The 57671-nt window shown below is 47.2% G+C and carries 59 protein-coding genes (1 of these 59 running past the window's edge); 48 read left to right on the top strand and 11 right to left on the bottom strand.

Translation table 11 applies throughout. The annotated features are described in order from the left end of the window. Positions 1 to 394: 394 nt before the first annotated feature. The 6 genes from ACYVIC_RS12700 to ACYVIC_RS12725 are packed head-to-tail and all read left to right on the top strand — an operon-like array spanning position 395 to position 6149. The gene (locus tag ACYVIC_RS12700) at positions 395 to 1363 is read left to right on the top strand and encodes a flagellin N-terminal helical domain-containing protein (RefSeq protein WP_460860480.1); all 969 of its coding nucleotides are present in this window, start codon (positions 395 to 397) and stop codon (positions 1361 to 1363) included. A gap of 56 nt (positions 1364 to 1419) precedes the next feature. Beyond that, entirely contained in the window at positions 1420 to 1887 is a 468-nt protein-coding gene (locus tag ACYVIC_RS12705; protein ID WP_460860482.1) for a flagellar protein FlaG, read from the top strand. A 25-nt stretch (positions 1888 to 1912) separates the two neighbouring features. Then, entirely contained in the window at positions 1913 to 3316 is a 1404-nt protein-coding gene (gene fliD, locus ACYVIC_RS12710; RefSeq protein WP_460860484.1) for a flagellar filament capping protein FliD, read from the top strand. Positions 3317 to 3334: 18 nt separating this feature from the next. Next, positions 3335 to 3769, top strand: a complete 435-nt coding sequence (gene fliS / locus ACYVIC_RS12715) for a flagellar export chaperone FliS (protein ID WP_460860486.1) — start codon at positions 3335 to 3337, stop codon at positions 3767 to 3769. Then, positions 3753 to 4061, top strand: coding sequence for a hypothetical protein (locus tag ACYVIC_RS12720; RefSeq protein WP_460860487.1), 309 nt, complete (start codon positions 3753 to 3755; stop codon positions 4059 to 4061). Before fliS ends, ACYVIC_RS12720 begins: the two co-directional genes overlap by 17 nt. 3 nt (positions 4062 to 4064) lie before the next feature. After that, positions 4065 to 6149: a motility associated factor glycosyltransferase family protein gene (locus ACYVIC_RS12725; RefSeq protein WP_460860489.1), complete on the top strand. Its 2085-nt coding sequence runs from the start codon at positions 4065 to 4067 to the stop codon at positions 6147 to 6149. A 5-nt stretch (positions 6150 to 6154) separates the two neighbouring features. Here ACYVIC_RS12725 and ACYVIC_RS12730 read toward each other — a convergent pair whose 3' ends face one another. The 9 genes from ACYVIC_RS12730 to pseB all read right to left on the bottom strand — a co-directional run bounded on the left by ACYVIC_RS12730 (position 6155) and on the right by pseB (position 16033). Further along, a complete protein-coding gene (locus ACYVIC_RS12730; protein ID WP_460860491.1) occupies positions 6155 to 8095 on the bottom strand; it encodes a hypothetical protein in 1941 nt (646 codons plus the stop codon). Continuing rightward, positions 8095 to 9096 carry a hypothetical protein gene (locus ACYVIC_RS12735; RefSeq protein ID WP_460860492.1) on the bottom strand — a complete coding sequence of 334 codons (1002 nt, stop codon included), beginning with the start codon at positions 9094 to 9096 and terminating at the stop codon, positions 8095 to 8097. The genes ACYVIC_RS12730 and ACYVIC_RS12735 overlap by 1 nt, the downstream gene beginning before the upstream one ends. Next, complete coding sequence (locus ACYVIC_RS12740; protein ID WP_460860494.1) at positions 9089 to 9952, bottom strand: N-acetylneuraminate synthase family protein; 864 nt, start codon at positions 9950 to 9952, stop codon at positions 9089 to 9091. The genes ACYVIC_RS12735 and ACYVIC_RS12740 overlap by 8 nt, the downstream gene beginning before the upstream one ends. Positions 9953 to 9968: 16 nt before the next feature. After that, positions 9969 to 11189: an ATP-grasp domain-containing protein gene (locus ACYVIC_RS12745; RefSeq protein WP_460860496.1), complete on the bottom strand. Its 1221-nt coding sequence runs from the start codon at positions 11187 to 11189 to the stop codon at positions 9969 to 9971. Beyond that, a complete protein-coding gene (locus ACYVIC_RS12750) occupies positions 11186 to 12037 on the bottom strand; it encodes a class I SAM-dependent methyltransferase (protein WP_460860498.1) in 852 nt (283 codons plus the stop codon). Before ACYVIC_RS12750 ends, ACYVIC_RS12745 begins: the two co-directional genes overlap by 4 nt. Positions 12038 to 12252: 215 nt before the next feature. Next, positions 12253 to 13176 (bottom strand): class I SAM-dependent methyltransferase, encoded by a 924-nt coding sequence (locus tag ACYVIC_RS12755; RefSeq protein ID WP_460860499.1) that lies wholly within the window; start codon positions 13174 to 13176, stop codon positions 12253 to 12255. 15 nt (positions 13177 to 13191) lie between these two features. Beyond that, positions 13192 to 13890, bottom strand: coding sequence for a pseudaminic acid cytidylyltransferase (gene pseF / locus ACYVIC_RS12760; RefSeq protein WP_460860500.1), 699 nt, complete (start codon positions 13888 to 13890; stop codon positions 13192 to 13194). Then, positions 13887 to 15035, bottom strand: coding sequence for a UDP-4-amino-4,6-dideoxy-N-acetyl-beta-L-altrosamine transaminase (pseC, locus tag ACYVIC_RS12765; protein ID WP_460860502.1), 1149 nt, complete (start codon positions 15033 to 15035; stop codon positions 13887 to 13889). Before pseC ends, pseF begins: the two co-directional genes overlap by 4 nt. Continuing rightward, a complete protein-coding gene (pseB, locus tag ACYVIC_RS12770; protein ID WP_460860503.1) occupies positions 15032 to 16033 on the bottom strand; it encodes a UDP-N-acetylglucosamine 4,6-dehydratase (inverting) in 1002 nt (333 codons plus the stop codon). Before pseB ends, pseC begins: the two co-directional genes overlap by 4 nt. A 198-nt stretch (positions 16034 to 16231) precedes the next feature. Between pseB and ACYVIC_RS12775 the strand changes: the two genes are divergently transcribed. The 33 genes from ACYVIC_RS12775 to ACYVIC_RS12935 all read left to right on the top strand — a co-directional run bounded on the left by ACYVIC_RS12775 (position 16232) and on the right by ACYVIC_RS12935 (position 48735). Further along, the gene (locus ACYVIC_RS12775; protein WP_460860504.1) at positions 16232 to 17023 is read left to right on the top strand and encodes a flagellin; all 792 of its coding nucleotides are present in this window, start codon (positions 16232 to 16234) and stop codon (positions 17021 to 17023) included. Positions 17024 to 17102: 79 nt separating this feature from the next. Next, on the top strand, positions 17103 to 18581 hold the full coding sequence (locus ACYVIC_RS12780) for a sigma-54 dependent transcriptional regulator (protein ID WP_460860506.1): 1479 nt from the start codon (positions 17103 to 17105) through the stop codon (positions 18579 to 18581). A 108-nt stretch (positions 18582 to 18689) separates the two neighbouring features. Next, positions 18690 to 19820: a sensor histidine kinase gene (locus ACYVIC_RS12785; RefSeq protein ID WP_460860508.1), complete on the top strand. Its 1131-nt coding sequence runs from the start codon at positions 18690 to 18692 to the stop codon at positions 19818 to 19820. After that, entirely contained in the window at positions 19817 to 21208 is a 1392-nt protein-coding gene (locus ACYVIC_RS12790) for a sigma-54-dependent transcriptional regulator (protein WP_460860510.1), read from the top strand. Before ACYVIC_RS12785 ends, ACYVIC_RS12790 begins: the two co-directional genes overlap by 4 nt. Before the next feature lie 138 nt (positions 21209 to 21346). Then, positions 21347 to 21682 (top strand): flagellar hook-basal body complex protein FliE, encoded by a 336-nt coding sequence (gene fliE / locus ACYVIC_RS12795; protein ID WP_460860513.1) that lies wholly within the window; start codon positions 21347 to 21349, stop codon positions 21680 to 21682. A gap of 14 nt (positions 21683 to 21696) precedes the next feature. Beyond that, positions 21697 to 23394 carry a flagellar basal-body MS-ring/collar protein FliF gene (fliF, locus tag ACYVIC_RS12800; protein WP_460860515.1) on the top strand — a complete coding sequence of 566 codons (1698 nt, stop codon included), beginning with the start codon at positions 21697 to 21699 and terminating at the stop codon, positions 23392 to 23394. Then, positions 23387 to 24421, top strand: a complete 1035-nt coding sequence (fliG, locus tag ACYVIC_RS12805) for a flagellar motor switch protein FliG (protein WP_460860516.1) — start codon at positions 23387 to 23389, stop codon at positions 24419 to 24421. The genes fliF and fliG overlap by 8 nt, the downstream gene beginning before the upstream one ends. A 17-nt stretch (positions 24422 to 24438) precedes the next feature. Beyond that, positions 24439 to 25341, top strand: coding sequence for a flagellar assembly protein FliH (fliH, locus tag ACYVIC_RS12810; RefSeq protein ID WP_460860518.1), 903 nt, complete (start codon positions 24439 to 24441; stop codon positions 25339 to 25341). Beyond that, positions 25328 to 26674 (top strand): flagellar protein export ATPase FliI, encoded by a 1347-nt coding sequence (gene fliI / locus ACYVIC_RS12815; protein ID WP_460860519.1) that lies wholly within the window; start codon positions 25328 to 25330, stop codon positions 26672 to 26674. Before fliH ends, fliI begins: the two co-directional genes overlap by 14 nt. Beyond that, a complete protein-coding gene (fliJ, locus tag ACYVIC_RS12820) occupies positions 26671 to 27120 on the top strand; it encodes a flagellar export protein FliJ (RefSeq protein ID WP_460860521.1) in 450 nt (149 codons plus the stop codon). Before fliI ends, fliJ begins: the two co-directional genes overlap by 4 nt. A 122-nt stretch (positions 27121 to 27242) precedes the next feature. Beyond that, a complete protein-coding gene (locus ACYVIC_RS12825; RefSeq protein WP_460860522.1) occupies positions 27243 to 29039 on the top strand; it encodes a flagellar hook-length control protein FliK in 1797 nt (598 codons plus the stop codon). Between the two features lie 93 nt (positions 29040 to 29132). After that, positions 29133 to 29657 (top strand): flagellar basal body-associated protein FliL, encoded by a 525-nt coding sequence (fliL, locus tag ACYVIC_RS12830; protein WP_460860524.1) that lies wholly within the window; start codon positions 29133 to 29135, stop codon positions 29655 to 29657. Between the two features lie 12 nt (positions 29658 to 29669). Next, a complete protein-coding gene (fliM, locus tag ACYVIC_RS12835) occupies positions 29670 to 30758 on the top strand; it encodes a flagellar motor switch protein FliM (protein WP_460860525.1) in 1089 nt (362 codons plus the stop codon). A gap of 6 nt (positions 30759 to 30764) precedes the next feature. Next, positions 30765 to 31157, top strand: a complete 393-nt coding sequence (gene fliN, locus ACYVIC_RS12840) for a flagellar motor switch protein FliN (RefSeq protein WP_460860527.1) — start codon at positions 30765 to 30767, stop codon at positions 31155 to 31157. Beyond that, positions 31157 to 31723 carry a flagellar biosynthetic protein FliO gene (fliO, locus tag ACYVIC_RS12845; protein WP_460860528.1) on the top strand — a complete coding sequence of 189 codons (567 nt, stop codon included), beginning with the start codon at positions 31157 to 31159 and terminating at the stop codon, positions 31721 to 31723. Before fliN ends, fliO begins: the two co-directional genes overlap by 1 nt. Before the next feature lie 8 nt (positions 31724 to 31731). Further along, positions 31732 to 32478 carry a flagellar type III secretion system pore protein FliP gene (gene fliP / locus ACYVIC_RS12850; protein WP_460860530.1) on the top strand — a complete coding sequence of 249 codons (747 nt, stop codon included), beginning with the start codon at positions 31732 to 31734 and terminating at the stop codon, positions 32476 to 32478. Beyond that, positions 32475 to 32744 carry a flagellar biosynthesis protein FliQ gene (gene fliQ / locus ACYVIC_RS12855; RefSeq protein ID WP_460860531.1) on the top strand — a complete coding sequence of 90 codons (270 nt, stop codon included), beginning with the start codon at positions 32475 to 32477 and terminating at the stop codon, positions 32742 to 32744. The genes fliP and fliQ overlap by 4 nt, the downstream gene beginning before the upstream one ends. Positions 32745 to 32748: 4 nt before the next feature. Next, a complete protein-coding gene (gene fliR, locus ACYVIC_RS12860; protein ID WP_460860532.1) occupies positions 32749 to 33522 on the top strand; it encodes a flagellar biosynthetic protein FliR in 774 nt (257 codons plus the stop codon). A 15-nt stretch (positions 33523 to 33537) separates the two neighbouring features. Beyond that, positions 33538 to 34665, top strand: a complete 1128-nt coding sequence (gene flhB / locus ACYVIC_RS12865; protein ID WP_460860534.1) for a flagellar biosynthesis protein FlhB — start codon at positions 33538 to 33540, stop codon at positions 34663 to 34665. 132 nt (positions 34666 to 34797) lie between these two features. Continuing rightward, positions 34798 to 36900, top strand: a complete 2103-nt coding sequence (flhA, locus tag ACYVIC_RS12870) for a flagellar biosynthesis protein FlhA (RefSeq protein ID WP_460860535.1) — start codon at positions 34798 to 34800, stop codon at positions 36898 to 36900. 10 nt (positions 36901 to 36910) lie between these two features. Beyond that, complete coding sequence (flhF, locus tag ACYVIC_RS12875; RefSeq protein ID WP_460860536.1) at positions 36911 to 38296, top strand: flagellar biosynthesis protein FlhF; 1386 nt, start codon at positions 36911 to 36913, stop codon at positions 38294 to 38296. After that, positions 38289 to 39167, top strand: coding sequence for a MinD/ParA family protein (locus ACYVIC_RS12880; RefSeq protein WP_460860537.1), 879 nt, complete (start codon positions 38289 to 38291; stop codon positions 39165 to 39167). Before flhF ends, ACYVIC_RS12880 begins: the two co-directional genes overlap by 8 nt. Continuing rightward, positions 39164 to 39883, top strand: coding sequence for an RNA polymerase sigma factor FliA (locus ACYVIC_RS12885; RefSeq protein WP_460860539.1), 720 nt, complete (start codon positions 39164 to 39166; stop codon positions 39881 to 39883). The genes ACYVIC_RS12880 and ACYVIC_RS12885 overlap by 4 nt, the downstream gene beginning before the upstream one ends. Positions 39884 to 39936: 53 nt before the next feature. Next, positions 39937 to 40308, top strand: coding sequence for a chemotaxis response regulator CheY (gene cheY / locus ACYVIC_RS12890; RefSeq protein ID WP_206109480.1), 372 nt, complete (start codon positions 39937 to 39939; stop codon positions 40306 to 40308). A gap of 25 nt (positions 40309 to 40333) precedes the next feature. Further along, a complete protein-coding gene (locus tag ACYVIC_RS12895; protein WP_460860540.1) occupies positions 40334 to 41095 on the top strand; it encodes a protein phosphatase CheZ in 762 nt (253 codons plus the stop codon). A 15-nt stretch (positions 41096 to 41110) separates the two neighbouring features. Then, entirely contained in the window at positions 41111 to 43288 is a 2178-nt protein-coding gene (locus tag ACYVIC_RS12900) for a chemotaxis protein CheA (protein WP_460860542.1), read from the top strand. Positions 43289 to 43300: 12 nt separating this feature from the next. After that, positions 43301 to 44440, top strand: coding sequence for a protein-glutamate methylesterase/protein-glutamine glutaminase (locus tag ACYVIC_RS12905; RefSeq protein ID WP_460860544.1), 1140 nt, complete (start codon positions 43301 to 43303; stop codon positions 44438 to 44440). Continuing rightward, positions 44433 to 45176, top strand: a complete 744-nt coding sequence (locus ACYVIC_RS12910; RefSeq protein ID WP_460860546.1) for a flagellar motor protein — start codon at positions 44433 to 44435, stop codon at positions 45174 to 45176. Before ACYVIC_RS12905 ends, ACYVIC_RS12910 begins: the two co-directional genes overlap by 8 nt. Positions 45177 to 45179: 3 nt before the next feature. After that, positions 45180 to 46169, top strand: a complete 990-nt coding sequence (locus ACYVIC_RS12915) for a flagellar motor protein MotB (RefSeq protein ID WP_460860547.1) — start codon at positions 45180 to 45182, stop codon at positions 46167 to 46169. Further along, positions 46170 to 46946: a ParA family protein gene (locus ACYVIC_RS12920; RefSeq protein ID WP_460860549.1), complete on the top strand. Its 777-nt coding sequence runs from the start codon at positions 46170 to 46172 to the stop codon at positions 46944 to 46946. Between the two features lie 3 nt (positions 46947 to 46949). After that, positions 46950 to 47768, top strand: a complete 819-nt coding sequence (locus ACYVIC_RS12925; RefSeq protein ID WP_460860550.1) for a chemotaxis protein CheW — start codon at positions 46950 to 46952, stop codon at positions 47766 to 47768. A 30-nt stretch (positions 47769 to 47798) separates the two neighbouring features. Further along, the gene (locus ACYVIC_RS12930; protein ID WP_460860551.1) at positions 47799 to 48293 is read left to right on the top strand and encodes a chemotaxis protein CheW; all 495 of its coding nucleotides are present in this window, start codon (positions 47799 to 47801) and stop codon (positions 48291 to 48293) included. A 1-nt stretch (position 48294) separates the two neighbouring features. Further along, a complete protein-coding gene (locus tag ACYVIC_RS12935; protein ID WP_460860553.1) occupies positions 48295 to 48735 on the top strand; it encodes a DUF2802 domain-containing protein in 441 nt (146 codons plus the stop codon). Between the two features lie 66 nt (positions 48736 to 48801). On the opposite strand, the gene ACYVIC_RS12940 is transcribed toward ACYVIC_RS12935, so the two are convergent. Both ACYVIC_RS12940 and fliK read right to left on the bottom strand, forming a co-directional pair. Continuing rightward, positions 48802 to 49107: an EscU/YscU/HrcU family type III secretion system export apparatus switch protein gene (locus ACYVIC_RS12940; RefSeq protein ID WP_460860554.1), complete on the bottom strand. Its 306-nt coding sequence runs from the start codon at positions 49105 to 49107 to the stop codon at positions 48802 to 48804. Between the two features lie 3 nt (positions 49108 to 49110). Beyond that, positions 49111 to 50910 (bottom strand): flagellar hook-length control protein FliK, encoded by a 1800-nt coding sequence (fliK, locus tag ACYVIC_RS12945; RefSeq protein ID WP_460860556.1) that lies wholly within the window; start codon positions 50908 to 50910, stop codon positions 49111 to 49113. Between the two features lie 47 nt (positions 50911 to 50957). Here fliK and ccmA point away from each other — a divergent pair, with 47 nt between their 5' ends. The 9 genes in view from ccmA to ccmI are tightly spaced (at most 8 nt apart) and all read left to right on the top strand, a layout consistent with a single transcriptional unit that may run on beyond the window. Beyond that, a complete protein-coding gene (ccmA, locus tag ACYVIC_RS12950) occupies positions 50958 to 51674 on the top strand; it encodes a cytochrome c biogenesis heme-transporting ATPase CcmA (protein WP_460860558.1) in 717 nt (238 codons plus the stop codon). Then, on the top strand, positions 51668 to 52333 hold the full coding sequence (gene ccmB, locus ACYVIC_RS12955) for a heme exporter protein CcmB (protein WP_460860560.1): 666 nt from the start codon (positions 51668 to 51670) through the stop codon (positions 52331 to 52333). Before ccmA ends, ccmB begins: the two co-directional genes overlap by 7 nt. 1 nt (position 52334) lies before the next feature. After that, entirely contained in the window at positions 52335 to 53072 is a 738-nt protein-coding gene (locus ACYVIC_RS12960) for a heme ABC transporter permease (protein WP_460860561.1), read from the top strand. Further along, the gene (gene ccmD / locus ACYVIC_RS12965) at positions 53073 to 53264 is read left to right on the top strand and encodes a heme exporter protein CcmD (protein ID WP_460860563.1); all 192 of its coding nucleotides are present in this window, start codon (positions 53073 to 53075) and stop codon (positions 53262 to 53264) included. 8 nt (positions 53265 to 53272) lie between these two features. Then, entirely contained in the window at positions 53273 to 53758 is a 486-nt protein-coding gene (gene ccmE / locus ACYVIC_RS12970; RefSeq protein ID WP_460860564.1) for a cytochrome c maturation protein CcmE, read from the top strand. Then, the gene (locus tag ACYVIC_RS12975; protein ID WP_460860566.1) at positions 53758 to 55728 is read left to right on the top strand and encodes a heme lyase CcmF/NrfE family subunit; all 1971 of its coding nucleotides are present in this window, start codon (positions 53758 to 53760) and stop codon (positions 55726 to 55728) included. The genes ccmE and ACYVIC_RS12975 overlap by 1 nt, the downstream gene beginning before the upstream one ends. Then, on the top strand, positions 55721 to 56293 hold the full coding sequence (locus ACYVIC_RS12980) for a DsbE family thiol:disulfide interchange protein (protein WP_460860568.1): 573 nt from the start codon (positions 55721 to 55723) through the stop codon (positions 56291 to 56293). Before ACYVIC_RS12975 ends, ACYVIC_RS12980 begins: the two co-directional genes overlap by 8 nt. Beyond that, positions 56290 to 56751 (top strand): cytochrome c-type biogenesis protein, encoded by a 462-nt coding sequence (locus ACYVIC_RS12985; RefSeq protein ID WP_460860569.1) that lies wholly within the window; start codon positions 56290 to 56292, stop codon positions 56749 to 56751. Before ACYVIC_RS12980 ends, ACYVIC_RS12985 begins: the two co-directional genes overlap by 4 nt. Beyond that, positions 56748 to 57671 carry the 5' portion of a c-type cytochrome biogenesis protein CcmI gene (gene ccmI, locus ACYVIC_RS12990; RefSeq protein ID WP_460860570.1) on the top strand. 270 nt of this gene lie beyond the right edge of the window, so only the first 924 of its 1194 coding nucleotides appear in the window; the start codon lies at positions 56748 to 56750; its stop codon lies off the right edge, out of view. Before ACYVIC_RS12985 ends, ccmI begins: the two co-directional genes overlap by 4 nt.

The raw sequence follows: 57671 nt of genomic DNA on the forward strand, positions 1-57671 counted from the left end.
AGCGGCCGCAAGCAGCATTGAGTCTGCTACAGGGTTAATAGAAGCAACACGCAACGCGCGGAGCCCGCGGGTTTGAAAAGTTAAAAAGGTGCCGGCAGCATGGGGTAATGCTGCCGGTTATTTAAAAATTACCGCGAATATATATATGTTATTGATTAATAAGCTTTAACCTGTCCTGCTATATTTCTGCAAAATTAAACAAAAAAATTCAAAATTAATCCTAAAGCTTTATTTTGGTCTGCCGATACAGATTATAGGGGAACTGTATTAGTGACCTTGTTTTAACCGGATGGTGGGGACCGGATGGTTAAAATCACAATACGCATGCTGTTTAACCGCAGGGGTGGGGTAACCACTGCAGTCAAAGCAGTTCTGTTAAAATTGGAGGCTACATATGGCTTTATATGTCAATACTAACGTAAGCTCGTTAAACGGCCAGCGTCAGCTAATGAACAGTGGTAATGCGCTGGATACGTCGTTTAAACGCTTATCATCCGGTTTACGGATCAACAGCGCTGCAGATGACTCTGCAGGTTTACAAATTAGCAACCGTTTATCCGGCCAGATCAATGGTCTTAACCAGGGTATCCGTAATGCCAACGACGGTATTTCATTAGCGCAAACTGCTGAAGGCGCGATGGAAGAGGTTACATCAATGTTCCAGCGTGTGCGCACGCTGGCACAGCAAGCGTCAAATGGTTCAAATACTGACGAAGACCGTTTGGCGATACAAGAAGAGATTCGTTCACTAATGAGCGAAGTAAACCGTGTGGCCAAAGATACCACGTTTGGCGGTCAGAACCTTCTGGATGGCACCTATGATGCTAAGTTTCAAGTAGGCGCGGACGCGGTTCAGACTATAGGCTTTTCAATGCAAAATGTTGGTGGCACCGCTGCTATCAACAGCTTGAGTGCTAACGCTGGCTTTACCCTGTCGGGTATCGCGGGTATTGCATCGGCAGTTACCGGTAAAGCACTATCAGCCAGCTTAGCGAATATCAGTGATACTTATACCGCAGCAGCGGGTGATTTTGATTTTGCCGCTACCTTTGTTGCCACGTCTATCTCGGTATCAAGCCAGACTAATGCGCAGGCAGTACTTGCTGGTATGGATTCGTTGATAGCGGTGGTGGATAAAAAACGTGCTGAACTGGGTGCGGTGCAAAACCGGTTTCAGTCTACCATTCGTAACCAGGCTAATATCGCTGAAAACCTGTCTGGCGCCCGTAGTCGGATCCAGGATGCGGATTTTGCTGCTGAAACTGCAGCATTAACTCGTAACCAAATTTTGCAGCAAGCCAGTACAACTATCCTGTCTCAGGCTAACCAGCGTCCGCAGGTAGCTCTGTCGCTGTTAGGATAAGCTATAGTTAGTTGGCCAGTATCTTGCTGGCCAACAGCTTTACTTTGGAGGTTTTTATGTCTGTGGAGTCATTATTTGCCAAAGACAGCCGCATTGCAGACATGGTAGAAAGAACAGCCACAGCGAAATCTGTGCAATCTGAGCCGGCACTGCGACAACAGGATGCTAATGTTGCTGATAAATTAACAATTGCTGCGCAAGCTGAAAAAGCGGCACTGGTTAAATCTGAGCAATTGAGGCAAGAAGAGCAAGATAACGAACCAGCGTCTGCGGTATCATTTGATAATAATCAAATCCGGCAAACGCTGGAACAGATTAACAAAGTTATACCAATAGCTAATACCAAGCTGGTGTTTGAATTTGATGAATTAGGCGATCCGCCAGTCATTAAAGTGATAGATAAAACCAGTAATGAACTGATCCGCGAAATCCCATCGCAAGATTTAGTCAAAGTGGCTAAAGCTTTCAGTGAAATGGCCGATAATTTAACTAAGGCAGGCGCATTGATTAATTTTCAGGCCTGATACAAAAACTCAGGAGTATGCTGTTATGGCAACTATCACTTCAGCTGGTGTCGGTTCAGGTTTAGACCTGGAGAGCATCATTCAGGCAACGGTTAACGCTGAAGATTTGCCGCGCATGAAACGGTTTGAGGAAACTAAAACCCGTTTCAATGTTGAGTTGTCTGGCGTAGGTGCGGTTAAATCGTCGTTGTCGGCTTTTCAGGATATTATCAAAAAATTAGCTGACCCTGATAACTTCACTAAGCGCAGTAACACTATTACGCAACCTGCTTCCGGTGAAATAATTTCAGTAGCCTCCAATAGCAGCGCCACTCCCGGTAATTTCAATATTAAAGTAAACCAGTTAGCCCAGGGCAGCCGGGCGACTACGAATGCAGCTTTTACCACGCCGACTGATGTGGTCACTGCAGCTGGCGGTAAACTGACTATTGCTGCTGGTAGCAAAAGCTTTGAGGTAGATGTCGCTGCAGGTGCTACGTTGGAAGAGATACGGGCGGCAATTAACGATTCAGCAGATAATTTTGGTGTGTCGGTAAATATTATTAACACAGGTGGCGCAACGCCAGAAGCTAAGTTAGTCATCGGCTCAAATGTCAGCGGTGCGGGTAACGACTTAATAATCACCAATGACAATGCCGAACTGGACAGCATTTCTACCACAGCTTTTGGCGGTGGCGCAGGTGGCTTAACTATTGCTGTTGCCGACCAGGCGCGTGATGCCATTATTGAAGTAGATGGGATTGCTGTTAATAGCTCAACAAATATTTTTAAAGACGCTGTGCAGGATCTTACTATTACTGCTAAAAAAATCAGCGAAGGCACCGAAACCGCTAGACTAACAGTTGATTTCGATAAAGGCGGCGTTGAGAAACTTATCGATGAATTTATCACTGCCTATAACAATGCTATAGGAACCATTGAGTACCATACTTCAGCTGGTGCGGCTTTGTATGGCGACTCTGCGATGCGTGGTTTAAAAAATCAACTTACGAATACTCTGTCCACGGTGGTAAGTGGTGCTGGTGGATTTGAAACCTTATTTGATGTGGGTATTGGTCTGACAAAAGAGGGCAAATTAGAAAAAAGCTCATTGGTGCGTAGTGTCAATGAGGCCTTAACTTCAAATTATGCCGATGTTGGTAAATTATTCTCGGAAGAGGGTGGTTTGGCAACAAATTTTAAAGCTTTACTGGAAACTCAGCTGGATGCAAAAGGCGGTTTTAAATTCCGTGAAGACTCGCTGAATAAATCATTGCGTCAACTTGAAGACGACAAATCCTCACATGATTACAGAATGACGCAACTTGAAGCGGGTTTACGGGCGAAATATGCCAGTCTGGACGTGCTGATCGCGCAAATGCAAAGTACGGGCAGTTATATTACCCAGCAACTAGCCAATTTACCTGGCTTCACCAGCAACAAAAAATAACTGTAAGGAGTATCGCGAATGAGTAGCGCCAAATTAAAGTTTTACCAAAAAGAAGCCACTAAAACGCAACTGGCAGAGGCTTCTCCTTATCAGGTTATTCAGATGTTGATGGCGGGCGTTATGGATAATCTTGCTTTGGCAAAGGGAGCTTTGCAGCGTAAAGACTATGAAGCCAAAGCCAAAGTACTATCTAAAGCATCGGCGATTATTGACTCACTACGCTCATGCCTGGATGAAGCAGTTTCGCCGGAGTTGGCCGGCAACTTATATGCCTTATACAGTTATATGATTGAGCGTTTAATTGACGCTAGTGTTGAAAAAGAAAGTACTGACGCAATAGATGAAGTCGCTGATCTGTTCCGGCAAATTAAATCAGCTTGGGATGAAATTCCGTTTAGCGCTCAGCAGCAGGCTGAAGTGCAGCGTTCGGTGCCGCATGCAAATGTTGGCTGATATGCAGCTTGCCCAGCAACAACTTGCTGAAATAGAACTGCTGATTACGCAAGAACAATACATAGCAGCAACAGAGCAGGTGGGTGATTTGCAAAAATTGTTGCAACAGTTGTTTTCGCAACTGAATTCTTCAGATATGCAATCTCGCCAACAGTTGCAGCAACTGTCAGAAAATTTTTTAATGCTTTTATCTGGCCTGGATAATGAGCGGCAGAAAATAAAGGATAGCATCAGCCAAATAGCTGCGGTAAAGTCTGGGAATAAGATTAGTAAAACCTACCAGATAGATTAATTTATGACTGACTTAGAACAACTGTTGCAACAGGCTGAAAATAGCCTGTCTTACTTAATGCAGCAAGGTGAGCGGGAGCGGCAGTTTGCGGATGAATCCCGCTTACGTTTTGATAAAAATCTAAGTACATTTGAAAAGTATTATCCTGATATTGCAAACAGCATTAAGACATTTAAGCCAAGACAAGATTTTAGGATATTAGTGACGTCTTCTGGGATGGGTAATTTTGTGCCATCGCATTCTAAGGTACCTATTTACTCAGATAATCCACTAGAGCAAACTCAACAACAGCTAGATAAAAACACAACAAAGGGCTACTACAGTTACACCCAATATAACTATGCTGTAAATGACAATGACCACCGTATTCATAGCCAATTTATGTCTAAGTTAAGTGTTGTCATTCGGAAATACAGCAATAAGTCGCTTCAATTACTCTCTGTTTTGCCCGAGCATTTTCCTTCAGCAATGATATTTGGCATTGGCTTAGGTTATGTCGTTACTGAGCTGCTAAATCGTCATAGTTTTGATTATATATTTATTAATGAACCTGATTTAGAAGTGTTTTACGCTAGTATGTTTTGTACTGATTGGAAAGACATAATAGAGTCTGTTGATAATAATGGTGGTACGCTTTTTTTTCAGGTTGGTCTTAGTGTTGAGGATTTCTTCTCCGCTATTTATAGCCTGGCAGCCGACATTGGTGCTTTTTCAATAGTCAGGTCCTTTTGTTATCAACATTATCCGTCTATTGAAGTAAATAAACAGATCTCTGCATTCTTCAACCGATATCCAGAATTGCAAGCGGGGTTTGGTTTCTATAATGATGCCGTTACCGGGTTGGCTCATTGTCTTGTTAATTATAAGAATAAAGCCAATTTCTTTTTACGCAAGGGAGATAAAAAGTATATCCAATATCCTGTCGCAGTTGTTGGTAATGGGCCTTCTCTGGATAGTGCTGTAGAAGTATTACGGCAGATCCAGGATAAAATAGTCATATTTGCTTGTGGCACAGCAATAGGTTCGTTAGCAAAGTACGGTATTAAAGCAGACTTTCATGTATTGGTTGAAAGAACAAAAACTACCTATGATGCACTATTAGATATTCTTGGTCCTTCTTATTACGCTGATTTAAATCTTCTCTCTGTGGATGTTATTTATCCGGATATAATTGATTTATATAAGTGGGTAGGTTTAGGATTAAAGGGACCGGAATCAGCAACTGTTTTTACCCAGTTGATGACGATGAGGTATCACCGAAAAATCATGGCATCATTGCCATATCCCGGCCCTTTGGTTGCAAATACGGGTCTCTCATTTGCGTTTATGTTCGGCTTTTCAGAGGTGTACCTGTTTGGCGTTGATAATGGTTACTTAGCTGGTAAAACGCATTCTGATAACAGTATTTATGCAACAAATGAAGAATATAAGAAAGGTGTACGTACCGATGCTAACATAAACCTGAAGGGAAACCTTTCTCAAGACGTTAAAACCACCAGCCTTCTCTTTACAGCCCAATTGCAGATGGAAAAGCTAGTCGAAACAGATAAGAAAATTAGTGTATACAACGTTGGTGAGGGCGCTTTTATTAAAGGTGCGTTACCACTGACTGACGAAGATGTGTTTTTAAGTAATAAAAATACTAGTAAATATGAAGTCGTCGACTCTTTGAAATCGAGTTTTTTCTTTAAGCCTAACTTTGAATCAGTTGAAAATTTTCTTAGTTTGAATTTTTTTGATGAAATTTGTTGTCACTTAAATGAAATTGCTAGCGAAAGTTTTTCCACGAGAAAAGAAGCTTCAGATATATTAAAGCGCCAATCTAGATATCTTTATGCATTAAGGAAAACTCAGTATTCGCATTTGTTTTATATGTTGAAAGGATCTTTGCTGTATTATCACTGCCCGATGATAACAGCGCTGTATCAGTATGAAGATGATACGGTTTCTCTAGCATTATTTGACGAGCTTTTATGTTTGTGGCGTGATTATGTAGAAGCAATGCGGGTGGACTTTAAAGAAAGCTGGAATAAGAAATGTGACTTAGGTATGGCTGAACTTATTAAAATTTTAAATGTTCAGTCCTGACCAATCTACTCTTTGGTAACCAACTTTCCGGGCCTTATTTCGAGTTCAAAGTCCGGAAGGTAACCGTACTGTTTAAAAGTATCATCGAGCTCACACAACGAGAATAGTAAACGGGTAAACTGCTTAGTGCCATGTGATTTATTAATAAGCATCGGTACAGCAGCACATTGCGAAGGTATCCAATTAAATTGTATTGCGTTGCTGTTATCACCTAAAACAATGTTACCTCCGGCTGAGCCGAAGCTGGTAGTGGATGACACCAGCGACGAAACACTCTGCGTATGGTCACAGTTTTGATCCAGCAGAAACGTCTCTGCTGTTGCGCCCCCTTGCCAGACTTTAAGTTGTGCAGGATGCTGTAAATGCTTCATATTAACTGTCATAACGCCTAAACGTATTGTCGCTTCAATGCGATTTATGTGGCCCAAATGATAATGAATGCTCAATTTCTCTTCTTGCTTGCTTAACTTAAGTGTTTTTACCAAAGTAAATTCAGCTGTTTTGAGTTGAGCTGAGATTATATAATTGTCTGCATCCTCAGACAGTATCGGTGTTACCCATTCTAGATCTGTTATTCGGCGACGTTGACCAGGTAATTCGATAACAATACCACCGGAGTAAAAGTCGGCTGCAAGGTCTATAGTATCGAACTCACCTTGGTGATGGGTTGTGATTAGTGGTTTAAATTGCCAGCTGCGAAAAGCAAGGCTATCAATGGCAATGCCACGACGTAGATTAATGGATAATTTAATATCGTCTGTTTGGCAGTGCCAGTAAAAATTTTCCGAGTCTTTTCGAATTTGTAAGTTACTTAATTGTGGCAATGCTTTGATACTGTTCTCTAATTTCTTTTCTGGCATTTGTGTCAATGGTACTAATTTATTTAAACAATTCTGCCATCTCGATGCCGTAATATGTGTTCGCAAGTCACTCGACCAGAACTCGCATAATTCTCGCCACAAATGTGGATCTGATTCGTTTTCGATTTGCTGGAATCTTTTATGGCAGAGAGTATTTAACCAGACATTATTGCGTCCAGCCGCAGCCCAACGATTAATATTATATTTTGCCTGCTTTTTTACAGGTACTGGGTGGCGAATTGATGTAAGTTGTTTTTTCTCAAAACTTTTCGTTAAGCTAGCGGAAAGAGCCGCTGAAGGTGCAATAAAATTAACGTCCATTTTATCTTGTAAGTGTTTGATAATCCCAAGTAGTCTATTCCACTCACCTTCAGGATGCATGCTGCCTTCGGTGCTAAAACGTCCGGGGCGGTAATCAAATATTTCGGCATCATTGGCATAAATAGCTAGTGGTAATTGATCTGATTTCATCCGCTGCTCAACATATGCAAAATATTGTGTAAGAGGGATATCGCCATGAACGGCACGTTGTAAACGTTGAAATAGAACAGAGTCTGACCAGAGGACAGCAATATTATTATTGCCATTATTTCCCAAAGCGTGAGTCGGTAATTCAGTGTCTGACACATTCAGTGACAATTTTATATTATCTCTGTCCATTATCATGCCGCTGTAATTGAAATTATTATAGAGCTCAACCAAGCTGCTCGAAAACGCCATTTCGTTTACTAAGACAATAGAAGGAGTATAGTTTAGGTGTTTTTTATATGCTTCCAAAGCGAGTTGCTGATTCCATAAGTTTACCTTGTAAGGTACCAGCGGGCCTATTAACTGGCTCCAGCCACTACCAATTAACTCACAGCGTTGCTCCGCAAGCAGCTCACGTAATTGCTTGATCCAGGCGGGGTCAATTAACGATATTTGCTCCATCGTCCAAGCTGTCATTTCAACCCCAATAGGTATTTTGCTCAGTCTTATCAGTTCCAGTAAAGGCCAGTAGCATTGTTTGATTACCGTGCTGCGGGCTTCTTCCGGTATAGAAGAAAATGCAAGATTGAGATGAAAAAACAGAAAAGCTTGCTTCATTATTTCCTCAGCAGTGATGCAACACATTGCTGCAATCTTGAACCATTAGCATTTGCTAGTTTGGCGCGAGCTGCTTTAGCGATGTTATTGGCTAGTTCGTCAGACTCGAGCAATTGCTGTAATTGTATTATTGCATCATGCTCGTCAGCTGCGACTAAGGCAACTTGTTGCCGGCGTACCTCCATGAGTTCTGCATCATCTTTATGGTTGTATGGAGAAAACACCACGGTTGGTACGCCATAATACAGCAATTCAAAAAAACTTACGCCATACAAGGTAATGGCAAAGCTGGCTTTATTCATTAAGTTTGTGAGACTGGAAGGGGCGTGATGAATTATTATCTCCCTTTGTGTCATCTCTGGTAAAGCCGGCGCACTTGCAAACGGTCCTCTTACCCAGTGTAGGGTTAAATGCTGTGGTAACTTTTTATCTAATTCCTGTAACCAGTGATCACCGAGCTTTGTTGTATCTGCACCGCCAGTTAATAGTAATACTGCATTATTTTTATCAGTCACAACGTCTTTCGATACCTTCAAAAGAAAACTGTCCCAACCAAATATGCTGGTTTTCTGTTGCGCTGAGCTTAGCTTTGCATTTGGACGAAACGACGGGGTGTAAATCATATCGAGCAATTCGTGAAATTCAGCTAATGCATCAATAGCAATAGTTGCAATCTTTTGTGCTTTGAGTTGAATAAGCAATTCAGGCAAATCAACAGGCACATGATGTGGTTGCAGATCAAAAATGACAAGGTCACAATGCGAAACGACAAGTTTTCTGATGTGTGTGCTAAGTGGCTGTGTCAGTGTTATTTTGCATACAGTGAGATAGTTTTCAAACGTCTGCACTAAGCCTTCATCGCACTGCAGCAGCAATGTTAATGAATAACCACTCAGATGTAATGCTTCTGCGGCGACTAGCGTTCTGCTTAAGTGTCCAAGTCCGATATGCTGACCGGCCTGACACACTAGCAGAATATGTTGCGGGTGATTGTCAGCCATGTACGGGTTTAAGAGTAGAGCGTGTTGATTTTAGAGGGCGCAGGCCATCTTCTGGATCTGCCCGCCAGGCACGATCCGGCTGTTCAGAGGCTACAGGTACTTTTATGCCGTCGCCATCTGCCAGACAGGCTTTTTTGACATCAGTTATAACCTGACCAATTTGTTCAGGCAGCCAGCAATGTCCTGTTGAATATTCATCACCTTTGCCATCTAAATCGAGGTGAAACTCTATTGCCGACGCATCAAAGTGGTGGATTGCTCGATGGATCACTCCCGGTTCAACGGTATGATCTGACCAGCCAACTTTACAGCCTGTTACGTTACGCAAAGTCTCTATCGCTGCGAGATTTGCTTGAATATAAGGTGTTGGATAGGCCGAAGTACAATGCAGTAATGTTAGATCTGTACAACCATTTTGTTGTAGTACCTCTACTGCGTGCCGGATCTCATCTAGTGTTGCCATGCCGGTAGACAGAACGATCGGCTTAGCTGTTTTGGCGCATTGGATTAACAATGCATCCCATAGTAATTCATAGGATGCAATTTTATAAAAATCTACAAATGGTTCCAGCTCTGTCACGGCGTCAAGATAAAATGGTGTGCAGCAGAAAGCAATTTGGCGCTGCTGACAACGTTTTGCCAGTTCAGGTAAGAATTCTACGGGTAACTCCCAGGCTTCCCTGTCTAACAGGCTTGGCTTAAATATCAGGGCTTCAGTTGAAAAAAGTTCACGTAATTTAAACAACTGGAATTTAACTGCATCACACCCTATGTCTGCCGACGCATCAATAAAATTCAGGCAGCGCTGCAAATCACGAGCGTGGTTGCTGGAGACTTCTGCAATAAACTGGACCATGCTATATTTTCCTTGATTAGACGTCTTTTGTTATTTCAATGTTGAGTACACTGGTAACTTCTATCATGCTTTTTCTAGCGGCGTCTTTGTTCGCACCGGTGGTAATAACCCAGCAAAAACGGCTTCCGTTATCAATGTATTCAGTTACAAGATCACCCACTTGCTTAGTTAGAATAATGATTTCAACTCCGGGGATTTGTTCAGCTCGCTCAAGGCCATTGATAGCCGATATTTGTCCTCTCGTCGGGAATATGCCACTGCAGATTGCAGTTTTATGGATTTTATCCTGCAGAAGGTCAGTATTAAGTTGTCTACCCAATGATATTTCCATAACGGCTTTTATTGGATCTTTACCACTGCTAAGCGGTGTAGTGTATTGAGAGTGAAAACCACCACTTAACCGAGCTGTCATTTCCAGGATCATTGGTCCTTGTGCTGTCCAAATCATATCAGCTTTTGCCGGGCCAAATTCAATCCCTAACGAACGTGCTGCAGCATCAACTACCTTGTAAATCTGTTGTTGTTGCTCTACCGGCAATACTGATGGGTCAATGTGGGCGGTTTCAATATGAAAAGGATGAAAACCAAATTCCCGATCTGCCATACCGACATGATAGTGTTTGCCGTTCCAAATAATGGTTTCAACGCTTTGTTCATTACCGACAACATATTGTTCCACAATAGCGCTACCTGTACGCGAGGCTGCTTTGGCATTTTCCAGCGCTTGAGGAAGTTGATCTAAGCAATCAATTTTCATACTGCCACGTGATGCAGCGTTATCAACAGCTTTGATCATGGCGGGAAAGCCTGTTGTTTCCAAAACAGTTTTAGCTTCGTCCAGTGTGGTTACTTCTGCACCATATGGTGTGGGGATACCATCTTGCAGCCAGCGTTGTTTCATCAGCACTTTATTATTTGAACGACGAGCGACTTCAGCAGGAATGCCGGGCAAACCAAGCGCATTTGTAATTTCTGCAACAGTAACTGCAACATCTGAGCCTGCAAAAACTGCTTTAAGATTAAGTCTTTGCTGATTCTCTGTTGCGAAACGTACATGCCCATCTATATCTTTAGAATCAATAACCGCTGTTTCATCACAATACGCAAAGCCCGGTGCATCTGGGTTTCTATCGGTAGCAACAACATAAAGTCCTAACGCTTTGGCAGTTTTGATAGCAGGGATCTGCATAATACCAGCACTTACAATTAATATAGATTCTCTTGCCTGATTATTCATTGATCTGTTCTCTTCATTATAGTTTCAGGTTTTATTAACCACATCGCCAAGGTATCACCAGAGCCTGTTTGTTTAGCAAGCTTGTCCATAGCACCCTTGTTGGGTTGTGTTACCTGACCACTGTTATTTCCACTGCCGAATCGTATGAACTGCCGAAGGGCAAACCCTGCCCGGTTGCACAGCTGCACTAGTGTGTCAAAAGGGAATAAATTGAGATGCTCTACCGGCATCAGATAGCGCCAATCAGAGCCAAAAGCATCAGAAATCTCTCCTGTTACGGGAGTTTCAAGTAATAACCAGCCACCAGGTGATAGCAGTTCATAGGCTTTTCTAAGGTAAGCTTCCGGTTCCAGAACATGTTCTATTAAATGCCACATAGTAACAATATCGTAGAGGCCATCGTGTTGCAGAAAATCCTGCTGGTAACAATTAAAACCATGTTGCCTTGCTACATTTAAACAGTCTGCACTGGCATCAATCCCTGTCAATGTACAAGCGCCATAATCTCGCATCATCTGCAAAAATTGTCCGGTGGCGCAACCGACATCAAGAATATTTTTGTCTCTAAATGCCGACGTTTTTATCCCCAAATCATCAAACGTGAAAACTTTATCTCTAGCAAAAACCTGATAGCCGTCATCACTTAGATATACTGATTCGCTTGACTTTAATTTTTGATAAGTAGCATAAAAAGCGGCAATTTCATCGCTTGATGGATAGGGGTGTTGCCTTAACACGTGGCACCGTGCGCACTTAACATATTTATATTTGCCTTTTGTCAGTTGCGCGCTGATATCCGCACTCTGACAAATGCCACAACAACTAACTGCAATTGTAATGTCGTTCATTGCCGTCGCCTTGTTCAGAGCTTTATTAATAAAGTTAAAACAAAAAAGAGACTGTTCAAACAGCTTGATAATTTGTGACAATAAAACATTTCATAATGCTCCGAACATTAATTTGGCATAAATGTTACAAATGGAATTGATCCACTTTATAATCTAAATAATTAGCTGCAAGTGTAAATGCAATTTTTATAATTTAAATTTTAACTGGCCTGAAATTATCTTTTTTGTGCATATATAACAATCTCCCGTCCAATTCCTAGCTGCGATAAAGATGAGTATAAATCTAGTAACAATTGTTCGTTACCGCTCGCGACAAGGCTTTGCTCGAAGTGCATGCGTTTAGCATGACAAGCCCTGCCTACATCATCCTGACCAATATAGTTTTCTCCCATCAGCAAAAACATATCGATTGGGAAGGTGCTTTCTTTGTGCAAGATATCAAAGCCGCAACGACTGATTAAAGATGATAGCGATGTAAAGTTGAAATAATTTAAATGATGTGGTGGAGCTACCCACCACTGTGGAAACCCATTATGCTTACTAAGAATTTGTTGAAACGGATTGAAGTCGTTTGGCACGATCACACATATCAACCCACCAGTACTTAGCTGATTATGTGCAAGTTGTAGTAGTGCGGCAGGATCGGGGATGTGCTCCAGAACCAAACTTAAATTAATAACATCCACATTACCGAAAGTGGATGCTGTTTCGGCAGTAAAAAAACCGTTAAAGATATCCAGCCCCAGCTGACAACTAAAAGCAGCCGCCTTCTCAGAAGGTTCAATGCCAAAAGTTCTCCAATTGAGCGATTTTCCTTTTAATAAAAAGTACCCTGGTCCTGACCCTATATCTAAAATACTTCGTTGCGATGGCTTAAGATATTTGGCAAACATACTATAACGTTGCTCGTATACCTGGTTCCACCAAGCAAGGTCTTGTTGGTAACGTTCCAGGTATAAAGGCTTTTCCTGATTATAATAATCATGTTGATAAACAGTCGCCAGTTCATCTGTTGTTGGTAAAGGGATTGCGTGGTTAAAGCCACAATAATCGCAAGAAATTACATCAAAACCATTCGCATGGCTTAACACTTCACCGTGATGTTGGTGCCAATTAATCTTAGGCTTTACTGAGCTCATAATTGAAAGTCTCTTTTACTCTGCGCCAGACTGTTGTAATGCGTTAAACATCCATTCAGCACGCTGCCAATCCTCCGTCGTATCAATATCCTGCACCAGATAACGTGGCAGAATATAGGCTATTGCAGCCTCCGAAAATGCAGGCGTTTGTTCATGCACTGCCTTAACTGTTGACCAGTAAAATTGGCCTGCATCATGAAAAGCAGGTTCAAGGTCTTGTGAGCGTGTCATATAATGTTCAGGTTGAAACATACTAACCGTTCCATCGGCGGACAATTTTATGGCCCGCTGAATTGGAAAAGGAAAGGATGTAACACTGAACACTACGGATTTTTTGCTTTTTTGCAGCAAACAAAGACTTTTCATCAAATCTGTTGCTTGTACAAACGCGGCCGTTGCATATATCGTACATACGAATTGGGGCTTGGCAATATTCCGTTCTACCCACTCGCACGCATGTTTTACAACTAAGCCTGTGCCGGTGTAATCATCTGACAATTCTTCCGGACGGATAAACGGCACCTCTGCACCATAGTGCTGGGCAATTTTGGCAATTTCAGCATCGTCGGTCGATACAATTACATGGTCAAAACAACCACTTGCCAGAGCCGCCTCTATTGACCATGCAATCATTGGCTTGCCACAGAACAACTTAATATTCTTGCGGGGTATACGCTTACTACCGCCGCGTGCAGGAATAATAGCTATGTTCATTTGAGCAACTCCGCTAATGTATCTGCGATAAATTGCTGTTGCTCGCCGGTTAGTTCCGGAAACATCGGCAGGCTGATAATGCGCTCATAAAAATCCTCGGCCAGCGGAAAATCGCCCCAATCAAACCCTAATTGCTGATAGTAAGGTTGGGTGTGGATAGGAATATAATGCACATTCACGCCAATGCCGGCCTCGCGCAGGCCATCAAACACCGCTTTACGTTTGGTTTTGTCATCCAGCCGGATAATATATAAATGCCAGGCGCTGATATTAATATCATCTAATGCCGGTAAGCCCAGTGGCAGCGATGTTAGCAAACGGTCGTAGTTGGCGGCCAGCAACTGGCGTTTTTGAATAATCGGCAGCAGGCGCAGGCTCTGGCTTAAGCCTAATGCGGCTTGCAGATCGGTCATGCGGTAGTTAAAACCCAACAGCAATTGCTGATAATACCAGGCGCCGTGCGCCGGCTCGGTCATCAGGTTTTCGTCGCGGCTAATACCGTGGCTGCGCAGTAAGCGCATTTTGTCGGCCAGCTCTGTGTTGTTAGTCAGTGCCATGCCGCCTTCAGCGGTTGTAATAATTTTTACCGGATGAAAGCTGAATACCGTAATGTCGCTGTAACGGCAGTTGCCTACCGGTTCATCCTGATAGCTGGCACCCACTGCATGCGAGGCATCTTCAATTAGGCTGAAACCAAATTCATTTGCCAGATAATGTATTTGCTGCATATCGCAGCTGGCACCGGCCAGATGCACCGGTATCACCACCTGGGGCAGGGTGTCGTTGCTGCGCGCCAGCTCAAGCTTTTGCCGCAGTTTATCTACTGCCATATTGCCGCTGTCGGGCTCTATATCGACAAAATCCACAGTGGCACCGCAGTAGCGCGCACAATTGGCTGAGGCGACAAAGCTGACCGGCGAGGTCCAAACGCGGCTGCCAGGGCCTACGCCCAGCGCTAAACAGGCAATGTGCAGTGCAGAGGTGGCGCTGTTTACCGCCACTGCATGCTGCGCGGTAGTCAGCTCACACAAGCGTTGTTCAAAGGCCGGCATTGCCGGTCCCTGGGTTAAAAATTCGCTTTGCAGTACTTCTGTAACCGCATCAATATCAGCCTGACTGATGTGCTGACGGCCATAGGGGATCACGACATGGCATCCTGATTAAACTGACGCATTTGTTCCACGCTGAGAAAATCCGGATTGCTGTCAGACACATACTCAAAGCCAGGTTGCACCAGCTTGCCGTTTTCGTTTAAAGCATTGCTGGAAAAATCGTTACTGCGGTTAAAAAATTTAATCGCCGGCGCAATCACAAAGTGATCATCAAATTCAAAGGTATGATAAGACATGTCACCTGGGCACATCATTTCATGCAGCTTTTCGCCCGGGCGGATACCGATTTCTTTTATCGGCAAGTCCGGCGCCATGGCTTTGGCCAGATCGACTATGCGTATAGAGGGGATTTTGGGTACGAAAATTTCGCCACCAAGCATCCGCTCAAAGTTTTTCAGCACGAAATCGACGCCCTGCTGCAGGCTGATCCAAAATCTTGTCATATCCGGGTGTGTAATTGGAATATGGTCATTACCGTTATTAATCAGTTGCTGAAAAAACGGGACTACTGAGCCGCGTGAACCTACTACATTGCCGTAGCGCACCACCGAAAAGCGCGGCCTGCTGCCACCTGTCATATTATTGGCGGCGATAAATAACTTATCCGATGCCAGCTTAGTGGCGCCATACAAGTTTACAGGGTTTGCGGCTTTATCAGTTGACAGCGCAATCACTTTTTCAACATTGGTTTCGATAGCTGCATTGATCACGTTTTCTGCACCATTGATGTTGGTGCGGATGCATTCGGTTGGGTTATATTCTGCAGCTGGCACTTGCTTGAGCGCTGCGGCATGGATGACATAGTCCACGCCGTGCATAGCCCGAATTAAACGGTGTTCGTCGCGAACATCACCGATAAAGTAACGCATACAGCTCTGGTTAAATATTTGCTGCATCTCGTACTGCTTTAATTCGTCCCGAGAATAGATAATGATTTTTTTCGGCTTATAGCGTGTCAGTAGCGTCTCAGTATACTTATGGCCAAATGAGCCGGTACCGCCGGTAATTAGTATGGTTTTGCCATCAAACATAAGTCGCCCTCGACAAGCACTGTATCTGAAAATGTAATGTAAAGACCTTAGCATAAACCGTGCCGAAACAGCTAACGTATTCAGTTTAAACACTTTAATACTAAACTACTTTGCTATCTTTGTACGGTATTTATTTACTGGCCGCCAGCAACAGGATTGACTAAACTATAACCAGTATTTAAACAAAGTGGTGGTGGTATGAAACTAAATGCGGCGGGAAGTCTGAATACGTTAAACCAGACACAGTTACAGCAAGAGAATTTATTAAAAAAACTTGCAACAGCCAAACGTATTAACAGTGCTGCAGATGATGCCGCAGGTCTGCAAATAGCCAATCGCTTAACCAGCACGATAAATGAAGCCAGCCAGGGCCAGCGTAATTTGTATGATGGCATAGGCCTGGCGCAGGTGTATGAACAAAGCCTGCAAAATATCAACAGCGATTTATCTGAGGTGAGTACCTTGTCTGTTGCGGCAGGTAATGGCATTTACACCGATGCTGATCGCGCCGCGCTGCAGCAGCAAGCTCAGGGCTACCTCGACAATGCGCAAAACACGCTGCAAACCGCTAGTTTTGGTGGCGTCTCGCTGTTTAACGATAAGGATATCGCTTTTAATAGCGGCCAGAGCAATCTTAACCTTAAAGTTGAAGATGTCGGCGCGGCTCTTGCTTCACAAAATGTGTTTAATATTGATCTGACGACTCAGGCCGGTGCTGCCGCAGCTAATACCACTCTGAAACAGGCCACTGAGTATGTCAGCGGCTTGCAGGCCGAGGCCGGCGCCAGCATTAACAGCTTTGCGGCGCAGGCGCGTAACCTGAACAACCAGCAAATTAATCAGGCGCAGGCCAGAAGCCGTATAGAAGATGCCGATTTTGCCGATGCCAGTGCTAAGAAGGCCTCGGCCGATGTGTTGGCCAATGCAGCCCTTAGTGTGCGCTCACAAGCGAGGATTAGCCAGGAGCAGGCACTGCAGTTATTGGCTTAAAGTTAGTTTTACGCTATTTTTTTGACGCAGCGTCAAAAAAATAGCGTTTTTTCTTGCATGCTGGCTTTCAGTTAGTACAATGTTTAAAAATACAATAAAAAGCATTGGCATGGCGCAAACCCCCTTATTGTACATCGTTGATGAGCAGCCTGAGCGTAGCAGCAGATTAAGCACGGTATTAAGCTTTATAAATGAGCCTCATCAGTGTTTAAGCCCTGCTCAGCTGGAGCAGCGCTTGGCTGCACCAGAGCCCGCGGTGGTGTTGCTCGGTGCCTTATCACTGCAAAATGCTGACAGTTTAATCCAACGTTATCCGGCAACGGCTTTTTTGCTGCTGGGGCAGACGCAACAATCTCTTCTGCAATACGCTAATGCCGTGGGCTTGCTGGCCGAACCCTTTGCCTATGCTTCATTGACGCAATTGCTGCGCGACAGCCAACAGTACCATCGTTTGTTGCCGCTGCAGCGCCAGGAAAACAATACAAAATTTGACGGTATGGTGGGTAACTCTGACGCCATGCAGCAAGTGCGGTTCTTAATTGCGCAAGTGGCGAAAACCGATGCCAACGTGTTAGTGCTGGGGCCTTCAGGCACCGGTAAAGAAGTGGTAGCACGCAATATTCATTTGTTATCGCACCGTGCCAATGGGCCTTTTGTACCGATTAACTGTGGCGCTATACCTGCCGAGCTATTGGAAAGCGAACTGTTCGGACACGAAAAAGGCGCTTTTACCGGGGCTATTTCTACCCGTAAAGGTCGGTTTGAGCTGGCGCAGGGCGGCACCTTGTTTCTGGATGAAATAGGCGATATGCCGCTAAACATGCAGGTTAAATTACTGCGTGTACTGCAAGAGCGTACCTATGAGCGGGTAGGCGGTACCACAGCAATTAAAGCTGATGTGCGTATTGTGGCTGCGACACACCGTGATTTAGAGCAAATGATTGCCAGTGACAGTTTTCGTGAAGATTTATATTACCGTTTAAATGTATTTCCAATTGATACGCCAGCACTGGCGCAGCGGCCGGAAGATTTGCCTGTTTTGGTACAGGAGTTGATTCGCCGGCTGAGCAGCAGCCATGAAGCGCAGGTTAAGTTTACCGAGCATGCTATGCAAAGCCTTCAGTTACACAGCTGGCCAGGCAATGTGCGCGAGCTGGCCAATTTGCTGGAGCGGATGGTAATTATGTATCCGGATCAGGTGGTTGATGTGGCAGAGTTGCCGCAAAAGTACCGGCATCTGGATGTCGACAGCTATGTACCGCAATACCCGGAGAGCCTGCAGGAACGTGATTTGCTGAATGAAATGTTTCAGGGGGCTGATGACGATACTGATGACTTTAGCGATACAGCAGACTTTAGCGATGACACGGCAGTGCAGCAATTACCAGAGCAGGGGTTAGATTTAAAAGAATACCTGGCTGAGCTTGAGATCCGCTTTATTTCACAAGCGCTGGAACGGCATGAGTTTGTTGTGGCCCGCGCTGCTGAAGTGCTGGGGTTGCGTCGTACAACTCTGGTTGAAAAAATGCGTAAATATAATCTGGGTAAAGACGAGTAATTATAGCTGTCAGTGAATTGACACAGCTAACATTTTGAAATAAAACAATTTTATCATGGCATAAAGTCTGCATTGTACTTCCAGGATGTAAGTTACCCGGGGGTATTTATGACAACGGCCAATGCTTACGAGCTATCGCCAGCTGGCCAGAGCCGTCAGCACCTCAACACACCGCAACAGGCTCAGAGCAGCAGTGCTCAGCGTACATCACTGCATTTAATTCACACCGAGTTGCAAGATCCGGTGCTGCATGCGTTGCCAGCTGCGGTGATCCTGTTAGACCAGCGGGGGATGGTGTATCAGGCTAACCCTTATGCAATCAATATGTTAGGTGAGCCGCTGGTAGGGCAGCAGTGGTTTAACCTGATTAAACGTTGTTTTCGCCCGCGCAGTGATGATGGATTGGAAGTGTCGTTAAAAGACGGTCGAAGGGTGAAACTGCAGATCAGTGCTTTGCTAACCCAAACCGCATACACCCAACCCGGCCAGTTGATTATGTTGACCGATCTCACTCAAACCCGGCAATTACAAAGCCGGCTCAGTCATATGCAGCGTTTGTCTGCGCTGGGTAAGATGATGGCGTCGTTGGCGCACCAGATCCGTACCCCCTTGTCGGCTGCCATGTTGTACGCACAAAACCTGTCCAACCCGCGTATTACGTTACAACAGCAACAACATTTTCAACATAAGCTGCAATCGCGCTTGCAGGACCTGGAACAGCAACTAAATGATATGTTGTTATTTGCCCGGCCTGACAGTGCTCAGGCGGTTAGTGTTTTGAGTACAACAGAGCTGGCCGCTGCTGTGCAGGCGGCGGCAGAAGCCTGCATTAGTGCCGCAGGGGCGCGGTTTACCACACAGCTACCAGAGCAACCTGTGTATATTCTGGGCAACCAGAATGCGCTTTGTGGTGCTCTGATGAATCTGATCCAAAACAGTCTTCAGGCAGCCGGTGTAACGGCGGAGATTTCACTGCGCATGGCAGCAGACAGCGATAAAGCAGGTAATCTCACTATCAGTGTTAGTGATAATGGCCCGGGTGTACCTGCACAATTGCAAGCTAATTTGTTTGAGCCCTTTGTTACCGGGCGCTCGGATGGCAACGGCCTTGGCCTTGCAGTAGTGCAGGCAGTAGCGGCTTCTCATCAGGGCTCAGTAAGCTATCACACCGCGAGCAATGGCGGGGCCTGTTTTGAGATAACGTTGCCACAGCATAACATGCAGGGAGATACGCTATGACACAGCAGATATTACTGGTGGAAGACGATGCCGGTTTACGCGAAGCCTTGCAGGATACACTGCAGTTAGCCCAGTATCAGGTGCTAAGCGCCTGCAGTGCAGAAGAGGCATTGTTGTTACTTAAGCAACACAAGGTGCAACTTGTGGTAAGTGATGTGCAGATGGGCGGAGTGTCTGGTCTGATACTGCTAAAAACCCTGCGTGAGCATTATCCGAACCTGCCGGTACTGATGATGACAGCGTATGCCACAGTGCAAGCGGCGGTAGAGGCCATAAGGCTTGGCGCTGTAGACTATCTGGCAAAACCATTTTCGCCCGAGGTACTGGTTAGCACCGTTGGCCGTTATGTTATGGCAAATACCGCCAGTAGTGTTGAGCCTGTGGTTGCATCCCCTGCCAGCAAACAGTTACTTACCCTGTGTGCCAAAGTGGCTAAAACGGATGCCAGCGTTATGATTAGCGGGCCCAGCGGCTCGGGCAAAGAAGTGCTGGCGCGATATATTCATCAGTTGTCAGGCCGCAGCAGTGGCCCTTTTGTAGCCATAAATTGCGCAGCTATACCGGATAATATGCTGGAGTCTACCTTGTTCGGTTACGAAAAAGGTGCCTTTACCGGTGCGATAAATGCCTGCCCGGGCAAGTTTGAACAAGCCCAGCAAGGCACCTTATTGCTGGACGAAATAACTGAGATGGACCTGAATTTACAAGCAAAATTGCTACGTGTGCTGCAAGAGCGCGAAGTAGAGCGTTTAGGTGCACGAAAAACCATTAAACTGGACGTGCGCATTCTGGCCACCAGTAACCGGGACTTACGTCAGGCTGTTGTGCAGGGCCATTTTCGTGAAGACTTATTTTACCGGCTGAATGTGTTTCCGCTGGCGTGGCCGGCACTGAGTGAAAGGCCTGAAGACATTGTGCCTTTGGCACGGCACTTACTGACGCGCCATGCAGCAGCGTCCGGTCGACCTGGTGCACGCTTAGCGGCAGATGCAGAGCAGTGCCTGACGCAATATCATTGGCCTGGTAATGTGCGCGAACTGGACAATGTTATGCAACGTGCGCTTATTATTGCCAGCTCTGATGACATCGGTGCTGCTGATATTATGTTGCAGCAGCTTGATTTAGCGCAGGTAAGCGGCGTAGATAACCTGCCGGCACTACCGCCATCCGCGGCGGCAACAAATGCAGCACAGCCTGACGAAAGTACAACTGACAACGCCAATTTTAAACATAGCGTGCACCAGCAAGAGCATCGTATTATTCTGGCCACGCTGCGTGAATGTGCTTTTCGCCGTGCCGATGTGGCACGCAAACTGGGCATCAGTGACCGTACTTTACGCTATAAATTGGCGCGAATGCGTGAATCGGGTATTGATATCCCAGCCTGATAGCTGCTGCATTAGTTAAAAGCCCTTGCTTGCAAATAATCAAGGGCTTTTTGTTTTAAATCAATAATTTAAAATTGGCACAACTCCTGCTATAACCTGTGTACTCTTTGCGACAGCAAAATTTTGACAGGTGACGCTATGAATATCAAAGGTCAGGCTCTATACGCGGAAATGCAATCGCTGGCCTCTCAGGCCAGAACGGTTGGCGCTGAGCTAAAACTGCAGAACAATGCTGAAGTTAATCCCAGTCAGTCTGACTTTGGCAGCATGTTTAAAGACGCGCTAAGCCATGTTAACGGCTTGCAGCAACAGACGGGTAAGATGCGTACCGCATTTGAAATGGGTGACCCAAACATGTCGCTGGCTCAGGTAATGATAGCCAGCCAAAAATCATCACTGGCGTTTGAAGCTACCGTTCAGGTACGTAATAAGCTGGTAGAAGCCTACAAAGACATTATGTCGATGCCGGTATAACGGAGGATTAAGCAGTGGCTGACAATCAATCCACCGAGCTGGCGCTAAGCAGCGACAACTTTAACAGTGGTAACAGTACTGAGCAGCAAGAGCAGAAATCCGGTTTTATCGGCTCTTTGGGTGGCACAGATTTAGTGCGGCAGATCACCATGATTGTGGCGCTGACCATCTGTCTGGCGATTGCTATTCTGATAATTATGTGGGCGCGCCAACCTGAAATGCGACCGCTGGGAACCTTTCAAACACAAGAGCTTATCCAGACGCTTGATCATCTGGATGCACAAAAGATCCCCTATTCATTGGAAGGCAATGTTATCTACATTGCCGAAGATCAATTCCAGAATGTGCGCTTGTCATTAACCCGTGCCGGCCTTAAGCAAGAGCCGTCTAATGGCACTGAGTTTTTGCTACAGGATAGTGGTTTTGGTGTGAGCCAGCGCTTGGAGATGGAGCGCTTAAAGCACAGCCGTGAGCAGCAACTGGCCCGCACTATTGAAGAGTTGCAAAGTGTTTCCCGCGCGCGCGTGTTGCTGGCAATACCAAAAGAAAACGTGTTTGCCCGGGCAGAAAAACTGCCCAGCGCCACGGTGTTGGTAACGGCACGCGGCGGTACCGTGATCCGTGATAGCGAAGTAGACGCTATCGTTGATATTGTTGCCTCTGCCGTGCAGGGATTATCGCCATCACGGGTTACCGTAACCGACCAGAACGGCCGCTTACTCAATAGCGGTTCACAAGACGCCAGTTCAGCCCGTTCACGCAAAGAATACGAATTGCAGCGCACCCGGGAAGAAGAGTACCGTCAGAAGGTTGACTCTATTTTAATGCCGGTGCTGGGCTATGGAAACTACACCGCGCAAGTCGATTTACATATGGATTTTACCGCCACCGAACAAACGCAAAAACGTTTTAACCCCGACTTGCCGGCGGTGCGCAGTGAGATGACCATTGAAGAAAATACCGTTGGCGGCTCAAGTGGTGGTATTCCCGGCGCCTTGTCAAATCAGCCGCCGCTAAATTCGAATATTCCTGAGCAGGCAACAGGTGGCGGCGCACAACCCGTAATACCCGGGCGTAACAGCAAAGAAGCCACCCGCAATTACGAGCTGGATACCACCATTAGCCATATTTCACAGCAAAGTGGTGTCATTCGCCGTTTGAGCGTGTCAGTGGCTATTGATTACAAAGCCAATGCCAATGGCGAGCCTGAAGCCCGTACCCAGGCTGAACTGGCTAATATTCGCCGCTTGCTGCAAGGCGGTGTCGGTTTTGATGCTCAGCGTGGTGATATGCTTGAAGTTATTTCCGTGCCCTTTATGCGTGATGAAGTAATAGAGCCGCCACAGCCCAATTTTTATGAAGAAGAGTGGTTTTTACGCGTGGTGCGCCTGGCTATCGGTGGCCTGATTATTATTGTGCTGATCCTGGCAGTGGTTAAACCGATGCTGAAAAAACTGATTTATCCGGAAGACACCAAAGATACCTATGATGATAATGCCTTGAGTTCTGGTTTAGATCTGGGTGATGACACCATTGATATGCTCAGCTCTACCTTTGATGAAAATGCCGTAGGTTTCGCTGCAGATGGTACACTGATGTTACCGGATCTACATGGTGATGATGATCTATTACGCGCAGTGCGGGCTCTGGTTGCTAATGAGCCGGAACTGTCTTCTCTGGTCGTGAAAAATTGGTTGGCTGAAGATGAGTAGCATAGAAGCAACAAAGCCTGCGTTTGATGTAGGCAAACTGGACGGTGTTGAAAAAGCCGCGATCTTATTGCTGAGTTTATCAGAGGAAGATGCCGCGCAGATTTTAAAACACTTAGAGCCAAAGCAGGTACAAAAAGTCGGTCTGGCGATGGCACAGATGACCGATCTTAATCAGGCGAAAATCTCTGCCGTACACCGTTTGTTTATTGAACAAATCCAAAACTTCAGCACCATCGGCTTCCAGAGTGAAGAGTTTATTAAGCGTGCTCTTACCGCCGCGCTGGGCGAAGAAAAAGCCGCCAATCTGATTGACCAGATTGTCTTGGGTGGTGGCGCAAAAGGCTTAGACTCACTGAAGTGGATGGACTCTAAACAGGTTGCCAACATTATTCGCAACGAACACCCGCAAATTCAGACTATCGTGTTGTCTTATCTCGAACCGGAGCAATCTGCAGAAATATTGTCGCAGTTCCCGGAAAAAGTGCGGCTGGATTTAACCATGCGTATCGCCAATCTTGAAGAAGTACAGCCGGCTGCGTTGCAGGAGCTAAACGAGATTATGGAGAAACAATTTGCCGGTCAGGCGGGTACGCAAACCGCGAAAATGGGTGGCTTAAAAGCCGCGGCCGATATCCTCAACTACATGGATACCAACATTGAAGGCCAGCTGATGGATTCTATTCGTGAGCATGACGAAGAAATGGCGCAGCAAATTCAGGATCTGATGTTTGTGTTTGAAAACCTGATAGATGTTGATGACCGCGGCATTCAGGCACTGTTGCGTGAAATACAACAAGACGTGTTGATGAAAGCGCTCAAAGGTACTGACGAGAATCTGAAAGAGAAAATTCTGAAAAACATGTCGAAACGGGCAGCAGAATTACTGCAGGATGATCTGGAAGCCATGGGGCCGGTGCGGGTTAGCGACGTTGAAGCCGCGCAAAAAGAAATCCTGTCGATTGCCCGTCGTTTATCTGATGCCGGTGAAATTATGCTGGGCAGTGGCGGTGGCGATGACTTCCTGTAAGGTAGATTGAGGTAGCCATGACTACAGATGGCTTTAAATACAAACGGCCGTTTTCGCCGGATGATGAGACAGAGCAACAGCTGCAACACTGGCACACTCCGGACTTAACCAACGAAGGCCGCCGTGACACTGGCCGCAGCAATGCGATGAATATCACCTTGCCAAAAGCTCGTAAGGTTAAGGAAGAGTTGGAAGAAGATCTGGTTGTCAAACCGTTGACAGCAGATGATATTGAGCAAATTCGCCAGGCGGCCTACGACGAAGGGTTTGCCGAAGGTAAAGAAGAAGGTTTTGGCAAAGGTTATGGAGAAGGCCGGGCGCAGGGCGAGCAGGATGGGTTATTACAAGGGCAAGCCGAGGGTAAAAAACAAGGGCTAGCTCAGGGGGAGGAAGAATTAACCGCACGTTTGGCGCAGCTAACCGGCCTGATTGAACAAATGCAAAAGCCGCTGGCCAGTGTCGATCGCAAAGTAGAGCAACAGTTGCTAAAACTTTGCCTGGCCATGGCTCAGGCTGTTATTGCCGTTGAAGTACAAACCAACCCCAAAGTGATATTACAGGCGATAAGTGAAGCCACTTCAGTATTGCCGCTTGATGCAGCGCAAATACGCATTAAATTACATCCGGCCGATTTAACGATAGTAGAGCAATTTTACAGCAAAGAGCAGCTTGCAGAGCGCGGTTGGCAACTGCATGCTGAAGCTACAGTGGCACAAGGCGGCTGTCTGGTTGATACACCACGCTCAAGTGTCGACCGCTCTTTGGTGCAGCGCTTGCAAAGCAGCTTAGAGCATTTTATTCAGTTACAAGACAGTGCTGACAGTGCTGGCGATAATCCTGGCGGGCAGCTTGATACCAATATAGATACAGATTTAGATGCGGCGCCGGCAAAGCACGAGGCTGAAGATGGCCAGCAGTGAAGCACTAAGCCGTTTTTTGCAGATGCAACAGCAGTATGTGCATCCGTCCAAACCGGCGGTAGCCGGCCATTTGGTGCGTGTCGTCGGTCTAACGCTGGAGGCCACCGGCTGCAGCGCGGCAATAGGCCAGCCGTGCAGTGTTGAGACGGCCCGCGGCGATATAATGGCGGAAGTAGTAGGCTTTGCTAATGACCGTATCTTTCTTATGCCCAAAGATGATGTGTCAGGTGTGGTACCCGGCGCTAAAGTCACGCCTATGCTGAACTACAAAGGCGTACCGCTGAGTATGAACCTGTTAGGCAGAGTAATTGATGGTGTAGGTAGCCCGCTTGATGGCAAAGGGCCAATAGCGGCTCAGCAATATGCTGGCATTAAAGCTAAACCGATTAACCCGCTAAACCGCCGGCCGATAAAGCAACCACTGGATGTAGGTGTGCGGGCTATTAATAGCATACTTACAGTGGGTAAAGGCCAGCGTATGGGCTTATTTGCCGGCTCTGGCGTAGGTAAAAGCGTGTTGTTGGGTATGATGACACGCGGTACTTCAGCAGATGTGATTGTCGTTGGCCTGGTGGGCGAGCGTGGACGTGAGGTAAAAGAGTTTATTGACGAAATTCTTGGCGATGAGGGTAAACAACGTTCGGTTGTTATCGCAGCACCGGCAGATGTATCACCGCTAATGCGGCTTAAAGGCTGCGAGACTGCGGTGCAGGTGGCGGAGTATTTTCGTGATCAGGGGCTGGACGTACTGTTGCTGATTGACTCTATTACCCGCTACGCCCAGGCGCAGCGTGAAATTGCGTTAGCGGTTGGCGAGCCGCCGGCAACAAAGGGCTATCCGCCATCGGTGTTTGCCAAGTTACCTGCGTTGGTAGAGCGCGCCGGTAACGGCAGCGGTAATCAGGGCTCAATAACCGCTTTTTATACCGTATTGTCTGAGGGTGACGACTTACAGGACCCAATTGCGGATGCGTCACGGGCTATTTTAGACGGCCATATTGTTTTGTCACGCACCCTGGCGGATGCCGGGCATTTTCCCGCAGTAGATGTGGAAAAGTCCATCAGCCGGGTTATGCCTGCTGTTACCAGCCTTGAGCACCAGCAAATGGCGCGTAGTTTAAAGCAGCTATATGCCAGCTATCAGCAGAGCAAAGATCTTATCGCGATTGGTGCTTATGTCCGCGGTAGCGATCCGCAGCTGGATAAAGCCATTGCTATGATGCCGAGAATTAACGCCTTCCTGCAACAGGGCATGCATGATGTTGTAGCGTACGATGATAGCCTGCAAGGGCTGTATCAATTGATGCCGCAGGCAAAAGGAAACGGCTTATGATCAACCATCGTTTTGCCATGCTAATTAAAATTCAGCAACAGCGCGAAGAAAAACTGCAGGCACAATTTGTTGCTGCCCAACAGTTTTATCAGCAGGCTGAACAAAAATATCAGGGGCTGGCAAACTATCGCACAGAGTATATTCAGCAAAGCCAGCAACAAGGCGCGGCAGGTTTACAAAGCCGGCAGTACAGCCAGTTCGTCAACTTTATTGCCAAGCTGGACCAGGCAATTTTACAGCAAGGCAAGGCGGTACATCAGGCCAGAGCTGCGGCAGAGCAACGTAAGCAAAGCTGGCTGGCAATGCAAAAAAAACGTAAAGCACTGGAACTACTGGTGCAACGCGGTGAGCAAACCGAATTGCAGCGTCAGCTAAGAGAAGAGCAAAAAAATGCAGACGAATATGCCAGCCAGCTGTACGCGCGGGCCCGGGCTGAGCAGTGGTAGTGGCTAAACAACAAGATTGAGCTAAAGCATTAAAAATGGCCTAAAACTTGAATGCGTTATCGGCAGAAACGCAAAAAACAGCAATGGCGGCCGCAATATAGCTGGCCCAGGCGGGGTAACATATGACGCAAACGCTACCTATTTCAATGCTAATGCTAACTGCAGACAGCGCACTAAAACCAGACAGTAGCACGGCAAGTGGCTTTATAGCTGACAATCAGCTATCGCAAAGCGATGCCGACATGAAAGAGCAAGGCAGTGGTTTTAGCGCTTTGCTAAATGGCATGGTGCAACCTGCGCAAAGCGGCAAAGCCGGTTTTAACGCACGGCAGAACCCTGCCGCAGCAAGCGGTTTATCTGCTATCAGTGCAGCAATGTTAAAGGCTACAGCGCAAGAAGCGGATAGCACTGATGCTGACGACACGGCATTGGCCAACAGCTTATTGCTACAAATTGCATTGAAAAACCAAAACAGCGATGAGGCTGATACTGACAGTGACGTTAACGTCGCTGACAGCGATGTTATAGCTGTTGATGGCGAAGCAATAGCTGACGCAGCCATACAGGACGAAGGTGCCGGCGACAGCAACAGCCTGGTGGCACAACAGCAAGATGTATTAGCAACGCAGACTGCCAATAGCAAACTAGACACTTCAGCGGATAGCGAGAATACAGCTGAAACAACTGAGGCTGACGTTATAGACGGCGACGCTGTTAACAGCGAAAAAGCTAAACACGCAGGCAGCGACCCGGCTACAGTAGCAACACAACGTGGGGCTGTAACGTCTGATATTGCTGTATCTGGCACGTCATCAGGCGATAAAGAAACCACAGCGCAGGCGCAGGTGAAATTACAAAGCGGCGCAAAAGATCAGCCAACGGATGTCAAACTCACGGATAATGAAGTAATTTTGCAGCAGCAAAGCCAGATAGAGGATCAACCTAAACCTAACAGTGACCGCAACAGCATAGGTCAGAGCAATGCTGATACGGCACAAAGCCAGGCCGCAACGGCAAGTGCTAATATTACAAAGCCGGCTGATATTACAAAACCTGCTGATATTACAAAACCGGCTAATGTTGCTAAAGCAGGCCTAGCAAGTCAGGCGACACCGGCTTTAACTGCGGAACCTGTGGCCGCCGTAATAAACGGCCAGGTTAAGGTTACAGCAAACAGCAAAAAGGATGACAAGCAGCCATTAATCAGCGCTGAGCCTGAAAAAGCCAGCAGTAGCAAAACAGAAACTGCCAGCATGTTGAAAAACGCCGTAGCTGAGCAGGGCGCTCAGCAGCAACAGCAGCAAGGTCAGGCTCAGGCTGAACGGCAATTCTCAGCGATGGTCGCACACAATAACACAGCGAAAACGGCAACAGAGCCGGCGCGGGTAGAAAACAGTTTTGCTGCCAGCCTGCAGGCAGCAGACAGCCGACAACAAACTCAGACCAATAAAACGGTAGCCAAAACTGCAACGGAGCAGCTAAAGCAGGCGCTTAATCTGCAACAACATGATGCTGCAGGTCAGTTGCGTGAACGGGTTAACCTGATGGTACGGCAAAATATTCAGATCGCCGAAATCCGTCTCGATCCGGTCGGTTTAGGTCAGATGCAGATCAAAGTAGATATGCAACAAGAACAGGCCAACGTGCAGTTTATTGTGCAGCAGCCACAGGCTAAAGAGTTGCTTGAACAGCAGTTGCCACGCTTGCGAGAAATGTTGCAGCAGCAAGGCATAGTGTTGGGCGAGGGCAGTGTACAGCAGCAATCGCAACAAGAACGGCAGTTAGCTGAGCGGCAGCAGCAACAACAAAACGGACAAGGCCGGCAAGAAGGCTCAGCTGAAGGTAGCTCAGCCGATGATGGCATACAAACACAGCTAAAGGTTGCACCGACCGACCGGCTGGTTGATTATTATGCCTAGCAGTATGTTACTGCACCAATCAGTCAGAGCCAGATTTACTTTAGCATCAGGCTCTGAGCATAATAAGCACTGGCGCAATTAAGGGGGCAATGTATGGCTGCTGAAAAAGATTTGGTCATCGCCGAAGGTGGCGGTAAGAAAAAGTTAATAATTATTATAGCTGCTGTCTTATTGGTTGTAGTACTGGGGGTTGTTGGCTTTTTAATGTTTGCCGGTGACAGCAGTACACCTGCCGCTGCAGGGGCGGACCAGAATAACACTGGTTCAGGCCAGACAACAGGTGCTGCAGAAGTTAAAGGAACAGCACTCTATGTGCCATTACCAAAGCCGTTTGTTTTTAACGTACCCGGGGCATCCCGTGACCGGATGGTGCAGATTAAAGTGCAGTTGCTGGTAAGGGGCGATAACAATCAGACGCTGGCTATGCGACATATTCCGCTTATTGAAGGCGCTTTACTGGAGACATTTAGCTCGTCTAATGCCGATGAGTTAGTGACGGTAGCCGGACGGGATGCGCTTAAGAATAAAGCCTTGAGCGACTTGCAACAGGCAATGATAGAAGTAGTAGGTTCCGTGGTGGTGGACGAAGTGCTGTTCACCGGTTTTGTTATGCAATAAGAGTGAGCAGCCGTGACCGATTTACTGTCACAAGATGAAATTGATGCGCTGTTACATGGTGTTGATGACGTCGAAGAAGAAGAAATAGACGAGTCCGGCGAAGGTAGGGGCCGTTCCGCTATGGAATACGATTTCTCCTCGCAGGATCGTATTGTGCGCGGCCGTATGCCCACTCTGGAAATGGTAAACGAGCGTTTTGCCAGGCATATGCGCATTAGTTTGTTTAATATGATGCGCCGCACTGCTGAAGTGTCTATTAACGGCGTGCAGATGATAAAGTTTGGCGAGTATGTACATACGTTGTTTGTACCTACCAGCTTAAACATGGTGCGCTTCAGGCCGCTAAAAGGTACCGGCTTGATCACCATGGAAGCGCGATTAGTCTTTATTTTGGTTGATAACTTCTTCGGTGGTGATGGTCGCTACCATGCAAAAATTGAAGGCCGCGAATTTACGCCCACTGAGCGGCGTATTATTCAGATGCTGTTAAAACTGATTTTTGAAGATTATAAAGAAGCCTGGGCGCCAGTAATGGACGTGTCGTTTGAATATCTCGATTCAGAAGTTAACCCGGCAATGGCAAATATTGTCAGCCCGACTGAAGTTGTGGTCATTAGCTCGTTCCATATTGAACTGGATGGTGGTGGTGGCGATTTTCATGTTGCATTGCCTTACTCGATGTTAGAGCCAATTCGTGAACTACTCGATGCTGGTGTTCAAAGCGATAAAGAAGACACTGATCTGCGCTGGAGCAAAGCGTTACGCGACGAAATTATGGATGTAAAGGTCGATTTAACCACCAAAATGATGGATGTCGACCTGACGTTGCGCGAAATTATGGAGCTGCAAGCTGGCGATATTATTCCGATAGAAATGCCGGAACATATTACCGTGCTGATAGAAGATTTACCGTCTTACCGTGCCAAACTTGGTCGCTCGCGCGAGAGCGTGGCGTTGAAGATTATTGAAAAAATAAAACGGCCCGAGTCAGTGAAATCTGAAATGCACGTATTTACTAAGGGTGGGCGCCGGCTGGACAGCGACGCTGATATTTCTGAATTAGAAGCCGATCTGAATCTGTCAGATCGTGATAGAAGGTAATTGAAAATGGCTGATGATAAAGACACCATGGACGAATGGGCAGCCGCGATGGCGGAAGCTGAAGGTACAGGTGATGGCGCTGAAGCGGTAGAGCTCGAAGAGCTACGTGATGAAAAAGCCGACATTACCGTTGATGAAAAACGCAAACTTGACACCATTCTTGACATCCCGGTAACCATATCAATGGAAGTAGGGCGGGCGAAAATTAGCATTCGCAATCTGTTACAACTGAATCAGGGCTCTGTGGTAGAGCTGGAGCGGGTAGCAGGTGAGCCGTTGGACGTTTTAGTTAACGGCACCTTGATAGCGCATGGCGAAGTTGTTGTTGTGAATGATAAATTTGGTATCCGTCTAACTGACGTAATTAGTCAGATAGAACGGATTAAGAAGCTGCGTTAATGCGCTTTATTGCAATTATTTTGGGGTGCTTGGTATACCTGCCGGCCAGTGTTGTCGCACAGCAAGCTGACGCCCCTAAAACCGAAGCTGTACAGCAAGAGCCGGCAATTGAGGCTGAGCTGACAGTTGCCTTTCCTGCAACGGTGCCAACGCCTGTAACAGTGCCCTCGCGGTTACCTGCTGAGGAAAGTACTGCACAAGTGGCCGATACTGCGCCGGTAAAACCAAAAGTGCTGCAAAGCGCGCCGGAGCGCCCGGCAACGGGTGTTGGCCTGGGTAAAATGGCACTATCGCTACTGATTGTGGTAGCCATAGTGATTGCGTTGGGTTGGATATTCAAAAAATTGACACTGCGCTTACCAGGAAGCCGGTATATTAAAATTATTTCCACTATGCCTCTTGGGCCAAAAGAGCGGTTGTTAGTTATTGAAATGCAAGGAAAACAGCGGGTTTTAGGTGTCACAGCGCACAGCATAAATTTGTTGTTTGAGTTAGAAAATTCACTCCCTGAAGAAAAGTTGGCATCAGACTTTCATACACAGTTGCAATCTTTGCTAAAAAAATAGTGTGAGCTATGTTGCGATTGTTGTTCGTGGTGCTATTAGCCTGGCTAAGCCCCGATGTTTTTGCTGATAACGGTGCTTTGTCAGCGGTTACCGTTACTACCGGTGCAGATGGTAGCCAGCAGTATAGTGTAACGCTGCAAGTGCTGGCGCTGATGACGGCGTTAAGCTTTATCCCTGCAATGGTCATTATGATGACCTGCTTCACCCGCATTATAGTCGTGTTGGCTATTTTGCGGCAGGCTATTGGTTTGATGCAGTCGCCTTCCAATCAGATTTTAATTGGTATCACGCTGTTTCTGACCTTTTTCATTATGGCGCCGGTGTTTAAAAACATAAACGATACCGCCATTCAACCCTATCTGAATGAAGAGATTTCCCCGGTTCAGGCGTTGGATGCGGCTATAGTGCCGATCAAAGCCTTTATGTTGCACCAAACCCGCACTAAGGATCTGGATACATTTGCCCAGATTGCAGGGCTTGAATTAGCCGCCCAACCGCAGGACTATCCAATAACAGTAGTAATACCGGCTTTTATTACCAGTGAGCTGAAAACGGCGTTTCAGATAGGTTTTATGTTGTTTATCCCGTTTCTTATTATCGACTTGGTGGTTGCCAGTGTATTGATGGCAATGGGTATGATGATGCTATCACCTATGATTATTTCACTGCCGTTTAAACTGATGATGTTTGTTCTGGTTGACGGCTGGATTTTAGTGATGGGTACGCTGGCCACCAGCTACGGAGTTGGCACATGAGCCCGGAGATTTTTGTCGATGTGCTGCGCGATGCACTCTTTATTGTGATTTTGCTGGTTAGCGCGATGATTTTGCCATCGTTATTTGTTGGCTTAATTGTGGCGGTATTTCAAGCTGCTACATCCATTAACGAACAAACGTTGAGTTTTTTACCGCGCTTAATAGTTACGTTGCTGGCGCTGATGTTTGGCGGCCACTGGTTTACGCAGGTTATTATGGAATATACCCACGAGCTAATTCTAAGCATACCGGTTGTGGTGGGCTAAGCAGATGGAATTTCCGTTGTCGGTATTAATGCAGGCACTGGCAGATTACTTACTGCCAATGTGCCGTGTTACCGGGATGTTTTTGATTATGGCCGGTATTGGGGTCCGTAATGTGCCTACGCGGATAAAAACCGGTTTGGTGGTATTTATCAGCTTGATCATTATGCCAACACTACCGCCGGTAACAAACCCGGATCTAATGTCAGGCCAGATGGTACTGGAAGTGCTATTGCAACTGCTAATTGGCTTTGCGCTGGGTTTTATATCATTGATGTTTATCAACACCTTTGTGCTGGCAGGACAACTTTTAGCGACGCAAACCGGTTTAGGTTTTGCATCTATGGTTGACCCAGCTAGCGGGGTCAACGTGCCGGCTATCGGTCAGTTTTATCTGATTTTGGCCACCTTATTGTTTTGGATCTTAGATGGCCATCTAATCATGATCCAGATGCTGGTATTCAGCTTCAATGCTTTACCGATTAATAGCCAGTGGTGGGATGTTACCAGCTACTGGACAGTAGTCGAGTTCGGCGGCTGGATGTTTGCCACTTCACTGGCCATCGCGCTGGCTCCGATAGTGTCGATGCTGGTGGTAAACTTATCTTTTGGCATTATGACGCGTGCTGCACCACAACTGAATATTTTCTCGATTGGTTTTCCTATTACGATGTTGGCCGGCTTAATCATTTTGTGGTTAACGCTGGACACCTTTTTATTTCATTACGACAAACAGTGGCAGCACGCAATTGATTACAGCTGCCGGCTGATTGGTTGTTAAGCGGAGGGCTCTGCAATGGCAGATGATAGCGCCGAAAAGACCGAACAGCCCACGCCGAAGAAGCTGCAAGACGCAGCTAAAAAGGGCCAGATTGCCCGCTCTAAAGATTTAGGCACTGCTTTTGTATTGATTGGTAGCGCTACGGCATTGCTCATATTCGGTAAAATGTTGGCAATGGCTATGCTCGATATTAGCCAGCGCTTGCTCAGTTTAAATCACAAAGATATCTTTGAACCTAATTCGATGTTTACTGCCTGGGGCGAAGTAGGTGAGCACCTGGCTGCGCCAATGGCGGGTATTTTTGCCATTATTTTGTTTGCCGCCTTTTTAGGTAATATCTTGTTGGGTGGTTTTAACTTTAGCTGGGAAGCCGCCGGACCAAAATTAAGCAAAATGGACCCGCTAAAAGGCTTTAAGCGTATGTTTGGTGTGCAGGCTGCGGTTGAGTTGTTAAAAAGCATCCTTAAGGTAGTAGTCGTGGTGGGCATTGCGTACTTACTGCTTAAACTGTTTTTTGACGATATTATGGCGCTGTCTCTGATGAGCGAGCCGAACAACATTGAATCAACAATGTATTTTCTTGCCTGGTTGTTTTTAGGCCTGTGTTCCAGTGTATCAGTGATCGCGGTAGTGGATGCGCCTTACCAAACATGGAATCACATTCGGCAGTTAAAAATGAGCTTGCAAGAAATCAAAGACGAATATAAGAACAGTGAAGGTGATCCGCACATTAAAGCTCGCATTCGCCGCACTCAGATGCAAATGTCGATGAAGCGCATGATGCAGGAAGTGCCAAAAGCCGATGTGATAGTAACAAACCCGACACACTATGCTGTGGCATTAAAATATGACCAGGGCAAGTTCCGTGCGCCTTTAGTCGTGGCAAAAGGGGTTGATGAAGTAGCCCTGCATATTCGTAAAATTGCTGCAGAACATAAAATACCGATTATCGAGTCGCCAATGCTGGCGCGCTCGGTTTATCACACCACCGAGCTTGACCATCCTATCCCTGAGCAGTTGTTTGCTGCAGTTGCTCAGGTGCTAGCCTATGTTTATCAGTTAAACATGTATAAAAAAGGCAAAGGCAGCCGCCCTAAAGCTTTGGCAAAAGAGCTCCCCATCCCGGAAGATTACCGCCACTAAAACCTTTCAAGGGGTCAGAGCACTTGAAGCTACTGAAAAGTCTAAAGCTTCAAGTGCTCTGACCCCTTGAAAGCGTGTTGGAACGTTTTTTGCTGTGCAGCTATATAGCGCCAAATTACCGTCAGGGTTTTTATGCAGTTAGCCAGTTATTTTACAAAGTTTGACCGTTCAAAATTTGCTCATGTTAAAGGCTTGGGTACGCCGATACTTATTTTGGCTGCGCTGGCGATGGTGGTGTTGCCGCTGCCGCCGGTACTATTAGATATTCTGTTTTCTTTTAATATTGCTCTGGCTTTGGTGGTGTTACTGGTTACGATTTATACCCAGCGACCGCTGGATTTTGGAATTTTTCCGGCGGTATTGCTGGTAGCGACCATTATGCGTCTGGCGCTAAACGTTGCCAGTACCCGGGTGGTGTTGTTGGAAGGCCATAATGGTCCGGATGCCGCAGGTAAAGTTATCGAGGCCTTTGGCTCTGTCGTTATCGGTGGCAACTACGCTGTTGGTATAGTGGTGTTTTTAATCCTGATTATCATTAACTTTGTGGTTGTAACCAAAGGTGCTGGCCGTATTGCTGAAGTAACAGCCCGTTTTACGCTAGATGCAATGCCGGGTAAGCAAATGGCCATTGATGCCGATTTAAACTCAGGCCTTATTACACAAGAAGAAGCACGGATGCGGCGTGAAGAAGTAACCAGTGAAGCCGATTTTTACGGTTCAATGGACGGTGCCAGCAAGTTCGTAAAAGGCGATGCCATTGCCGGTATTGTTATTTTGGTTATTAACCTGGTGGGTGGCATTTTTATCGGCATGATGCAGCATGAGCTGAGTTTTGCCGATGCCATGGAAGTATATACCTTGCTTACCATCGGTGATGGTCTGGTCGCACAAATACCCGCGCTGTTGTTGTCAATTGGTACTGCTATTATTGTTACCCGGCAAAATAAATCGCAACATATGGGCGAACAAATGAGCGCTCAACTGGGCAATACCCGGGTGTTGTTTGTCGCTGCAGCCGTGTTGACGCTAATGGGTATCGTACCTGGCATGCCGCATTTTGCCTTTTTATCGCTGGCGGCTCTGGTGGGGGGCGCTGCATATCTACTGCATAAACGCGCAGAACAAACAGCAGCTGAGCTGGTAAATCGAAATACTAAAGACATTGCCCCAGTTGAGAACAATGCTGTTAAAGAAATTGGTTGGGACGACGTGCAAGGTGTTGACACTATTGGCCTTGAAGTGGGTTACCGGCTTATTCCGCTGGTTGATAAAACGCAGGGCGGAGAGTTGCTAAGCCGGATTAAAGGCGTGCGGAAAAAGTTGTCGCAAGAGCTGGGGTTTCTTATCCCCGCTGTACATATTCGCGACAATCTTGACCTGGAGCCTAACAGTTATCGTATGACGTTGATGGGGGTGACAACCGGCGAAGGAGAGCTGCGCCATGACAACGAGCTGGCAATCAATCCAGGGCAGGTCTTCGGTACGGTAAAAGGCCTTGCGACAAAAGATCCGGCTTTTGGCCTGGATGCGGTCTGGATTAACAAAGATCAGCGTGAGCATGCTCAGACGCTAGGTTATACGGTTGTCGATGCTGCTACGGTAGTTGCTACCCATTTAAGCCAGATTTTAACTAACCATGCCGCCAGCTTATTGGGGCATGAAGAAGTGCAGAACCTGCTGGATATGTTGGCGAAACACTCGCCAAAACTGGTTGAAGGTTTGGTGCCTGATACCTTACCTCTGACTGCGGTGGTAAAAGTATTGCAAAACCTGCTGAACGAAGGTGTACCAATTCGTGATATGCGTACGGTAGTGCAAACGTTGGTGGAATATGGTGCCAAGAGTCAGGATGTTGATGTACTGACGGCAGCGTGTCGTATTGCACTGCGCCGTTTGATTGTTCAGGAAGTTGGCGGTAGCCGGCAGGAGATCCCTGTAATTACTTTTGCCCCTGAGCTAGAGCAAATGCTGCACCAGTCGATGCAGGCGGCAGGCAATGACGGTGCCGGTATTGAACCAGGCTTGGCCGACCGCATTCAACAATCATTGCATCAAGCGCATCAAGAGCAAGAACTCAATGGCGACAGCGCTATTTTGTTAACGTCAGGCATATTACGCTCAGTTATGGCACGATTTGTGAAGTACACCATTCCAGGGCTGCGGGTTTTATCTTATCAGGAAATTCCGGATGATAAACAAATTCGTATTGTCAGCGTAATTGGTCAGGCAAGCTAGGAATTAAACTATGAAAATCAAACGCTTTGTTGCAAAAGATATGCGAACCGCACTGCAGGAAGTAAAGGAATTTCTCGGGCCTGACGCCATTATTTTGTCAAATAAGAAAGTTGCTGAGGGTGTTGAGATTGTAGCTGCTATTGACCAGGATGTAGTAACTGCCGACAAAGCAATACCAGTGGCTAAGCCGGCATTGCCGAGGTTTTCTGCCACAGTTGACGACGCTGATAGCGCAGAAGCGCCGGCTGACTCACTAAAAGCCTTGCTGGCAAGGCAGATGATTAAACAGCAGGTGGCTCATCCGCAAAAGCACGCTGCAGTGGCAACAAAAGCGCGGCAGCCACAGCCTGAAGTAAGAGCCGCACAGTTTGAACGTCAAACTTCTGGCGCGACATCCGCTGTCAGCAGCGCGCAATTAAATGAAATAACCAAGCAGCAAGAGCAACAGGCAAAGTTGTTACAGCAGCAAATGGATGCTATGCACAACGAAATGCTGTCTATGCGTCAGTTGTTACAGCATCAGGTGTCAGGTTTGATGTGGCAGGATTTAGCAAGGCGCGAACCGGTGCGGGCGTTGGTGATTGATAACCTGCGCCAGTTAGGGTTATCTGAACAAATGGCAGACCAGCTGGCGTGCTTTATGCCGGAAGATCTAAACAGCAGCGATGCCTGGCAGGCAGCGTTGGAGTTACTGGCTGGACAACTTAGTACTACCAACGATGATATACTGCGTCGCGGCGGCATTATCGCGCTGGTTGGGCCAACCGGCGTTGGCAAAACCACCACTGTGGCTAAGCTGGCGGCTGAGTTCGCCCGGCGCCATGGTGCTGATCAGGTGGCGCTAATTACCACCGACAGTTTTCGCATTGGTGCCTTTGAACAACTTGCCACTTTTGGCCGTATTATTGGCTGCCCGGTGAAGCAAGCAAAAGACAGTAATGAGTTGTCGGTGTTATTGACACAAATGCAGCAACGCAAATTAATCCTGATCGATACCGCGGGCATGAGCCAACGTGATGTACGTTTAGCAGAAAAACTTGCTACGCTGGTTCATAATAGTCGTGTCAAAATAAAAAGTTATCTGGTATTGTCTGCCACTGCACAGGCTAGAGTGATGCAGGAAAGCGTATCTCATTTTAAACGCATTCCGTTGTCAGGTTGTATTTTCACCAAACTTGACGAATGCTTAAGTTTGGGTGAGGTTATTAACGTGGCAGTGCAAAACGCATTGCCTCTTAGCTACTTGACTAACGGCCAGCGTGTACCTGAAGATATAGCTGTTGCCGATGCACAAAGCCTGGTGCAACACGCAGAACAATTACGAATCGCACAAAGTAGTACGGCTCATCAATGGTATCAATATGAAGAGAGCCGGGCGGACGGAACCTATGCATAGTCATGACAATACTGACGATCAAGCCAATGGCCTGAGAAAAATGAATAAGCAGATGGTAAAAGTAATATCAGTTACCGGTGGTAAAGGCGGCGTGGGTAAAACTAACGTTACGCTGAACTTTGCCATGGCGCTATCGCAGTTGGGCAAGCGTGTGTTAGTGCTTGACGCTGATCTGGGGTTGGCCAACTGCGACGTTATGTTAGGCCTTCGGGTCGAAAAAAACTTATCACATGTGTTGTCCGGCGAAGCTGAACTGGATGACATTATTATTGATGGACCTCTGGGCATTAAAATTATTCCCGCAACGTCCGGTTCACAAAACATGACAGAACTAACACCAGCAGAACATGCAGGCTTAATTCGTGCTTTCAGTGAATTGAAAACGCCGGTAGATGTTATGCTGGTTGATACAGCGGCGGGCATTTCAGATATGGTGTTAAGTTTTTCCCGCGCGTCACAGGATGTAATGGTGGTGGTGTGCGATGAGCCTTCCTCGATCACTGATGCGTATGCATTAATGAAAATTCTGAGCCGTGATCACGGTGTAGAAAAATTTAAGATTGTCGCCAACATGGTGCGAAGTTTGAAGGAAGGCCAAGAGCTGTTTAGTAAACTTACCCGGGTAACTGACCGTTTCTTAGATGTCAGTCTGGAGCTGGTAGCTACTATTCCTTATGATGAAAATGTACGTAAAGCGGCGCGAAAGCAAAAAGCTTTTGTTGATGCTTTTCCACGAACGGCTGCCAGCATGGCAATAAAGTCTTTGGCTTTAAAGGCTGTAAAGTGGCCGCTGCCTGCGACAGCTTCAGGCCATCTGGAGTTTTTCCTGGAACAGTTAGTGCAGCCGCAAAGCGATAGAGGTATTGCGTGAATAGCCGGATTGCAGCTTATGGCGGTGTCGACCATATGCAGCAAATGGTCGAACGGCATGCGCCTTTAGTCAAACGCATTGCTTATCATTTACTAGCACGTTTGCCTGCCAGTGTACAGGCAGATGATCTGATTCAATCGGGGATGATAGGTCTGATTGAAGCAGCGAAAAATTTTGACGGTAGCAAAGGAGCCAGTTTTGAAACCTTTGCCGGTATCCGTATTCGGGGAGCTATGCTCGACGAAATGCGTCGTGGCGATTGGACGCCGCGTTCAGTGCATCGTAATGCCAGATTGATAGCTGAGACAATAGCAGAACTCGAAGGTGTGCTGGGGCGGGATGTAAAAGATACAGAAGTTGCTGAAAAACTTGATATCTCTCTGGATGAATACCATCATATGTTAAGTGATATCAGCAGTGGTCGTATTATTGGCATTGAAGATCTTGGTATTTCGCAGGATGTACTGGTAACTTCTGATGACACCGATGCCGATCACTTATATGAAAGTCAGGCAAATGAGGCGTTTCAGCAGGCTCTTGTCAGAACTATCAGTAATTTACCGGAGCGTGAAGCATTAGTGCTTTCGCTGTATTATAATGACGAACTGAATTTGAAAGAGATAGGGGCCGTGCTGAATGTCAGCGAATCCCGCATCAGTCAGATTCATAGTCAGGCCTTGGTCAGATTGAAAGCCAGAATGCAGGATTGGTTGTAACCTATTCTGAGATAAAAAGTTATATCTCGTCGGAGGGGATTTTGGATAAAAACATGAAAATTCTTGTGGTTGATGATTTTTCAACTATGAGACGGATAATAAAAAATCTGTTACGTGATCTTGGCTTTACTAATGTATCTGAAGCAGATGACGGCAGTACAGCTTTACCTATGCTGCAGAATGGTGACTTCGATTTCGTCGTTACTGACTGGAACATGCCCGGGATGCAAGGCATCGACTTACTGCGTGCTATACGCGCTGATGCCAAGCTTAAACACATTCCCGTACTTATGGTAACGGCAGAAGCGAAAAAAGAACAAATTATTGCTGCGGCTCAGGCCGGTGTTAATGGCTATATTGTTAAACCTTTTACCGCAGCCACTCTGCAAGAGAAGTTAGCTAAAGTATTTGAACGGATCGGCTAACCGTAACTGACAAAGGAGCGTTGCTATGTCTGCAATTACGGCGCCGTTGATTTCACTGGAGCAAGCCCGGGAACTGGTGCAGTTGCTGGAGATGGAGCAACACGATGCGGCCAACGAACTGGTGCAGCAGCTTGCTGTGCCGGGCTCTTCTGAACTATTTGCTGAAGTGGGCAAACTGACTCGTCAGTTGCACGATTCATTAAAAAACTTCCAGATTGACCCATCACTGAGCAACTTGCTGGAAGAAGATATCCCTGATGCAAAAAAGCGGCTAAATCATGTCATTGATATGACAGAGCAAGCGGCCAATCGCACCATGGATGCTGTTGAATCCTGCTTACCTATTGCTGACCAACTAACTCAGGGTTTGAACGGTATAGCGCCACAATGGCAAAAACTGATGCAGCGCCAGTTGCAACTTAGCGAATTCAAAACGTTGTGCCACAACCTTGATGGTTTTTTAAACCAGGCCGGTGCAGACACTGCTACGCTTAACTCATTACTAACCGACGTGTTAATGGCGCAGGATTATCAGGATCTAACTGGCCAGATCCTTCGCCGTGTCATTGAGCTGGTGCGTGAAGTAGAAGAAAGCCTGATTGGTCTGCTCACCGCCTTTGGTCAGTCAAGTATGATGATGGCGATGGAAGCGAAGCCTGCTAAACCAGCCAAAAACAAGCCCAAAGCACATGAAGCTGAAGGCCCGATTATTGATGCAGCTGAGCGAGACGATGTGGTTAGTGGTCAGGATGACGTTGATGACTTATTGTCCAGTTTAGGTTTTTAACAGAGGTGTCTTTGCATGAGCTTTGATATGGATGAGGATATACTGCAGGACTTCCTGGTTGAAGCCGGTGAAATTCTTGAATTACTGCAGGAACAGCTGGTAGAGCTGGAGAATAATCCGGACGATGCAAATTTGCTTAATGCGATTTTCCGTGGTTTTCATACTATCAAAGGTGGTGCCGGCTTTCTGTCGCTGGGTGAACTGGTCGATGCTTGCCATGGTGCTGAAAACGTGTTCGATATCCTGCGCACAGGTAAGCGTCGCGTTACACCCGAGCTGATGGATGTCATCTTGCAGTCGCTTGACAGCATTAATGCCATGTTTGTTGAAGTACAAAACCGCCAACCCCTAACACCAGCAGCGACTGAACTATTAGACGCTCTGCATCATTACAGTGAACCTGATACTGGTCAAGCGCCGCCTTCTGTTGCTAAGCCTGAACCTGTTGTAGCACCGGTCGCTGCTGCACCTGCACCTGCACCTGTTTCTGCACCAGGCACTGGTGGTATAGATGAAATAACAGATGATGAATTCGATAACCTAATGGATGAGCTACACGGCAAAAAGGGTGGCCCAACTGCTACGGTTGCCCCTGCTGCTGCGGTTGCAGCCAACGGCGGTAATGACGATATTACCGACGATGAGTTCGAAGCAATTTTAGATCAGTTGCATGGTAAAGGCTCATTTGTTCCGGAAACATCCGTTAGTACAGCCGAGCCCTCGCCGCCAGCTAAGCCGACAACGCCTGCCAGCGCCAAGGCAGCTGATGAAATAGATGATGCTGAATTTGAAGCCTTGTTAGATCAGCTGCATGGCAAAGGTAAAGCGCCGGTAGATATTGCCAAACCAGCTACAGTTGCACCAGCCGCTGCGCCAGCGCCAAAAGCTGCGCCTGCAGCACCGGTAGAAACTAAAGCTGTAGCAGCGCCAGTAGCGCCAGTAGCAGTGGCCGCAGATAAAGCCGCAGCTACACAGCAAGCAGCTCAGGCTGAAACAACAGTCCGGGTTGATACTAAGCGGCTTGACCAGATCATGAATATGGTTGGCGAGCTGGTGTTGGTGCGCAACCGTCTGGTCAGCTTGTCAGGTACAGTTCAAAGCGAAGAAATGAGTAAAGCCATCTCTAACCTGGATGTTGTTACAGCTGATATTCAGGGCGCGGTAATGAAAACGCGAATGCAGCCGATTAAAAAGGTGTTTGGCCGCTTCCCGCGCGTAGTAAGGGATCTGGCGCGTTCGCTGCAAAAAGACATTGAGTTGGTGCTTGAAGGCGAAGAGACAGATCTAGATAAAAATTTAGTTGAAGCTCTGGCCGATCCTTTAGTGCACTTAGTACGAAACTCTGTTGACCACGGCATTGAGATGCCTGAAATCAGGCAAAAAGCTGGTAAAAAACGTACCGGTACTGTCAAGCTCGCCGCGGCGCAGGCAGGTGACCATATTTTGCTGACTATCCATGATGATGGCGCTGGTATGGATCCGGAAAAGTTAAAAGGTATCGCTATCAAACGTGGCATTCTAGATACCGATGCAGCAGCCCGAATGTCAGATACTGAAGCATTTAACCTGATTTTTGCCCCGGGTTTCTCTACAAAAGAACAGATTTCGGATATCTCCGGCCGCGGTGTTGGCATGGATGTGGTAAAAACTAAGATCACTCAGCTGAACGGTACTGTGCATATTCACTCGAAAATGGGTGAGGGCACCTTGCTTGAAATAAAGGTGCCGCTGACATTAGCCATTCTGCCGACGTTGATGGTGGTGGTTGGTCAGCAAACCTTTGCATTGCCATTGGCTGGGGTTAGTGAAATATTCCATTTGGATTTAGACAAAACTAATGTTGTAGACGGTCAGCTTACGGTGATTGTACGTGAAAAAGCTATACCGCTGTTTTTCCTGGAGCATTGGCTGGTTAAAGGCTCTGATAAACAGCGTCGCCGTGGCCAGGGTCATGTGGTTATCGTGCAAATTGGTACCCAGCAGGTTGGTTTTGTGGTTGACTCGCTGATAGGCCAGGAAGAGGTGGTAATAAAACCTCTGGATGCGCTATTGCAAGGCACACCAGGTATGGCTGGTGCAACGATTACCTCAGATGGTGGTATTGCATTGATCCTTGATGTACCAAACTTACTGAAACACTACGCGAAGAAATCAAAAATTAAATTTGATCGCTTCAACAAAATAAACGCCTAAAGAGAGAATTATATGGCGATTAAGGTGTTAGTGGTTGACGACTCGAGTTTTTTTCGCCGCCGCCTGACAGAGATCCTGACTAAAGATGGCGATATTGAGTTAGTCGATACTGCAGTGAATGGCCAGGAAGCTGTCGATAAGGCATTAGCATTAAAGCCAGACGTGATTACTATGGATGTTGAGATGCCCGTGCTTGATGGTATCTCTGCCGTACGGCAAATTATGCAGCAACAGCGTATTCCTATTTTAATGTTTTCGTCGTTGACGCATGAAGGCGCTAAGGCAACGTTAGATGCTCTTGAAGCAGGAGCTGTCGATTTTTTGCCAAAAAAATTTGAAGATATCGCCCGCGATAAAGACGAAGCAGGGCAAATGCTGCGTGACAGGGTCCGGGCCGTAGCGCGAAAGCGACAGCTTGGTCGGCCAACATTTAGTAGCGGGCTTAGCAGCAGACCTGACACAGTTGCAGCTAGACTTGCAGAGCGCCCGGCGTTAACCCGCAGCAACTTTGAGCGTCCAAAATTAAGCGAGCGTGTTGCAGCACCTGGTGCTCGTTTTCAGCCTAGTGGTAAAAATTATAAATTGGTGGCTATTGGCACCTCTACCGGAGGGCCGGTTGCACTGCAGCGAATTATTACTGCCTTGCCAGCAGACTTCCCACTGCCCATTGTTTTGATCCAGCACATGCCGGCAGCCTTTACCGGCGCCTTTGCTCAACGTCTGAACTCATTGGCTAAAGTTGAGGTACGTGAAGCGCAGGACAACGATGTGTTGCGTCCCGGCGTGGCTTATCTGGCCCCTGGTGGTAAGCAAATGTTAATTGAAGGCAGCGAACGTGAAGCCAGGCTGCGCATCAAAGAAGACGACTCTGCACGTATTACCTTTAAACCCAGTGTTGATATTACGTTTGCTACTGCAGCCAAAGTTTATGCCGATAAAGTATTAGCAATAGTGTTAACCGGTATGGGAGCTGATGGTCGTGAAGGTGCGCGGTTGTTAAAGCAGCATGGGGCGCGAATCTGGGCGCAGGACGAAGCAAGCTGTGTGGTATATGGTATGCCTCAGGCCATTGCAGCCGCGGGTTTAATGGATGTAGAGGTTAGCCTCAACGAAGTGGCAACTAAGTTAATCGCGGAAGTGGCGCATGGATAAACTTGCCATCAGTGGCTTTCTGCTGGCAGTTTTTGCTGTCGCCGGTGGCTTTATGATGGAAGGTGGCACTCTGTCGACGCTGCTGCATTTCCCGGCTTTTTTAATTGTTACCGGCGGTACTATTGGCGCCGTGATGCTGCAAACACCGCTTAATCAGTTTGTACTTGGGATGAAAATGTTGCCCTGGGTAGTTCGGCCAGCACAATTACCGTTACAACATACGGTAGAGCGAATTGTGCACTGGGGTACAGCTGCACGTACTACCGGCTTTTTAGCGTTGGAGAACGATGCCCTTGCAGAACCAGATGCTTTTTTACATCGTGGACTTAATTTACTCGTCGATGGTGTAGAGCCTAAGGTATTGCAAGACACACTGGATGCGGAACTAACGCTGGAGCGGGAACGGCTGCTGCGTGGCGCGCGTATTTTTGAAGCGATGGGTGGCTATAGTCCAACTATAGGCATCGTCGGTGCTGTACTGGGGCTTATTCAGGCAATGGCCAATATTTCAGAACCTGAATTGCTTGGCTTGGGTATTGCCACGGCTTTTGTTGCGACAATTTATGGTGTTGGCTTTGCCAATTTGCTGTTTATTCCCATTGGCAATAAATTACAAAGTCTGGTGCATCAACGTACTCTGTATCATGAGTTAATTGTTGAGGGGCTGGTATCAATAGCCCATGGTGAAAACCCGCGCAATATTGAACGTAAGCTGGCAGCTTACCATTCGGGATAGCTAATGTACCGGCATAAGCAGCGGCATAAGCATGTAGAACACGAGCAGCTGGATCGCTGGTTAGTATCCTATGCAGATTACATGACATTAATGTTTGCTTTATTTGTTGTGTTATATGCCATGGCGATGATTAAAGAAGAACAATATAGTGTGCTTGCTAACAGTCTTACCCGTATTTTTGATAAACCTGCTCAGCCGGGTACTGGAGTCAGCGGCCAGTCTGTGTTGACTGAAGCTGCAGTGCAAAGTGAGTTTGATTTACACGGCAGCTCGTTGCAGCCTGCCAGAGGTCCTGAATTAGTCGCAGACGCCCGACAGTTGTCTGACATCGCCGCTAAAAAACTAGGCAGTCCTTTGCAGTCAATAGAACAGGAGCTTACTAAAGCACTGGCAAATTTGTTGCAACAAGGTGTCGCTAAGTTACAACAGGATGAAAACTGGCTAACCATCGAACTCAACAGCGGTTTATTGTTTGCCAGTGGCAGCGCTACTACAACGCCATCAGCTGCAGTATTATTAGCTGAAATCAGCCGTGTTATTGCACCTGTGAGTAATTTTATCCGGGTGCGTGGCTATACTGATAACATACCAATTAATAACGAGCTGTTCGCATCCAACTGGGAGTTGTCCGTAAGCCGGGCTACGTCGGTACTACGATTGCTGGAGCGTCTTAATGTAGCACCTCAGCGTCTGGCAATTGAAGGATATGGCCAATACTATCCTTTCGTAACAAATGATACAGCCAGAGGCCGTGCAGAGAATCGTAAAGTCGTGATCGCAATTTCCCGCTATGGCTATCAGGCAGAATTAACCGGGCAGCGAGCGCCCAGTGCAGAAGATTTGGAACAGACAGAGGCGTTGCAACAACAGTTAGAGCAGGTCTCGCAGCAAGATGGTACTATCAGAGTGATAGCCTTACCCGGTGGTGGCATACGTATTACCACCCGTGAAGACAACCCGGATGCAGAAACACCGCAACAACAGGAACGCTAAGTGGTTATTTGGACAGTGGCAAATCAAAAAGGTGGGGTAGGTAAAACCACCACTACAGTGACGCTGGGAGGATTGTTAACGCAGCGGGGCTACAAAGTCTTGCTGGTTGATACGGATCCGCATGCATCACTGACATACTATTTTGGTATTGACGCTGAAGAGCTTGAAGTCAGTGTGTATGATATCTTTATCCGTGGTAAAGACATAAGCAGCGAAGAAATCCTGCAATCTTTATGTCCAAGTGGTATGAGAAACCTGGACATTTTGCCCTCTTCCATGGCATTGGCAACCCTTGACCGCTCCCTTGGCACTAAGGGGGGCATGGGGTTGATGCTGAAAAAAGCTCTGCAAAAAATAAGCAGAGAGTATGACTATGTGTTGATCGATTGCCCACCTGTTATGGGCGTCTTGATGGTAAATGCTATTGCTGCCTGCGATCGTATTCTTATTCCGGTGCAAACAGAGTTTTTAGCATTAAAAGGTCTGGAACGGATGATAGCAACGATGGCACTGATGCGTACATCCCAGCAAAAAGACTACGCTTTTACTATTATCCCAACTATGTATGACAAACGTACCAAGGCTTCACTGGAGGCCTACAAAGAGCTAAAAGCAAAATATCAGGACAAAGTCTGGTCTGCAGTGATCCCGATTGATACCAAGTTTCGTGATGCCAGCCTGGCACAAACGCCACCGAGCGAATTTGCCTCGGCCTCGCGTGGGGTGTTTGCTTACAACACTCTGCTTACTTATTTATTGCAGCTGGCACCGGAGTAATTTATGAGTAATCTGATTGCCAGTCAGAAAGTCATGCAACACTACCTTGCCGCTTTACTAACCGAAGAAGAGCCGCAGCAGCAGGTTGCGCTGCAACAGCAAAAACAGCAACTGAATGAATTGTTGGCGCAAGCTGTAATGACAACAACTGAGCCTGTAACCAAGGCAAATGCAGCTACTAATGTCAGCAGTAAGCTAACAACGGCAGCACAAACAGAACAGGCCTTGGCTGGGTTAAAACAAAAATTTGCTCAGGCAGAGCAGACTATGCAACTAGCGCAACGTGACGTGCCTGTAGCGCAGCGGCTTGCAGTAGAAACGCCTGCAGCGGTTGCAACGCCTGTTCCAGTATCACAGCAAGCGACAAAGGACTACCGTCAGGGCCGGTTTCAGGCATTGTTTTTTGACGTCGCAGGCTTAAAAGTAGCAGTACCTTTGAAAGAACTGGGTGGCATTCACCAGATGGCTGCGGTAAACAGTTTGTTTGGCAAACCAGAGTGGTTTAAGGGTGTTATGCTGTATCGTGAGCAGAAAATTAATACTGTTGATACTGCGCGCTGGGTTATGCCGGAAAAATATGATCAAACTTTACAGCAAAAGCTAAACTATCAATATGTTATTATGCTGGGTAACAGCAATTGGGGTTTATGTTGTGAAGCGCTGATTAACACCTTTACGCTTGAGCAGGACGACGTTAAATGGCGTGAAGCTGAAGGTAAGCGGCCCTGGATGGCCGGACTGATTAAAAAACATATGTGTGTGCTGGTAGATGTAGACGCTATGATAGATTTATTAAACCGTGGTTTGGATATTACTGCCTGACCAGACAAGGTATTGTAACAGGAGCTGTGCATGAGCAATTTAACCAAGCAGTCTGTCAATAAAAACGAAGCAGCTGATATTGTCCTGCAATGGGTAACGTTTAAACTGCAGGAAGAAACTTACGGCATTAATGTAATGCAGGTGCAGGAAGTGCTGCGCTACACCGAAATAGCTCCGGTGCCTGGTTCGCCAGATTATGTCACAGGTATTATCAACCTGCGTGGTAACGTAGTTACCGTAATCGACACTCGTTCACGCTTTGGGTTAGCACCGGGCGACGTGACTGACAACAGCCGGATTGTGATAATTGAGGCCGAGAAACAGGTGCTTGGTATCATGGTCGATAGCGTTGCAGAAGTGGTTTACCTTAAAGGCTCGGAAATTGATACTGCGCCAAATGTGGGCACTGATGAAAGCGCGCGCTTTATTCAGGGCGTATCAAACCGCGATGGTGAGCTACTTATCCTGGTTGACTTGAATAAATTGCTCAGTGACGAAGAGTGGGAAGAAATCCGGTCTATCTGATATGACACTATGGCTAAGTATAGTGATACAGGCAGGATTACTGGCGCTGGGTCTTATCCTGCTTATGTGCTGGGTGAACCGGCGTCTGGGCCAGAACAACACGCATACCGAGCTTGAGCACAGGCTTGAATATGCCGTGCGGCAATGGCAGCAAAGTCAGCTTGAGGTTGAAGAGCTAAGAGCAGGCATTATTGGTGTGGGCCAGCGCGTATTGCAGCTCGAGACCACTTTAAAGCAGTTTAGCAATCAAACGGAGCAGCAGCTTGTTGCACTTACAGAACAACAACAAGCTATAGCGCTCACTGATCCCGAGTCTAAAATATACAGCCGTGCAATGAAAATGGTGCAACTTGGCGCTGATCTTGAAGAGATCATGCGTGAATGTGAATTGCCGCGGGCAGAAGCAGAATTACTCTATAACTTACACCAAGCCAAACAATAGCGCTGATTTTCAAGGGGGCAGAGCACTTGCTTAAATCTTCAAGTGCTCTGCCCCCTTGAAAATAGCTTAGCTCTTAATATCGATACGCTGGTGAATATTGTGCCAGTTCTCCGGAAACTTCCCCTGCAACACATAAGAGAATGCAATAAGCTCGGCAATAACCACATACAGCTGTTGTGGTATTTGCTCGCCAAGTTGTAGTTGATTTAGCAATTTGCTCAATTCGTCATCCTGATGGATCAATACGCCGTGCTCTTTTGCTAAAGCAACAATTTCGTCGGCCAGGTCACCATGGCCTTTGGCGGTTACCGTGGGAGCGTTTTTGCCTTCGTACTGTAATGCGGTAGCGGTTTTGGATTTTTTGTTTGTCATAAATCAGGCCTTGATTGCCAGCAAGCTGTTCGCTCTGGGAACGAGTGTGTCTGGGATCTTCCCCAGAACGCATTCTGCGTGTTCAACCTTGATACCTTGCATAATACAGCGATCTTTGAGGATGGGTAAAAAACGTTCAGCTTGCTGTTTGGCAGCAAGTTGTTCGGTATAAAACTGTAGCTTCAGCTGTTGCTCAGTCAGCTTGGCCACTACCAGCATGCTGCCGTATTGTTGTAAATCAAACCGCATCGTTAGCTGCCACAAATTACGTTTTTCATTCGGCTGCTTACCGTCTGCTTCACGTTGTTCAAGCATCAGTTGGCAAAACTGAGATTGCTGCCCTTGTTGTAAGGGTAGTTGCAAAATTAGCTGTTGGTTATTGCTGGTGTCCAGTGTTGCCAACTGACTTTGTTGCAATGTACTACTATGACTTGCCAGCTGCCGAAGTGCTGTGCCTGCCTGGGCTTGATCAAGTTGGCTGATAACACGCGCTATTTGCGGTGTTACCTGCGCCGTTGTTGCCGGTTTTTGCAGTAACTGGCCGAGCAATAACTGAATCGCCACGGCCAGTGTACCGCTGCTGGTCGTCGGCGCGGCGTTTTGCAGCGGTTGGAACGCCAGGGCGGCAATTAACTGCGGTTGCAGCTGTGATGGCGTTAGCACCTTGCTGCCATCAATTTGACTGCGACGCAGCAACTGAAATAATTGCTGCACCGGCTCGGGTAGCTCCGGTAAGCTGGCAAGCGTTGATGGTGTGGCTGGTAACAATGGCAAAAGCTGGCGCCACGCTTGTTGCAGTGCAGCTTGGTGTATGGCGGGCTCTGGTGTTTGGGTGCGAGGAAAAAGCGTGCTTGGGGTCTCAGTGCTGGCAGACGATGGTTGGCTGAGCTGCACCGGCCTGTTGAATTGCTCCGGGCTGGCAATAAATTTTAGGGTGGTTTTCGGACTGATTAACTGCAGCAGAGGTAGGGTATTTTTTGTCGCCGGCCAGTCTAGCTCTACACTCTGATTGGCAACTATTGCCGGCAATTTACTGTCGTTTGGCAACAGTGTCGCTATAGTCTGAGCTGGCAACTGTTGTTGATTAAACAGCCGCACTAACTGCTGTATTAGCGTATTTTGCGTTACCGCAGTTAACTGCAGAGGTGGTAACTGCGCCTGCGCCGATGTTGCTGCTTGCGGCGTTACGCCGAGCATCACGCTGCGTTTGTCAGTATTGTCAGGTAGTTGCAGTAGTAGTTGCACTGCAGATTTGCCGTTACTTAGCAAGGCTGATAATTGTTGCTGTTCTTTAGGTGTGAGTAGCACGCCTTGCATATTTGCAATTTGCAGGGTTAAACCCGCACGTTGTTTGAACAGCATGGCCGGAATCGTGAGGGTAGCGCTTGCGTTATCTGCTGTTGTAATTTGTGGCGACAGCACGTGCTGTAGTGCTATTAGCAGGATCTGCCGCAAAGCCTGCCCGTTCAGCTGCACCGAAACGGTTGGCGCGTTGTGCTGCAAAGTAAGCTGTATCTGGCTTTCAGCTGCAGGTTGTAACTGCAATAACACCTGAGTTGTCGCAGCGCCGGTTTGAGCCGGCCCGGACATGGCCAGTAATTGCTGTATTTGCGGCATAACACTGGCGGGCAGATTTAGCTGCAAGGCACCACCAGGCTGGGGTAGCTGTAAGCGCAAGTTGCCGTCGCTAAGTTGCTGCACTTGTGCCTGATAAATCTGAGCAACCAGTAGTTTTAAACTACCGGCGTCTGTTTTACTGTTCTGTGTTTGTACTAACAGTTTTTCCAGATTGATCTGGTTCATGTTTTTACCTGTTTTCTGCTGGTCTGAAGCCGGGCTGCATTCGTATTATGACGTCATTATGCTACTATGCGCGCAATTTTTACTGTTATGAGCCGAGGTCTGCGATTAAAGCTGCATTATTTCCTGTACCTAATGGTGAAACTGTATTGCGCGGCCACCAACTTACTTGTATCCGGCAGGATCGGGTGCTGTTTGAGCAGTTAGACCTTCACGTCACCGCCGGCGAGCTATTACAAATAGCAGGCAAGAATGGTGCCGGAAAAAGCTCGTTGTTACGTATTCTGGCGGGGTTAGCCCAACCTGAGGAAGGACAGCTTTTTTTTGGCCCGGCGCTGTTGCATCAGGTTGGCGCAGAATTCGCTGCTAACCTGTGCTATATCGGCCACCAAAGTGGCGTGCATGAGCAACTTACCGCACGAGAAAATATCCGCTTTTGGCATGCCGCCACGGAAGAGCGTCAGCCGCTGGATGATTATGCTTTATTAGGTCAGCTTGGTTTAGCCGGGCTTGAGGATATACCCTGTCGCATGTTATCTGCGGGGCAGCAACGGCGTGTGTCGTTAGCCAGGCTTTGGTTTACCCGGCGCCAGTTATGGATCCTGGACGAACCTTTTACCGCACTGGATCAAGCAGCAATTGTTATGTTACAGCAGCACTTTTTGACGCATCTGCAACAAGGTGGCGCCATAGTATTGACGACACACCAAAAGTTAACGCTGGTGTTTGAACAACTTATTAGTCTGGAGTTGGCGTACCGATGGTAACCTTAGGTTGTTTTATTCAGCGTGAATTGCGTCTTCTGGCACGGCAAAAAGCAGATTGGCTAAACCCGGTATTGTTTTTTGTCATTGTGTTAAGTCTATTTCCCCTTGGCGTAGGGCCAGAGCCGAACCTACTACAACTCATGGCGCCTGGTGTAGTTTGGATAGCTGCCTTGCTGAGCGTGTTACTGGCAGCTGAGCGCTTATTTAAGGATGACTACCGTAATGGCGTGATAGAACAACTGGTAGCTGCGCGGCAGCCACTACTTAGTTTTGTATTGGCCAAGCTTATCACTAATTGGCTTAGTACTGGTTTACCACTGGTATTATTGTCACCTGTGGTGGCGTTATTGCTGAATGTTGATAGTGCGGCTTTTGGCGCATTGGCCTTGACGTTGTTGCTGGGAACACCGCTACTAAGTTTACTTAGTGTACTTGGCGCAGCGCTAACGGTATCGGCCGATAAAGGCGGTATTTTACTAGCCTTGCTGATTTTGCCACTGTATATTCCGCTTTTAATTTTTGCCAGTGCTGCGGTTGAAGCCGCCAGTATGGCGATGCCGTATCAGGGGCAGCTGGCTATTATGCTGGCTATGTTGTTATTTGCGTTAGCGCTGGTGCCAATAGCGGTACAAAGTGCTTTAAAACTGAATGTGAGCTGATATGTTTAAATGGTTACATCCGTTAGCTAAACCTGAAACTCTGTATCATTTTTGCCGTGTTTGTTATCCATGGCTGATGATAACAGCCCTAACGTTACTGGCGCTGGGTAATATTTGGGGCCTGGCCTTTACGCCCCCGGATTATCAGCAGGGCGACAGCTACCGTATTATTCATATTCATGTTCCGTCAGCCATTATGTCTATGGCAACTTACGCAGCTATGGCAATAGCGGCTTTTACCGCTCTGGTGTGGCAGATAAAAACTGCACAGTGGGCAGCTTTGGCACTGGCACCTATTGGCGCTGTGTATACCGCTATCGCTCTGCTAACCGGTATGGCCTGGGGTAAACCAATGTGGGGTACCTGGTGGGTTTGGGATGCCCGTTTAACGTCAGAACTTATTTTGCTGTTTCTTTACCTGGGCGTGATTGCCCTAAGTGGTGCTTTTTCGGACCGGCAAACCGGCGCCAAGGCGGCTAGTTTGCTGGCAGTAGTGGGAGTTATCAATCTTCCCATTATTCATTTTTCTGTTGAATGGTGGAACACTTTGCATCAGGGCGCGTCTATAACCAAGTTTGGCAAACCTTCAATAGATCCCAGTATGCTGTGGCCATTGTTGATCAGCATCTTGGCATTTAAAGTGCTAATGCTGGCCTTGCTATGCTTGCGCTTGCGCACAGCCATTCTGGTAAACGAACAACACAGACCCTGGGTTAAAGCACTGGCAGGAGAACAGTAAATGTATTTTCAGTCCTGGAATGATTTTTGGGCGATGGGCGGTTATGGCTTGTTTGTCTGGCTGTCTTTTGGTTTAACCTATCTGCTGCTGGTCGGTTTAATAAGTTACAGCCATTATCAGCAGCGTGCTTTTAAGCGGCAGTTGGCTCAGCGCCTGGCTCGTGAGCAACGTATCAAGCAGTATCAGGAGTAGTCACAGTAATGCTATCAAGACGTCAGAAGCGTTTATCCGCCGTAGTGTTGGTGCTCGCCTTGCTAGGCGGGGCAGTCGCTGCCATGTTGTTTGCACTACAGCAAAACATAGACTTGTTTTACACGCCGTCTCAGTTGGTCGATGGCTTGGGTAAAGATAAAATAAAACCACTGGTTGGCCAGCGCTTGCGCATTGGCGGTATGGTTGTAGAGGGGTCCGTCAAGCGTGATCCCAATTCATTAAGAGTCAGTTTTGATCTGGTCGACACCGGGCCGGTTGTTACTGTTACCTTCAATGGTATCTTGCCGGATTTGTTCCGTGAAGGTCAGGGTATCGTAGCACAGGGTACTTTAATAGACCCTGTTACCATCGCCGCTACTGAAGTGTTAGCTAAACATGACGAAGAGTACATGCCGCCAGAAGTGGCTGAAGCCTTAAAAGGTATACGTCATGTTCCGCCGTCACAGCAGCAACCTGTTGGCGGAGGTTACTAATGATTGTTGAAGCTGGTCAGCTTGCGCTGACATTTGCCTTTGCGTTGTCTGTGTTGCTGGCTTTGGTGCCATTGTACGGTAGTTTTCGTGCCGATGAGCCCATGCTGCTAATGGCAAAACCGTTGGCTATTGCGCAGTTTTTTACCTGTCTGCTGGCAATGCTGGCATTAATTTATGCGTTTCTTAACAGTGACTTTACTGTCATTAATGTGGCGCAAAACTCCAGCTCAATCTTGCCTTGGTATTATCAAATTACCGCTAGTTTTGGCTCGCATGAAGGGTCAATGCTGCTTTGGGTATTAATGTTGGCAGGCTGGACGGCCTTGGTAGCGGTATTCTCAAAAGCCTTACCTTTGCTACTGCAAGGCCGTATTCTGGCAATACTGGGCCTGATAAATGCCGGTTTTATTGCATTCTCATTATTTATGTCTAATCCATTCGAGCGCAGTTTGCCGTTTTTTCCGGTAGAGGGGCGAGATCTTAACCCATTGTTGCAAGATTTTGGCATGATACTGCATCCACCTACGCTTTATATGGGCTATGTTGGTTTTGCTGTGGCATTTGCTTTTGCGATAGCGGCACTAATGAGCGGGCGCTTCGACAGCGTTTGGGCACGTTGGGTGCGGCCGTGGGCACTGTCTGCCTGGCTGTTTCTTACCCTGGGGATTATGCTGGGCAGCTGGTGGGCTTATAAAGAACTAGGTTGGGGCGGCTGGTGGTTTTGGGACCCGGTAGAAAACGCGTCCTTCATGCCATGGCTGGCCGGTACAGCATTAATACATAGCCTGGCGGTGACAGAAAAACGCGGTACTTTTAAATCCTGGACCGTGCTTTTAGCACTGGCGGCATTTGCGCTTAGCTTGGTGGGTGCATTTTTAGTTCGCTCAGGTGTGCTGGTTTCAGTACATTCTTTTGCTACTGATCCTGGTAGGGGTTTGTACTTATTGGTGTTTTTATTGCTGGTTATTGGCGGATCGCTACTGTTATATGCAAGTAGAATGCACGCTGTGCGATCTCAGGCTCGCTATAAGCTGTTTTCCCGCGAGATGCTGTTGTGGAGCAACAATATATTCTTGCTTACTGCCTGTTTTATCGTATTTCTTGGCACGCTGTTCCCTCTTTTTCACAAAGAGTTGGGGCTGGGAACCGTATCGATTGGCGCGCCGTTTTTTGACCAGATGTTTTATTACCTGACTATCCCTTTTGCCCTGTTGCTCGGTTTGGGCCCCTGGGTGCGCTGGAAACAACAACAAATAATACCGCTGTTATCTCCATTGGCACTGGTTGCAGTTGCATCTTTGGTGCTGGCACTGGGCGTAATGGTTACCATGCAAAGCATACAGGCTAATTTAGCCCTGATGGGGTTACTACTTGGTGCCTGGGTCGGCATGTCAGCGCTGGCCGAAGTGATGCAACGCGCGCGGCAGTTTGGCAACGTAAAACAAGGGCTTTTCAAGCTCAACGCCAGCCACTATGGTATGACAATTGCGCATATTGGTTTTGCAGTACTGGTGATTGGGGTGGCCATGACCAGAACTTATACCGAAGAGCGTGACGTGCGTATGCAGCCTGGTGATACGGTGGAGTTAGCGGGCTATCAGTTTACGCTTACCGAAGTTTATCAGTTGAATGGGCCAAATTATGGCGGTCATGCCGCTGAACTGGATGTGCGCAAAGATGGCCGTTATGTTACCCACTTGCATGCAGAGAAGCGTTTTTACCGAATTCAGAGCACTATTATGACTGAGGCGGCAGTACATGCCCGTTTAAGCCGCGATCTGTATGTTTCTCTTGGTGAAGAGCTGCCAGACAACGCCTGGGCGTTACGTGTACAGGTAAAGCCTTTTGTGCGCTGGATATGGTTAGGTGGCTTGTTAATGACAATAGGAGCAACGATATCGCTGGCCGACAAACGCTACCGGCGTAAATCCGTAGCGCAGACAACGCAAGCCGAGGTGGAGCATGCGTAAACTAATGTTTTATATGCCTCTGGTTTCGTTCTTGCTGTTGGCGTTGTTTTTGCTAAGCGGTTTGTTTTCTGATCCGCGTGAGCGTGATTCAGCAGTACTTAACAAACCGTTGCCAGTATTTGCTCTGGCTGACTTAATGCAGCCGCAGCAAATCTGGACACCGGAAAAGTTAGCCGGAGAAGCTTTTTTGTTGAATGTTTGGGGTACCTGGTGCCCCACCTGTAATGCAGAGCTGGCTTATCTGACTGATTTACGTGCACAAGGCGTTAAAATTGTCGGTTTATATTACGAGCTACCGCGTGATCCGGCTTTTGACGCGCCTTTTGATCTTGAAGCCCTGCAAAAGGACGTAAGCCAAAAGCTAGCGCAACAAGGCAATCCGTATCAGTTTAACATTCTTGATTTGCAGCGCACTTTGTCAATGGATTTAGGCGTTAGCGGCGCACCCGAGACCTTTGTTGTTGACGCCAACGGCATCGTGCGGGCGCACCATATCGGTGATATTAATCCGATGGTTTGGCAGAGTAAGCTGGCGGCTATTTACCAGCAATGGAGTACACCATGAGAGCCGTGATTGCTGCCTTAATGTTATTTGTAGCGCCGTTGATGGCGCAAGAGCTACTTGAGTTTAGCTCGGAGGCTGAACGGAAATTGTTTTTACAGCTAACGGCCGAGCTGCGTTGCCCACAGTGTCAGAATCAGAATATCGCTGACTCTAATGCAATAGTCGCGGTAGATATGCGGCAAAAAACCTATCAGTTGGTGCGTGATGGTCAGGATCGCCAGCAGGTACTGGATTATATGATTAACCGCTACGGTAATTTTGTTCATTATCAGCCACCGCTAAATCGTTACACCATTTGGTTGTGGTTAACACCGCTATTATTGCTGCTGTTTTTGTTGGGTGTTGGCTTGTATCGCCGCGCTGCACAGCAGCGCAATAGTATTGCAGACTCTGATGTCGGCACCGACGATGCCGAGCTGGACAAGCTGATAGCACGTTACCGGAGTAAAAAATCATGATGGGGCAGTTAGTTCTTAGTGTGCTGCTAATACTGTTAGTAACCGCAGTGTGTTTATTTTGGCCAAGACGAGCTGCGCCACAAAGTGCGCAAACGGCACTGCAATTATTTGAAGAGCGGCTGCAACTGCTAGCACTAGCACGTGACAGCGGTGAGCTGGCCGAGCAGGATTTTGACAGCGCTGCGGCAGAGTTAAAAAGTCAGTTTGTACTTAAGCCGCAACAGCAAGCGGTTACTGGCAGGCTAAGCTGGCGTTTACCGCTCGCACTGTTAATTGCGACCTTGGTTATGGTTGTCGTTATTTATGCCAGCAATGGTCACTATCGGCAGTTGGCAGAGTGGCAATACGCGCAACAAAACCTGCAAAGTTTTGGTGAACGTGCGTTGTTAGGTCAGGGTGAGCCGCTGTCAGAGCAACAAGTTAACTTATTTGCATTGGCATTGCGCACCAAACTGGCGCAGGATGGTGATGATGCTGTCGCCTGGATGCTGCTTGGCCGCATTCGCATGTCGCAAGGCGCCATGGAAGAGGCTGTAGCGGCATTTGAGCGCGCTTTGCTTATGACACCAGAGCGCACTGCCTTACTGCTAAGCTACAGCCAGGCATTGATAGTGCTGGGTGATGAGCAAAGCCTTGCCAGTGCTGCACGTGCTGTCGCACGCGTGCTAACGAAAGAGCCGGATAATTCTGATGCTCTGTCGCTTATGGCGCTTATTGCTTATGAACGCGGCGACCTGGCCGAGGCAACAACCGCCTGGCAAATGTTGTTACAACAACTGCCACAGGACGATCCCCGTTACGCCGCCGTGCAACAACGTTTGCAGGAGATGGGGGAACAAATTTCACCTGTCGGGCGACAAATCAAAGTCAATTTATCCGTGGCGCCGCAGTTGCAGCAGGCTCACCCCGATGCAAGCTTG

It is taken from the genome of Rheinheimera gaetbuli (assembly GCF_054781935.1).

Bases quoted from the DNA above. Each gene is read 5' to 3' on its own strand.
- pseF (WP_460860500.1), bottom strand. From the start codon at position 13,890: ATGAACATAGCTATTATTCCTGCACGCGGCGGTAGTAAGCGTATACCC.
- ccmE (WP_460860564.1), top strand. From the start codon at position 53,273: ATGCTATCAAGACGTCAGAAGCGTTTATCCGCCGTAGTGTTGGTGCTC.
- ACYVIC_RS12975 (WP_460860566.1), top strand. From the start codon at position 53,758: ATGATTGTTGAAGCTGGTCAGCTTGCGCTGACATTTGCCTTTGCGTTG.
- fliO (WP_460860528.1), top strand. From the start codon at position 31,157: ATGCGCTTTATTGCAATTATTTTGGGGTGCTTGGTATACCTGCCGGCC.
- ccmD (WP_460860563.1), top strand. From the start codon at position 53,073: ATGTATTTTCAGTCCTGGAATGATTTTTGGGCGATGGGCGGTTATGGC.
- ACYVIC_RS12895 (WP_460860540.1), top strand. From the start codon at position 40,334: ATGTCTGCAATTACGGCGCCGTTGATTTCACTGGAGCAAGCCCGGGAA.
- ACYVIC_RS12980 (WP_460860568.1), top strand. From the start codon at position 55,721: ATGCGTAAACTAATGTTTTATATGCCTCTGGTTTCGTTCTTGCTGTTG.
- ACYVIC_RS12960 (WP_460860561.1), top strand. From the start codon at position 52,335: ATGTTTAAATGGTTACATCCGTTAGCTAAACCTGAAACTCTGTATCAT.
- ACYVIC_RS12985 (WP_460860569.1), top strand. From the start codon at position 56,290: ATGAGAGCCGTGATTGCTGCCTTAATGTTATTTGTAGCGCCGTTGATG.
- ACYVIC_RS12925 (WP_460860550.1), top strand. From the start codon at position 46,950: ATGAGTAATCTGATTGCCAGTCAGAAAGTCATGCAACACTACCTTGCC.
- ACYVIC_RS12790 (WP_460860510.1), top strand. From the start codon at position 19,817: ATGACACAGCAGATATTACTGGTGGAAGACGATGCCGGTTTACGCGAA.
- ACYVIC_RS12915 (WP_460860547.1), top strand. From the start codon at position 45,180: ATGTACCGGCATAAGCAGCGGCATAAGCATGTAGAACACGAGCAGCTG.
- cheY (WP_206109480.1), top strand. From the start codon at position 39,937: ATGAAAATTCTTGTGGTTGATGATTTTTCAACTATGAGACGGATAATA.
- ACYVIC_RS12725 (WP_460860489.1), top strand. From the start codon at position 4,065: ATGACTGACTTAGAACAACTGTTGCAACAGGCTGAAAATAGCCTGTCT.
- ACYVIC_RS12905 (WP_460860544.1), top strand. From the start codon at position 43,301: ATGGCGATTAAGGTGTTAGTGGTTGACGACTCGAGTTTTTTTCGCCGC.
- ACYVIC_RS12780 (WP_460860506.1), top strand. From the start codon at position 17,103: ATGTTTAAAAATACAATAAAAAGCATTGGCATGGCGCAAACCCCCTTA.
- flhF (WP_460860536.1), top strand. From the start codon at position 36,911: ATGAAAATCAAACGCTTTGTTGCAAAAGATATGCGAACCGCACTGCAG.
- ACYVIC_RS12730 (WP_460860491.1), bottom strand. From the start codon at position 8,095: ATGAAGCAAGCTTTTCTGTTTTTTCATCTCAATCTTGCATTTTCTTCT.
- fliL (WP_460860524.1), top strand. From the start codon at position 29,133: ATGGCTGCTGAAAAAGATTTGGTCATCGCCGAAGGTGGCGGTAAGAAA.
- ACYVIC_RS12740 (WP_460860494.1), bottom strand. From the start codon at position 9,952: ATGGTCCAGTTTATTGCAGAAGTCTCCAGCAACCACGCTCGTGATTTG.
- fliS (WP_460860486.1), top strand. From the start codon at position 3,335: ATGAGTAGCGCCAAATTAAAGTTTTACCAAAAAGAAGCCACTAAAACG.
- ACYVIC_RS12720 (WP_460860487.1), top strand. From the start codon at position 3,753: ATGCAAATGTTGGCTGATATGCAGCTTGCCCAGCAACAACTTGCTGAA.
- fliD (WP_460860484.1), top strand. From the start codon at position 1,913: ATGGCAACTATCACTTCAGCTGGTGTCGGTTCAGGTTTAGACCTGGAG.
- fliE (WP_460860513.1), top strand. From the start codon at position 21,347: ATGAATATCAAAGGTCAGGCTCTATACGCGGAAATGCAATCGCTGGCC.
- ACYVIC_RS12930 (WP_460860551.1), top strand. From the start codon at position 47,799: ATGAGCAATTTAACCAAGCAGTCTGTCAATAAAAACGAAGCAGCTGAT.
- ACYVIC_RS12735 (WP_460860492.1), bottom strand. From the start codon at position 9,096: ATGGCTGACAATCACCCGCAACATATTCTGCTAGTGTGTCAGGCCGGT.
- ACYVIC_RS12785 (WP_460860508.1), top strand. From the start codon at position 18,690: ATGACAACGGCCAATGCTTACGAGCTATCGCCAGCTGGCCAGAGCCGT.
- ACYVIC_RS12745 (WP_460860496.1), bottom strand. From the start codon at position 11,189: ATGAATAATCAGGCAAGAGAATCTATATTAATTGTAAGTGCTGGTATT.
- fliI (WP_460860519.1), top strand. From the start codon at position 25,328: ATGGCCAGCAGTGAAGCACTAAGCCGTTTTTTGCAGATGCAACAGCAG.
- ACYVIC_RS12880 (WP_460860537.1), top strand. From the start codon at position 38,289: ATGCATAGTCATGACAATACTGACGATCAAGCCAATGGCCTGAGAAAA.
- ccmA (WP_460860558.1), top strand. From the start codon at position 50,958: ATGACGTCATTATGCTACTATGCGCGCAATTTTTACTGTTATGAGCCG.
- fliG (WP_460860516.1), top strand. From the start codon at position 23,387: ATGAGTAGCATAGAAGCAACAAAGCCTGCGTTTGATGTAGGCAAACTG.
- ACYVIC_RS12910 (WP_460860546.1), top strand. From the start codon at position 44,433: ATGGATAAACTTGCCATCAGTGGCTTTCTGCTGGCAGTTTTTGCTGTC.
- flhB (WP_460860534.1), top strand. From the start codon at position 33,538: ATGGCAGATGATAGCGCCGAAAAGACCGAACAGCCCACGCCGAAGAAG.
- fliH (WP_460860518.1), top strand. From the start codon at position 24,439: ATGACTACAGATGGCTTTAAATACAAACGGCCGTTTTCGCCGGATGAT.
- ACYVIC_RS12700 (WP_460860480.1), top strand. From the start codon at position 395: ATGGCTTTATATGTCAATACTAACGTAAGCTCGTTAAACGGCCAGCGT.
- ACYVIC_RS12750 (WP_460860498.1), bottom strand. From the start codon at position 12,037: ATGAACGACATTACAATTGCAGTTAGTTGTTGTGGCATTTGTCAGAGT.
- fliQ (WP_460860531.1), top strand. From the start codon at position 32,475: ATGAGCCCGGAGATTTTTGTCGATGTGCTGCGCGATGCACTCTTTATT.
- ACYVIC_RS12705 (WP_460860482.1), top strand. From the start codon at position 1,420: ATGTCTGTGGAGTCATTATTTGCCAAAGACAGCCGCATTGCAGACATG.
- ACYVIC_RS12755 (WP_460860499.1), bottom strand. From the start codon at position 13,176: ATGAGCTCAGTAAAGCCTAAGATTAATTGGCACCAACATCACGGTGAA.
- ACYVIC_RS12775 (WP_460860504.1), top strand. From the start codon at position 16,232: ATGAAACTAAATGCGGCGGGAAGTCTGAATACGTTAAACCAGACACAG.
- ACYVIC_RS12940 (WP_460860554.1), bottom strand. From the start codon at position 49,107: ATGACAAACAAAAAATCCAAAACCGCTACCGCATTACAGTACGAAGGC.
- pseB (WP_460860503.1), bottom strand. From the start codon at position 16,033: ATGTTTGATGGCAAAACCATACTAATTACCGGCGGTACCGGCTCATTT.
- fliK (WP_460860556.1), bottom strand. From the start codon at position 50,910: ATGAACCAGATCAATCTGGAAAAACTGTTAGTACAAACACAGAACAGT.
- flhA (WP_460860535.1), top strand. From the start codon at position 34,798: ATGCAGTTAGCCAGTTATTTTACAAAGTTTGACCGTTCAAAATTTGCT.
- ACYVIC_RS12825 (WP_460860522.1), top strand. From the start codon at position 27,243: ATGACGCAAACGCTACCTATTTCAATGCTAATGCTAACTGCAGACAGC.
- ccmB (WP_460860560.1), top strand. From the start codon at position 51,668: ATGGTAACCTTAGGTTGTTTTATTCAGCGTGAATTGCGTCTTCTGGCA.
- ACYVIC_RS12900 (WP_460860542.1), top strand. From the start codon at position 41,111: ATGAGCTTTGATATGGATGAGGATATACTGCAGGACTTCCTGGTTGAA.
- ACYVIC_RS12935 (WP_460860553.1), top strand. From the start codon at position 48,295: ATGACACTATGGCTAAGTATAGTGATACAGGCAGGATTACTGGCGCTG.
- fliJ (WP_460860521.1), top strand. From the start codon at position 26,671: ATGATCAACCATCGTTTTGCCATGCTAATTAAAATTCAGCAACAGCGC.
- fliP (WP_460860530.1), top strand. From the start codon at position 31,732: ATGTTGCGATTGTTGTTCGTGGTGCTATTAGCCTGGCTAAGCCCCGAT.
- fliR (WP_460860532.1), top strand. From the start codon at position 32,749: ATGGAATTTCCGTTGTCGGTATTAATGCAGGCACTGGCAGATTACTTA.
- fliN (WP_460860527.1), top strand. From the start codon at position 30,765: ATGGCTGATGATAAAGACACCATGGACGAATGGGCAGCCGCGATGGCG.